This window comes from Pseudomonas gessardii, from assembly GCF_001983165.1.
Taxonomy (GTDB): Bacteria; Pseudomonadota; Gammaproteobacteria; order Pseudomonadales; family Pseudomonadaceae; genus Aquipseudomonas; species Aquipseudomonas gessardii.
This window is the reverse complement of sequence record NZ_MNPU01000046.1, coordinates 1-45,267: the sequence shown is the minus strand read 5'-3', so window position 1 is coordinate 45,267 and position 45,267 is coordinate 1. Positions and strand designations below refer to the sequence as shown.

The following is a 45,267-nucleotide window of genomic DNA, read 5'->3' as shown; positions in this document are numbered from 1 at the left end:
TTGCGGGTCTGTTTGCGTTTGCCGGCGTACTCGGCGTCGGCGAAGGTCATCTGCTTCATGGAATGGCTCGGCGATGGGACTCGGGGTATTTTGCCAAATAAGAAAGTCTTTTTCAGGATTTCCCTAGAGAGTTGAGACCGATAATGGCTCTGCCGCCAATGCTAAGGTATCTCGGGAGGTCTTCGAGGAAGCGTGTTATGACGTCATCGCCATAAAACATTGCGCGAGCAGAGAGCTCTCCTTTGCGCTCCAAACCCTCTAGAATCTTGATTAGTGAGGTGGATGGTGTACGCCAACCTGGAGGGTTAAAGGCAATAGTTTGAAATTTCTGTTGCGGGATTTTTTCAAAAAGATTACTTATGTGGAATGTAATTTCGCTGGTTTTAAAATTAATTTTTTCATGTGTTTTTGCTTGATTAATAGATGCCTTGCATATGTCCGTTGCAATAATTTTTTTGTTGCCGAGTTTTCTCATCAGTAATGCATGTGCGCCACTTCCCGTTCCAATATCTAGAAAGCTACCATTCAAAGTAATAGCATCTGATGTGCGAACCAGATAGTCACCAAGTTTTAAGCCGGCTAAGCTTATTTTAAATACGTTGAGAGTGTTTAAAAAAATTAGTCTTTGTCCAAGGCCAAAATAGACTTCGTAAGTGGAAGGCTGGCTGTTTAAATAGTGAAATCCGTCACTGGGTTGAGACCATCCAGGTACACCGTGATCAATAAGTCCCAACATGTGTTTTATCTCCCTTCGCCTATTTTTTTGGACTGTGCACAAGCCTTGTTTAGACCTTCGATGACAAGATTGCTTAATTTATTTTTGTCAAGGTATTTAATTGCTTGCTCGGTTGTACCTTTGGCTGTCATTACAAGCTTGCAAATGTTCAGAGGGGAATTTTTGTTTTCAGCTAGTAGAGTGGTGGTGCCTCGAATTATTTGAGTGGTTATAAGTAATGCGCTTTTTTATCGAAACCATTGCTTGTTGCAAAATTTAATAAGGAAGTTGCGAAATAGGCGACGTAAGCAGGGCCTCCACCGACTAATGCCGTGGCACTATCAATTAAATATTCTTTCTTTAACAGGAGACATTTTCCAAGGCTGGAAAATAATTGGTTGGTCAATGCTCTGTTTGTATTTGTGGTTTTCTTTGAGTAGTAAAGAACAGTCATTCCATCTAGGTTTGCGCAGGAGATGTTTGGCATGGCACGACAAATTTGTGTTGTGTAAGTAGCCTTTTTTAGTGTTGATATGGTAAGTCCAGCCATAACTGAAATTACCAAGCCTGAATAATTTTTAATTTTTTCACAGTTTTCTGTAAAAGAAAAAAATGCTTGAGGAGGAATAGCTAACAATAAGATTTTTGTGTTTTTTAGTTCTGGTATGCTCTCTTGTGTGCATATTCCATTAGCAGTAATACTGGCGCGCCGAATGGGGTTGGGCTCGATTACGATTATAGAGATATTGAGGTTGGAATTTTTTAGTCCGAGTGCGAGTGCACTCCCCATGTGTCCTGCTCCTACGATTACGATGCTTATCTTTGATGGTGTGTTCATAAAAGCCTCCGGTAGTGAATAAGAGCCTCTATGTACTAGCTGGTTTGATGAGCATCGTCTCGGATTGGATTTATATCAAATCAAAAGCGTCCTAAATCGTTGTAGTACTTTTCCGGTCGCGTATATGATCGTTTTAATACATGGCGAATTAGCAGGCGATTATAACCATTACCGTCTTGCGGAGTGTTGTCTGCGTACGATGAGGTATAGATTTCTATAAGGTTTCCCTCGTTGCGGGAAAGCTTGCTCGCGCTGCGCAGCAGTCTCAAAACATTCCAAAGTGCAGGAGGCTGCCTGACGCGGGCAAGGAGGCAGAGTCGATAAGAGAAGGCTCCATATTTCTTCAGAATTGCCCCAAGGACAGCCGCCTCGCCACTGCCTATTATCCCAACCGTTCGCCCGGCCCTGGGGCAAGTTGACTACGCATGGAATGCGTTGTGGTGTCGGGCGAACTCTTTTTCTAGGTGCGCAGCGCCTGTAGGCAGGTGTCGATCGAGCGCTGCTGGGTGTCTGCATACAGCTGCAACTCATCCAGGGTCTGGCGGCCCAGGGCCTGTTCAAACTCAGCCTGGTTGGCGTTGGCCGTGTAGTGATTCTGCGCGGCATCGCCCAGGTTCGACTGGAAAATCCCCGCCGCGCTGACCGGCAGGAAATCCTCATACACCAACGGTTCGATATCGACGTAACCCGCCTCGACCAATGCGTCCAGGCTCTGTGGCGCGCCCTTCCCGGCGGCACGGCCCTTGTCGGTCACCCCGTAGCGAAAGAACGCCAACCCTTGCTCGCGCATGGCCCGGTGATTATCCGGGAAGGCCTGGAAGTGTTGCTCCATCAGGTCGGTGTAGCGCTGGGCGTTGGCTTCATTGGGAAAGGCGCCCAGTTCGTCCCGGGCGGCGTTGAGCAACTGATCATAGAGCGCCCGGCCCTTGGGGGTCAGGGCCACGCCGCGTTGTTCGATCTCGCCAAAGCGTGCGCTGTGGCTGCCCTTGGCATCGGTAAAGGCAATGGCTTCGTCGAGGGCCTTGAAGCTGGTCTGGCGCAGCAGGATCGGGCATTGGCGGCGGGGTGGGCCTTCGATCACGGCTTTGGGGGTGATGCCTTTGCCGGGCATGTCGGCTTGTACGCGGTCGATGTCCAGGGTGCGTGGGGTCAGGTGATTGATGTGCGGGCCCTTGAAGGCCACCACGTCGGCAATCAACCGGTGCTGGTCGCTGAGTTGTTGGTACTGGGCCGCGCTGACCGTGGCGGTGTGGTGCCAGCGAAAGGTTTCCAGGGCTTGTTGGATAAAGGCCTGGGCATCGCTGGCATTGAGGCCGCCGTCGGCTTCAGCCTGCTCGATCAGGGCCAGGGCGCGTGGGGTGAAGATTGAACGCTTGGCCAGGGCGGCTTCGGCAAAGGCCCGCAGTTCAAGGTTTTCGATCAGTTCCAGGCGCAGCAGCGAGGTGAAGACCCGGAACGGGCTGGTCTGCAAGGCGCTTTCATGCACGGCGCGAAAGGCCGTGGCATGCACCGGCACGCCGGCCGGGGTGAGGTCGTAGTAGCCTACCGGCTGCATGCCCATCACCGCAAACAGACGGCGGATGGTTGCCAGTTCATAGGCGCTGCCCAGGCGGATGGCACCGTGGCGTTCCCTGTCCAGGCGCTGGATTTCGCCGGTGCGTTGCAGTTGCCGCGCCAGGGCAGGGTCGCTTGCCAGCACCCGGGCATTGGTGTCGGCCACCAGTTCCAGCAGCGCGCCATACAGCGGCACTTCCTCGCGGTACATGTCGGACATGGCCCGGGAGAAGTCTTTGCGGATGGCATCGGGGCTGATAAGACGCGGGGTCGGCATAGAGAATTCCTGGCGGCGATAACGGTGGTGTGGGCCGTGAGCCAGATTTTGTTGGGCGTGGCCCGTGGGCGCAAATGAAGATTCCTCTGGACTTCATTCTGCAAATGAATGAGCGCCACCGGCACATACAAAAATCCCGCCTGGGTAGGCGGGATTGGTCAACCCAGATTGCCCTGGATCAGGCCGGGAACAGCTCGCTGAGTTTCATCGCCAGCATCATGTCGCCTTCGGTGCGCAGCTTGCCGCCCATGAAGGCCTGCATGCCGTCGGTTTCGCCGCTGACGATCCCTTTCATGGTTTCAGCGTCCATCACCAGAGTCACCTGGGCGTCAGGGTTCACGCCTTCTTGCAATTCGCAAGTGCTGTCCTTGACGATCAGCGAGAAGTTCTGGGTCTCGTCGATACGGAAACCGAACACCAGGTCCAGGCCGTCGGCAGCGCCTGGGTTGAATTTGGCTTTCATTGCTTCTACGGCTTTAGCTACGTCAGTCATGGTTCGATCCTTTTATGGGTGGTGCCAGTGACCTTGGGGTCACGGTTGGCCGCAATTCATCGGAAAGTGATGAGCTGCGGCGCCTTCAACAGTTGCAAGTGGGTATGGCTGTTGAAGGAAGCCAGCGCCACTTCGCGACCACGGAACTTCAAGTGGTTGAGCGAGGTGTTGACAATCTGCCAGTTCAGCTCGAAAGCCTGGGCGGCAGGCATGCGGGTAATCAGGTGGAGCAGGGCGGTGATGGTGCCGCCGGAGGTAAATACCGCGATCTTGTGGGCATTGTCGGCACTCTCCAGCAGGCGCTGCAAGCCACCCTGGACGCGCTCGACAAACCCCAGCCAGCTTTCCAGGCCGGGGGGGTCGTAGGTGCCGCTCAGCCAGCGCTCGATGATCAGGGCAAAGATACGCTGGAACTCACCCCGCTTCTGCGGGGCGTTGCGCAGGGTTTCCAGGGCTTGCGGCTCGCTGCCGAGCAGGTCCGGGAGCAGGGCGCGGATGATCGCGTCGGCGTCGAATTCGTTGAAGGCGCTGTCGATTTCCAGGGGCGGCACCGGCAGGCCCTGGGCGCCGATGGACTCGAACGTGGCGTTGGCCGTGTGCTGCTGGCGCCGCAGGTCGCCCGACACACAACGGTCGAACGTCAGGCCCAGGTCGGCCAGGTGGCTGCCCAGTACCTGGGCCTGCTGCACACCGACGGGCGACAGGACGTCATAGTCGTCTGCACCGAAGGAGGCCTGGCCATGTCGAATCAAATAGATGCTGCCCACGTCCGTTCACCCGGTACGTTGAAAGTCTGGCGAGGTTATGAGGATGCCGGGAAGCTGTCAATGAAAAAACATACGCTTGTTTTAAAAGCTCGTTAGAGGCTGATATCCCTGTGGGAGCTGTCGAGCGGTGTTTGTTGGATCATTACGCGCGCATGATCCTTTAGAGTCCCGTTTCAAGGGGTTTCAGCTCTGGCCCGCCGGCAGTCCCGCCGGTATGCTGGGGCAATCCGCGCCTGGCGCACCGTTTCTGTAAGGAGTCCCATGGAGTTTCTGGCTGAGTATGCAAGTTTTCTGGCTAAAACCGTTACGTTGGTCGTCGCTATCCTGGTGGTGCTGATCAGTTTTGCAGCGTTGCGCAGCAAGGGCCGGCGCAAGCAGGCCGGGCAGTTGCAGGTCAGCAAGCTCAATGATTTCTACAAGGGCCTGCGCGAGCGCCTGGAGCAGACCCTGCTCGACAAGGACCAGCTCAAGGCGCTGCGCAAGTCCCAAAGCAAATCCGAGAAAAAACAGAAGAAAACCCCCGAGGCCAAACCGCGGGTGTTTGTGCTGGATTTTGACGGGGACATCAAGGCCTCGGCCACCGACAGCCTGCGCCATGAAATCACCGCGCTGCTGAGCCTGGCCACACCCAAGGACGAAGTGGTGCTGCGCCTGGAAAGCGGCGGTGGCATGGTCCACAGCTATGGCCTGGCGTCGTCGCAATTGGCGCGGATCCGCGAGGCGGGTGTGCCGTTGACGGTGTGTATCGACAAGGTCGCGGCCAGCGGCGGCTACATGATGGCGTGCATCGGTGAGAAGATCATCAGTGCGCCATTTGCCATCCTCGGCTCGATTGGCGTGGTGGCCCAGTTGCCCAACGTCAACCGCCTGCTGAAAAAACACGATATCGACTTTGAAGTGCTGACGGCTGGCGAGTACAAGCGCACCCTCACCGTGTTTGGCGAAAACACCGAGAAGGGCCGGGAGAAGTTCCAGGAAGACCTGGATATCACCCATCAGTTGTTCAAGAACTTCGTGTCGCGCTATCGCCCGCAACTGGCGATTGATGAAGTGGCCACCGGTGAAGTCTGGCTGGGCGTCGCGGCGCTGGACAAGCAACTGGTGGACGCGCTGCAGACCAGTGACGAATACCTGGCCACCAGGGCCAAGACCGCCGAGCTGTTCCACCTGCACTATGCCGAGCGTAAAAGCCTGCAGGAGCGGGTGGGCCTGGCGGCCAGCGGCTCGGTGGACCGAGTGCTGCTGGCCTGGTGGAGCCGCCTGACCCAGCAGCGCTTCTGGTAACCCCCGCCCTGTAGGGCACGGCTTGCCGGCAATGACGATCTTCTGCTCGCCATCGCTGGCAAGCCGGCGCCTACAAGGGGTTGCGTTGCTCCGGCAGCAGCGGCACCGGATGCCGCATCAGCAGGCCCACCACCAGCGCCCCCAGCAGCCCCAATAGCCCCGCCACCCACAACACCCTGGCAAACCCACCGACAAACGCCTGCCACGCCAAGGGTTGCACCAGCCCCTGCGCCGACTCCGGCAGCAGCGCCATGGCCGCAGGCATATCCCCAGCCACCACCCGCGAGGCAATCCCCGGCACCTGGGCCTGCCATTGCGTGCCAAGGCTGGTTTGCAGCAGATGCTCGCTATGGCTGGCCAACAGCGCCCCGTATACCCCGACCGCCAACATGATCGCGCTGAAACGCATGGTGGTACTCATGCCCGACGCCATGCCCGCGCGGTCCCTTGGCACGCAGGCCATGATGTTTTTCTGGGTATCGCCATTGAGCAGGCCGGCACCGGCACCGGTCACGGCTATCGCCAGGGCGAACGGCAGGTAACCGCCGGCAGTCACTGCCCAGGCGCTGAGCAGGTTGCCGCTGCCCACCAGGGCCAGGCCGGCCGCCATCATGGTTGCAGGAGCGAAGCGGCTGGCCAGGCGTGCGCCGATACGCGGGCAGATCAGCATGGTCAGGGCAAACGGCAGCATCCCCAGGCCCGAGGCAATCGCGGAAAACCCCAGGCCGTTTTGCAGGTAGAACGGCAGCAGCGTCATCATCACCTGGGCACAACCGGCATAGGCAAACATCCCCAGCAAGGCCCCGATAAACCGCGGGTACTGGAACAGTTGCAGGTCCACCATGGGCCGGCGTTGCAAACGCTCCACCAGCACAAACAGGCCCAGCAGGAACGCGCCGCCGAGCAACCGCGCATAGGTCAACGGGTTGTCCCAGCCGATCCGGTTGGCTTCGATCAGGCCCCAGATCAGGCACAGCAGGCTGGCGCTGAAGGCCAGGCTGCCCCAGGGATCGAGGCGTGCCGCTTGGCTGTCGCGCGATTCCGGGATGGCGTGCAGGACCAGCGCCAGCAAGGCCAGGCCCACCGGCAGGTTGAGGTAGAAAATCCAGCGCCAGCCCATGTAGTGGGTAATCAGGCCGCCAAGGGTCGGGGCAGCGGTCATCGCCACGCCCATGCAGGCGCCCCAGAACGCCCAGGCCTTGGCCCGTTCCAGTTCATCATGAAAGGCATGGCCGATGGAGGCTAGGGCCGAAGTCAACAGCAACGCGGCCCCGACACCCTTCACGGCGCGGGCGATATCCAGCAGCAGTACGCTGGGCGCGGCGCCACAGCCCAGGGAGGCGAGGATAAAAATACCCAGGCCCCACACCAGGGTTTTCTTGCGGCCGAAGCGGTCGGCAATGCTCCCGGCCGGCAGCAGCAGGGCGGCAAACGCCAGCATATAGGCGCTGACGACCCATTCGATATCGGCGAAATTGGCCCCCAGGTCCCGGGCAATGGTCGGCAGGGTCACGGCGACGATATTGGTGTCGAGGACAATCAGTGAACAAACCCCGGAGGCGGTCAACAGGGTAAGGCGTGGGCTGACCTGGCTCATGGCATGATTACCTGGCAGGCAACAGATAAGCTGGATTTGACGGGCATCACGAGGACTCTCTACTGTGGGCGTCCTGTCAGCTTATCGTCGGCGCTTATCAGTTCTGTTAGCCGAAGCGAGGCACTTCATTACCTTTGAGCTAATCCTGTTATGGAAATACGTCATTTCCGCTACTTCCTGGCCGTTGCCCGGCACCGCAACTTCACGCGTGCCGCCGAGCAGCTGGATATTGCCCCGCCCACCTTGAGCCGGCAGATCCAGGATATGGAGCGCACCCTGGGCACCCGCCTGTTTATCCGGCGCCAGCGTGACGTCAGCCTGACGGAGGCGGGCACTGCGCTGTTGGCTGAAGCGGAAGCCACCGTGCGCCAGTTCGAGTTTGCCCAGCGCAATGCCCAGCGCGCCGGGCGTGGCGAGATCGGTCATATCGAATTGGGCTATGTGGCGTCGGCGGTGTATTCCGGGGTGCTGCAACGCCAGGTACAGGGGTTCTGCGCGCAGTTTGCCGATGTCAGCCTCAGCGTGCGGGAAAGCCCCATGGCCTTGCTGCCGGGGCTGGTGGCCGAAGGGCGCTACGACATTGGCTATATCCGCTCGCCCATGACCTTGCCCGATGGCGTGGAGGCGCTACGCCTGGGCAGCGAAGGTTTTGTCCTGGCGCTGCCCCAGGGCTCGTGGCTGCTGGGCTTGAAGGCGATCACCTGCGCGCATTTGCAGAACGAGACCTTCATCCTGCCCGAGCAAATCAGCGGCACCTTGCAGGTGGCCGCACAAGGCGGTTATGCCCCGCGCCTGGGGCCGCAGCCGGGCGGCCTGGTGGCGGTGATTGCCCTGGTGTCGCTGGGGCAGGGCGTGGCGGTGGTGCCGGAGTCGGTGGTGGGGCATGTCAGCCTGCCGGGTGTGCACTACCGCACCATCGAGGGCAGCGATGCCTCGTCGTGGCTGTCGCTGATTTACCGGCGCTTTGAAAAGGCCCCGGCGGTGGCGCGGTATATCCAACACGTCAAGCACAAGCTCGCGCCTACGGGGCCAGGCGGGGTTGGATCGAGTCCGCCAACTGCGTGAGGATCAGGCAGCACGACACCGCCCCGGCATCCAGTACCCCCAGCGAGCGCTCACCCAGGCGGCTGGCCCGGCCGATCCTGGCCACCAGGTCCCTGGTCGAGTCACGGCCCTGGGAGGCCGCGCGTTTCATTGCTTCCAGGGCTTCGCTGAAGGACGCACCACTGGCCTGGGCCCGCTCAAATGCTTGCACCGCCGGGATCAGGGTGTCCATCAGGCACTTATCACCGACGCCGGCTTCGGTGATGTCCTGCAACGAGGTCAGGCCACCGCGCAACAAGTGGGCGAAGGTCGCCGCATCAATGTCTTCGCTGCCGCGCACCTCGTCGGCCATGCCGATAAACAGGCTGCCATACAGCGGGCCCATGGAGCCGCCGATGCCTTCCATCAGGCTCAGGGTCAGTTCGTCCAGGGCCTCGGCCAGGGTCAACTGCCGGCCTTCGATCGTACGGCCGCAATGGGCAAAGCCCTTGGCCATATTGATGCCATGGTCGCCATCGCCAATCGCGCCGTCGACTTCGCTGAGGTATTCACGGTTGGCGACGATCACGCTGACCAGGTCAGCGACAACCGCGCTGCCGTCGTGGGTAGAGAAAGACTGGCTCATGGTTTATTCCGCCTGGGTCATGCCGATGGAGCGGCAAGGTTGGTCGATCAGGGTTTTCAGCTCGGCATCCAGGCCCAGCAGGGTCAGGGTCACGCCCATCATTTCCAGGGAGGTGAAGTAGTTGCCGACATAGCAGCGATGAATCTTCAGGCCCTTGGCCTTGAGCTGGCTTTCGACTTCGGCGTAGAAGATGTACAGCTCCATCACCGGTGTCGCGCCCAGGCCCGAGACCAGCACCACCACGCTGTCATCCTGGCTGAAGTCGCGGTCGGCGAGGATCGGTGCCAGCATGCGCTCGGCCATGGCGGCGGCGGGTTCGATCGGGATTACCTCGATCCCCGGTTCGCCATGATGGCCGATGCCCAGTTCCATCTGGCCGTCCGCGATCTGGAAGTTCGGCTTGCCCACCGCTGCAATGGTGCAGGGCGTCAGGCCGATACCGATGGAGCGGCAGTGATCGACCGCCTTCTGTGCGACGCGGATCACTCCATCCAGGTCATAGTGCTGCGCGGCGGCGGCCCCGCCGATCTTCCACATAAAGATTTCCCCGGCCACCCCGCGCCGCTTGGCGATCTCGGCCTTGGGCGCCGAGGCTACGTCATCGTTGGCAACCACGGTGCGGATCCGCATGTCCTTGCTGGCGGCCATTTTCATCGCCAGCTTCACGTTCATATTGTCGCCGGCATAGTTGCCATACAGGCAGGCCACGCCGGCACCGTGATCGGCGACCCGGAAGGCATCGAAAAAACTCTTGGCGGTGGGCGACGAGAAGATTTCGCCGACGGCCACCGCGTCCACCAGGCCGGGGCCGACGTAGCCGAGGAAGGCCGGCTCATGGCCGGAGCCGCCCCCAGTGACGATGCCCACGCGGCCTGGGCCGGAGGGCTTGGCCTTGCTGATCACACGGGGGTTGCTGTCGCTTTGGCGCAGCTCGGGATGGGCGACCAGAATGCCGCGCAGCATGTCCTCGACCACTTGGTCCGGATCGTTGATGACTCGATTCATAACGCGGGTTCCTGTTCTTGTTGTCTTGGGCGCAGTCATTCAAGTGTAGGAGCGGGCTTGCCCGCGATGGCGGTGTGTCAGAAGACACATGAGTTGGCTGACCCACTGCCATCGCGGGCAAGCCCGCTCCCACATTTGGATGTGTGTTGGGTTCAGGGTTCGAGCACGACCTTCAAGGACTTGTCCCCGCGCTCCATCACCGCAAACGCCTCCTTGAAATCCGCCAGCGCAAACTTGTGGGTCACTACGTCGCGCATGTCGATCTTGCGCTTGCCGATAAAGTCGATGGCCCGCGGGTACATGTACGGGCCCAGGTGTGAGCCGAGCACGTCCAGTTCCTTGCGGTCGCCAATGATCGACCAATCTACCGTGGCCTCGTCGTTGAACACGCTGAATTCGACGAAACGCCCCAGCTTGCGCAGCATCGCCAGGCCCTGGTTCACCGCCTTGTGGTGCCCGGTGGCTTCAATATAGATATCGCAGCCATAGCCGTCGGTGATGTCGCGGATTTTTGCCAGTACATCGACCTCGGCCGGGTTCCAGACCTCATCGGCGCCCATGCGCAGGGCCAGTTCGGCGCGTTCGGGTTTCATGTCGAGCACGATCAGGCGTTTGGGGTTGCGCATGCGTACCGCGCCGATGATCCCCAGGCCCAGGGTGCCGGCGCCGGCTACCACCACCACGTCGTCGAAATCCACATTGGCCCGTTCCGCCGCGTGCAGCGAGCAGGCCAGGGGTTCGATGAGGATCGCTTCGTCTGGCGCGATGGAGTCGGGCACCTGGTGGATGATGCCTTCCTTGGTGAAAATCATGTACTGGGCCATGGCGCCCTGGACGTTGTTCTGGAAGCCGTAGAGGTCGTGTTTCTGACACATCCAGTACTGGCCGTGGTTGCAGAAGCGGCAGCCCCAGCAGGGCACGATCTGCTCGGAAATCACCCGGTCGCCGACCTTCACCCCACGCTTCTCGGCGCCCGGGCCCAGGGCGACCACGCGGCACACAAACTCATGCCCGGGAATCATTGGCGGCTTGACGTAGCGCGGCTGCTCGGCGTCGCCCCAGAACGACGGCGCGCCGCGGTAGGTCTTGATATCGCCCATGCAGATGCCGCACAGCTCGACCTTGGTCAGGATCTCGTCGGGGCCGGGCGTCGGTACATCGACGGTTTCCAGGCGATAGTCTTCCGGGCCATGGCAGACCACGGCCTGCATGGTCTTGGGGATTACCGGGTGGAGTTGTTCGGCGGTACGTTCGGTAGCGGTGGACATGACAGACCTCACGACGAATAGATGGGTTACTGAATGCTGTAGCCGCCGTCGATCACCATGTTGGCGCCGGTGATCATCTGGGCTGCGTCGCTGAGCAGGTACAACGCCAGCCCGGCGATTTCATCCGGCTGGGCAAAACGGCCCGCCGGGATCTGCAATTTGGCCCGTTCGCCCACATCGCCGGCCCAGGCTTTCTTGCCCAGGGCGGTCTCGACGATGGTGGGGGAGATGGCATTTACCGTGATGTGTGGCGCCCATTCCATGGCCAGGACCTTGGTCATGCCGACAATCGCAGCCTTGCTCGCGCAATAGGCCACATGCCGATCCAGGCCGATCACCGCCGCCTGGGACGCCAGGTTGACGATGCGCCCGCTGCCCTGGGCGAGCATATGCCGGGCGCAGGCCTGGGCCACGAAAAAGCTGGCCTTGAGGTTGATCTCCAGGGTGATGTCCCAGGCGTTTTCGCTGACATCGATGGCCTTGTCCAACATCACCACGCCGGCGCTGTTGACCAGGCAGTCCAGGCGCTTGAAGTGCGCGACCACGTAGTCGATGCTGCTCTGCACCTGGTCGAGCTGGCGCAGGTCGACGGCCAGGCCCAGATGCCCGCTGCCCAGGCTGGCGGCGATTTCAACCACGGCCGGATCACGGTCGAGCAGGGCCACGCGCGCGCCACGCTCCACCAGCAAGTGGGCACACGCCAGACCGATCCCCGCAGCCCCGCCGGTGATCACGGCGCAACGACCGGTGAGGTCGAAGGCTTGGTTCCAGAATCCAGACATTGGTTTAACTCCATTCTCAAAAACAGTGGAGATCGGATGTGGGAGCTGGCTTGCCTGCGATGCGGGCACCTGGGTCTGTCAGGGATACCGAGGTGATGCAATCGCAGGCAAGCCAGCTCCCACATTGACCGCGTTGCTATTTAGTACCGCTGACCTGCTGGTACAGCGCATCCGCATTGGCATTGGTCACCGGCACCCACGGCAGGATGTAGTTCTTCGCGGTGCCGTCGCCCCAGGTTACGTCCTTGGCATAGCGCTCCCAGATCACCGACTTGGGTTTGTAGTCTTCACCCGCCAGTTGCCGCAGGGCTACGTCCAGTGCGCCCTGGGACTGGGCCTGGGCGTCTTGCAGGAAGGTGGTGACTTCATCTCTTTTGGCTGCCTGAATGGCGTCGGGCATGCCGTCGATGGAGGTGACGGGCACATCCTTGGAGGTCAGGCCATGGGATTTGAGGGCCTGCACGGCGCCCAGAGCCATGTCGTCGTTTTGTGCGATCACCCCGTTGATGCCCTTGGGGTGGGCGTTGAGCCAGTCCTCGGTCAGGCTCAGGGCCTGGGCGCGGTCCCAGTTGGCGGTCTTTTTCTCGATGATCTTGATCCCGGGGTGCTTGCCCAGCACTTCCAGTTCGCCTTTTTCGCGGTCGATCTGTGCCGACTGGCCAATCGGGCCCTGGATGATCACCACATTGCCCTTGCCCTGGAGCTTGTCGACCATGGCCTGGGCCTGCAGGCGCCCGCCCTCGACATCATCGTTACCCACGTACGGCACGTTGGCATCGGCGACTTTGGTGTTGGAGGCGATCACCACCACATCGTTGGCCATCGCCTGCTTCACCGTGCCCACCCCGGCCTTGGTGTCGATCGGCACGAAGAGGATCGCGTCGTAGCGCTGGGTGACCATGTTTTCGATCTGGTTGTTCTGGGTCAGCGCGTCATAGTTGCCGTCGAACACGGTCAACTGCACGGTGCCGTCCTTGACTGCCGGATGTTCCTTGAGCTCGCGCACCCAGTTCTGCATGAACTGGCCCTTGAGGCCGTACACGGCGGCGCCGACTTTGTAGGTCTTGCCATCGGCGGCCAGGGTGATGCTGCTGGCGAGCAGGGAGAGGGCCGCCACGGCGGCAAACGATGTAGCGAATTTCATGATGAGAACCCCGTTTATTGTTGTGGTCGTTCAGTTCGGATCAGAGCAAAAGCGACTAGCGTTTTTTCTTGCGCCACACGTCAATCAACACCGCGAGCACGATGATCAGGCCCTTGGCGACCTGCTGGTAATAGGAGGACACACCGAGCAGGTTCAGGCCGTTGTTGATCACCCCGATCAGCAGGGCGCCGAACAGCGTGCCGACGATGGTGCCGACGCCGCCGGACAAACTGGTGCCGCCGATCACCACCGCGGCAATCGCATCCAGCTCATAGGACATGCCGGCCTGGGGCAGGGCGGAGGTGGTGCGCGCCGACAGCACCACACCCGCCAGGCCGGCGAGCAGGCCCGAGACCACGTACACCGAGAACGTCACCTTGCGCACGCCAATCCCCGAGGTGCGCGCGCTTTTTTCGTTGCCACCCACCGCGTACACGTAGCGCCCGTAGGTGGTGTAGCGCAGCACCATCCAGAAAATCAGCGCGACCACGGCAAAGATGATGATCGGTACGCCAATCGGCCCAAGCTTGCCGATGCCCAGGGCCAGGTAGGCGTCCGGCAGGTCGGTGACCGGGCTGCCGTCGTTGAGGATAAAGGTCATGCCCCGGGCAATACTCAGCATGCCGAGGGTGGCGACAAAGGGCGGGATCGACAGGTTGGCCACCATAAAACCGTTCACCACCCCCAGCATCGCCCCGGCAAACATCCCGGCGCTGACCGCCGCCAGCAGGCCGTAGCCCTGGGTCGCGACCAGGGCGCTGCACAGCCCGGCAAAGGCGAGGATCGAACCCACCGAGAGGTCGATGCCCTTGGTCAGGATCACATAGGTCATGCCCACGGCCAGGATGCCGTTGATCGAGGTCTGGCGCAGGATGTCCATCCAGTTGCGCCAGGTCATGAAGTATTCGCTGGAAAACGCCATGACCACGCACAGCAGGATAAACACCAGCGGCAGGCCAAAGCGGTCGAGGGAAAGCCGCAGGCGGCTGCGCGAAGGGGTGGTCAGCGGGGCGGCAAGGGTTTTGGCATTCATGAGGCAAGACTCAACAAGGCTTCCTGGGAAAGGGCGGTGTCGCTGCTGATAGTCACCAGCCGGCCGCCCTTGAAAATCGCGATACGGTCGCTTAGGTGCAGCAGTTCCGGGGCTTCGGACGACACCACGATGGCCGCGCCACCGGCGCGCACGAACTGGTCGAGCAAGTGATAGATCTCCTGCTTGGCGCCTTCATCGATACCCCGGGTCGGCTCATCGCACAAAAGGCACACCGGTTGGGTCGACAGGCACTTGGCAAGCACCACTTTCTGCTGGTTGCCACCGCTCATGGAGGCCACTGGCAGGTTCAGGGAGGTGGTCTTGATCTGCAGGCGCTTGACCATGTCCGCCGCCAACTGGTTTTCCTTGCGTGCATTGATCAGCGACCAGTTCGACAGCTGCTTGTACGCCGACAACGCGATGTTCGAGAGGATGCTGGAGCTGAGCACCAGGCCGCTTTCCTTGCGGTCTTCGGTGACCAGGGACATGCCGGCGCGGATGGTCGCCTTGGGCAGGCCGATGGGCATCGGCTTGCCTTGCAGGGTGACGCTGCCGGCGTCCGGGGTGGTCAGGCCGTAGATGCAATTGAGGAACTCGCTGCGCCCCGAGCCCATCAGGCCGTAGATGCCGAGGATTTCGCCCTGGCGCACTTGCAGGCTGATGTCCTGGAACTCGCCGCTACGGCTCAGGCCCTGGACGTCCAGGCAGCACTCGGCGGCGCTTGCGCGGCCGACCTTGTGATCGATGCGCGTCAGCTCCTGGCCGACGATACCGCGCACCAGGTGGGCGCGGTCGATATCGGCCATGCGCCCGCTTTCGACGAAGGCGCCATCGCGCAAGATGCTGTAGTCGTCGGCAATCTGTGCAAGCTCGCTGAGGCGATGGGACACATACACGATCCCGGCGCCACGGGCGGTGAGGCGGCGGATGGCCTTGAACAGGGTCTCGGCTTCGCGCTCGCCGATGGCGGAGGTGGGTTCGTCCATGATCATCACCTGGCAGTCATGGCTGAACGCCTTGGCGATCTCCACCAGTTGGATCTGCGCCACGCTCAAGCGATGCATGGGCGTGGTGGCTTCGACGTCGAACTCCAGGCTTTCCAGGAGTTCGCGGGTGCGTAGGTGTAGTGCCTTGCTGTCGACGATGCAGCCGACGCGCCGTGGTTCGCGGCCCAGCCAGATATTTTCGGCGACGCTCATGTAGGGGATTGGTTCCAGCTCCTGGGTGATCATCGCGACCCCCGCCGCCAATGCTTCGCTGGGGCGATGGAAATGCACGGGGGCGCCATTGAGCAGGATGCTGCCGGCGTCACGCTGGGTGATGCCCATCAAGATACTGAGGAACGTGGATTTGCCGGCGCCATTGCCGCCGCACAGGGCATGCACACTGCCGGCCCGCAGCGAGAGGCGGCCGTCACGCAGGGCGGGAATGCCCGCGTAGGCCTTGGCGACGTGTTCAGCCTGGAGCAGTAATGGCGTGGCCATCGGCGTGTCCTCGTGCTGTGAGTTCTTATTAGGTACACAGTCGTGTTGCTGCGTGATCATATGTGTACCAAATGAAATTCTGATCAGTCAATCTCTTTCACTGAAAACTTGTAGTTGCCTGCATTTTATTGATGGGTGGCGTTTTAGAGGGGGTTGACTGGTGGGTCAGTTAAAACGTGCTTGACAGTTGCGGAGGAATATCCGAGAAATGACTGATAGAAATTTCATTGAGTGATCATATGATCAGTCTTAAGCGTCATCATGACAGCGGAGCCTAATGCCATGAACACACCTTTTCCGGTGGCTATCGGATGCGACGAAGCGGGTTTTGAGCTCAAGGAGCTGTTGAGGCGCCATATCGAGGCGCTGGGGTATCCGGTGACCGACTTTGGCACCCATTCCACGGCGCCGGTGCTCTACCCGGATATTGCGCTGGCGGTGGCCACGGCCATCAATGCCGGGCAACAGCGCCTGGGGGTGCTGGTGTGTGGCACGGGCATTGGCATGGCCATCTCGGCCAATAAAGTGTTGGGGATCCGTGCGGCCCAGGCCCATGACACCTATTCGGCGGAGCGCGCGCGCAAGAGCAACGATGCGCAGATCCTGTCCATCGGTGCGCGAGTGGTGGGGGCGGAGCTGGCCAAGAGCATCGTCACCGCGTTTCTGGCCTCGGAGTTCGAGGCGGCGCGTTCCGGGGCCAAGGTCGAGCGCATCAATGCCATTGAGCGTGATGGGCATCAGTAGTGGACGTGGCGGGGCAAGAGTCGGGAGAATGCGCCTTTGACGCCGAAACGGAAGCCCGTCCCCATGAGTGACAGTACCCTGCGCACCGCCAGCGATATCGATCTGATGACCGAAGTGGCGATGCTCTATTACCTTGAGAACGTCACTCAGGAAGCCATCGCCAAGCGCTTTGACCTGTCCCGGGCCAAAGTCAGTCGGCTGCTCAAGCGCGCGCGTGATGAAGGGATTGTCGAGGTGCGGGTGTTGCAGCATCCGGCGATGAACAACGAGCTGGAGCAGGCGTTGGTCGAGCGCTTCCAGCTGGACCGCGCGTTGATCGCGGTGGATCACAGCGACGCCGACACCCAGCGCTCCGCCGTGGCCAGCCTGGTGGCCAACTACCTGAACAAAACCCTGGGCGACGGCATGATTGTCGCCGTGGGCATGGGCCGTAATGTCGGGGCCGTGGCCGATAACGTGTTTTTGCCGGTGACGCGCAACTGCACGTTTGTCTGCGCCATCGGCGGTTCGCTCAAGGCCGGCGAATACATGAACCCCGACCATATCTGCCGCCGCCTGGCCCTGCGCTTTGGCGGCGAGAGCGAAAGCCTGTACGCCCCGGCGCTGGTGGCCAACCCGGAACTGCGCAGCGTGCTGATCAGCAACGACACCGTACGCTCCACCCTCGACCGTGCACGGCGCGCCGATATGGCGCTGATCGGCATTGGCGACATGAGCGAGAACAGCAATATGGTGCGCATGGGCTGGTTCTCCCCCCAGGAAATCGCCCAGGCGCGCTTGTCCGGCACGGTGGGCGACATGATGGGCTACGACTTTATCGACATCCACGGCCAGCCGGCGGTCAACGCCATCCAGGGGCGGGTGATCGGCTTGACGGTGCAGGAGTTGTTCCGCATTCCCGATGTGGTGGCGATTGCCAGTGAAAACACCAAGGCCGCCGCGACCCTGGGGGCGTTGCGCTCGGGGGTGATCAATACCCTGGCGACCACGGTGACCAATGCCCACACCATCCTGGCGCTGGACGACGCTACCCGTAAAATTTGATACAACACGGGTCGAAATGTGGACACTGGTTTGTGTGTGGGCTGGCTTGTGTGGGAGCTGGCTTGCCTGCGATGCAGACACCTCGGTGCATCAGTTAGACCGAGGCGATGCTATCGCAGGCAAGCCAGCTCCCACACAAGCCCACAGCACATGTTTTCGGGCATCTGCTTTTACAGATCTTGTAATAGTTTTAAATTGTAGGAAATTTGTATTTCCACTGTAGGATTAAAGTCCTTTTTTCACTGCAGGACTTGCATGAACACCCTCTCGGAGCCCCCCAGTCGTCTTTCCCCAAGACCGCTACTGCCGCCGTTCCCGCTCAAACATCCTCTATTCAGACTGCTAACCTTTTCCCGGTCACCCGACCGCGTCTTGTTGTGCCCGACATTCTGAACATCAATAAAGAGACAGAGACTTCTATATGGAATGGTTAGCGGATCCAACGGCCTGGCTCGGCCTGTTGACCTTGATTGTGCTGGAACTGGTGCTGGGTATCGACAACCTGGTGTTTATCGCGATCCTGGCGGACAAGCTGCCACCGGAGCAGCGCGACCGTGCGCGGTTGATCGGTTTGTCCCTGGCACTGCTGATGCGCCTGGGCCTGTTGGCGAGTATTTCCTGGTTGGTGACCCTGACCCAGCCGCTGTTCGAGGTGTTCGACAAGAGCTTCTCCGGGCGTGACCTGATCATGTTGTTTGGTGGTGTGTTCCTGTTGTTCAAGGCCACCATGGAATTGCATGAACGGCTCGAAGGGCACGTTACCGAACGTACCGGCAATGCGGCCTACGCGATGTTCTGGCCGATCGTGGCGCAGATCGTGGTGCTGGACGCAGTGTTCTCCCTGGACGCGGTGATTACTGCGGTCGGCATGGTGGATGAACTGGCGATCATGATGATTGCGGTGGTCGTGTCCATCGGTGTGATGATTGTGGCCAGCAAGCCGCTGACCCGTTTCGTCAATGCGCACCCGACGGTGATCATGCTGTGCCTGGGCTTCTTGATGATGATCGGTTTTGCCCTGACCGCCGAAGGCCTGGGCTTCCATATCCCCAAAGGCTACCTGTACGCGGCCATCGGTTTCTCGATTTTGATCGAGGTGTTCAACCAGATCGCCCGGGCGCGCCGCAAGAAGTCGGCGCAGGGCCTGCGGCCGATCCGTGAGCGTACCGCCCATGCGGTGATGCGCCTGTTGGGTGGGCGCAGCCTGGCGGTCGAGGAAGTGGGTGAAGACGTGACCGACCTGTTGGGCGACCCACAGGGCCAGCAAGGCCCGCTGTTCGACCGGCGTGAGCGCGTGATGATCAGTGGTGTATTGCAGTTGGCCGAACGGCCGATCCGCAGCTTGATGACCCCGCGGGCGAATGTCGACTGTATCGACTTGGCCGACGACCCGGAGACGATTCGCCTGAAATTGATGCACTCGTCCTACTCGCGCTTGCCGCTGATCCGTAATGGCGCGGTGGATGAGCCCCTGGGCTTCGTGCACAAGAAGGAGCTGCTCAAGGAGTACCTGGCCGGCAATGAGCCGAACCTGGAACACCTGGCGCGACGGGCGATCAACCTGCTCGACAGTTTCTCGATCCTCAACGCCCTGGAGCAGATGCGCCAGGAGTCGACGCACATTGCCTTCGTGATCAACGAATTCGGCGACTTCATGGGGGTGTTGAGCATGACCGACATCCTGGAGTCCATCGCCGGTGAGTTGCCGGACGCCAGCGAAGTCGAAGGCCCGGACATCGTCGAGGAGCAGGGCGGTTACCGCGCCAACGGTGCGTTGAACCTGAACCTGATTCGCCAGCGTACCGGCTTTCAGGCGGTGGCCACCGAGGATTACCAGACCCTTGCCGGGCTGGTCATGAGCCTGCTGGACCGCCTGCCGGCGGTGGGTGACAGCCTGGAGTACGAAGGCTGGCGCTTGACGGTGGCGGCAGTGGAGGAGCGCCGGGTGACGCAGGTGCTGTTGACCCCTGTCGCGGCGGGTTAACGGGGCCTGGCCCTTTTGGTCGGCACGCCACGGGTGTGCCGCTCGAAGGTTTTCTTCAGGGTCTGCTCCTGGGTCTCCCAGGGGCCGAACCCCTTGAGTTTCTCCACCAGCCTGCCGTTTTTCAGGATCAGCAGCGTCGGCGTGCCGGTGACCTCGGGATGCCGTGGGGTCTGGCTCGTATCGAGTACATAAAGGGCTGCCTGGCGGCGATAACGGCTGGCCACTTTGCTGAACAGTGGCTTGGCCGCGCCGCACGCCGGGCACTGGGGCGATACAAAGAGCATGAACACCGTGCGGGGTGTCTGCAGCGCCCGTCTATACGCATCCGCGTCGTCGATCACCGTGTTGATCAACCCCATGACACTCTCCTTATAGGCCTGTGGCCAAACCCTAAGCCGGGTGGGCCAGGCGGTCTACTGTCAGAATTCACAGGTAGCGCACGCCAATGTGACGGATCGCTACGGATTGGGGTGCACGGTAGCAGTGTGCCTGCTGTCACGGGCGGGGCCCGGGTTGTCGGTGTATTTCTATCTATCTGATTTAAAACAACTTTAACCCTCCAATATTCTTCTGTTACGGGCTGTGGCACACTTTCTGCTGTTTATTCCGCTATTGCATACCTTATTCCGGTATAGCGGAATAAATAACCCTTGGAGTGCTTGCCATGCATCGCCGACCCTCCCTGTTAAAAGCCGGTGTTTTTCTCTTTGTCGCCGCCGTGTCCCTCGCCAGCCAGGTGCAGGCCGACAGCAAGCTCGATGACGTGCTTAAGCGTGGGCATCTGATTGTCGGTACCGGCAGTACCAATGCGCCGTGGCATTTCCAGGGCGCGGATGGCAAGTTGCAGGGGTTCGATATCGATATCGGGCGCATTGTCGCCAAGGGCCTGTTTAACGATCCGAGCAAGGTCGAGTTTGTGGTGCAGTCGTCCGATGCGCGCATCCCCAACCTGTTGACCAACAAAGTCGACATGAGCTGCCAGTTCATCACCGTCACCGCCAGCCGCGCGCAGCAGGTGGCGTTTACCCTGCCGTACTACCGCGAAGGCGTGGGCCTGCTGTTGCCGGCCAACAGCCAATACCAGCAAATCGAAGACCTGCAGGCCGCGGGCGATGGCGTCACCGTGGCGGTGCTGCAAAACGTCTACGCCGAAGAACTGGTGCACCAGGCGCTGCCCAAGGCCAAGGTCGACCAATACGACAGCGTCGACCTGATGTACCAGGCGGTGAACTCCGGGCGTGCCGACGCCGCCGCCACCGACCAGTCCTCGGTCAAGTACCTGATGGTGCAGAACCCCGGGCGCTACCGCAGCCCGAGCTACGCCTGGAGCCCGCAAACCTACGCGTGCGCGGTCAAGCGTGGCGACCAGGACTGGCTGAACTTCGTCAACACCGCCCTGCATGAAGCCATGACCGGCGTCGAGTTCCCCACCTACGCGGCCTCGTTCAAGCAGTGGTTTGGCGTCGATCTGCCGACCCCGGCGATTGGTTTTCCGGTGGAATTCAAATGATTGTCGAGCGCGGGGCGTCGCAACGGGCGCCCCGCTGAAGGTAGTGCCGAGCATGAACTATCAGTTGAATTTTGCCGCAGTCTGGCGCGATTTCGACACCTTGCTGGCGGGGCTCGGCCTGGGCCTGCAACTGGCCTTGCTGTCGATTGCCATCGGCTGCGTGATCGGCCTGTTGATGGCTTTTGCCATGCTGTCCAGGCACCGTGCGCTGCGGATTCTGGCCTCGGTGTATGTGACGGTGGTGCGCAACACGCCGATCCTGGTGCTGATCCTGTTGATCTACTTTGCCTTGCCCAGTTTGGGCATCCGCCTGGACAAGATCCCCTCGTTCATCATCACCCTGTCGCTGTACGCCGGGGCCTACCTGACCGAAGTGTTCCGTGCCGGCCTGTTGAATATTCCCAAGGGCCTGCGCGAAGCCGGCCTGGCGATTGGCCTGGGGGAGTGGCAGATCCGCGCTTACATCACGGTGCCGGTGATGCTGCGCAACGTGCTGCCGGCGCTGTCGAACAACTTTATCTCGCTGTTCAAGGACACCTCCCTGGCGGCGGCGATTGCCGTGCCGGAGCTGACCTATTACGCCCGCAAGATCAACGTCGAAAGCTACCGGGTGATTGAAACCTGGCTGGTGACGACCGCGCTCTACGTGGCTGCCTGCTATCTCATCGCCATGCTGCTCCGATACCTGGAACAGCGCCTGGCGATCCGTCGCTAAGAGGGGGTCTCCATGGATTGGCTGCATGAGTTGTGGATTGCCCGGACAACCCTGTGGGCCGGGTTCCAGACCAGCGTGTATTGCTCGGTGCTGGCGATTATTTTCGGCACCCTGATCGGCATCGTCGCCGGGCTGGTGCTGACCTACGGCAAGTTCTGGATGCGCGCGCCATTTCGCCTGTACGTCGACCTGATCCGCGGCACTCCGGTGTTTGTGCTGGTGCTGGCCTGCTTCTATATGGCGCCGGCTCTGGGCTGGCAGATCGGTGCGTTCCAGGCCGGCGCCCTGGGCCTCACGCTGTTTTGCGGCTCCCATGTCGCCGAGATTGTGCGCGGTGCGCTGCAAGCCATTCCCCGTGGGCAACTGGAGGCCGGCAAGGCCATTGGCCTGAGTTTCTACCAGTCCCTGGGCTATGTGCTGTTGCCCCAGGCGTTGCGGCAGATTTTGCCAACCTGGGTCAATTCCTCCACCGAGATCGTCAAGGCCTCGACCCTGCTGTCGGTGATCGGCGTTGCCGAGTTGCTGTTGAGCACCCAGCAAGTCATCGCCCGGACCTTTATGACCCTGGAGTTCTACCTGTTCGCCGGTTTTCTGTTCTTTGTCATCAACTACGCCATCGAGTTATTCGGGCGCTACATTGAAAAACGGGTGGCCTTGCCATGAATCAACCCTTGCTCAACATCAGCGGCCTGCGCAAGCAATACGGCGCGGTGGAAGTCCTCAAGGGCGTCGACCTGTCGCTACAGCGCGGCAATGTGGTGACGTTGATCGGCTCCAGCGGCTCGGGCAAGACCACGCTGCTGCGCTGCGTCAACCTGCTGGAGGAGTTCCAGGGCGGGCAGATCACCCTCGATGGTGAGTCCATTGGCTATCGTGAAATTGCCGGCAAGCGCGTGCGCCACCCGGAAAAACTCATCGCCCAGCACCGCGCCATGACCGGCATGGCGTTCCAGCAATTCAACCTGTTCCCCCATCTGAGCGCGTTGCAAAACGTCACCCTGGGCCTGCTCAAGGTCAAGCATATGGGCAAGGACGAGGCAGTGGCCTTGGCGGAAAAATGGCTGGAGCGCGTCGGCCTGCTGGAACGGCGCAACCACTTCCCCGGTCAGTTGTCCGGCGGTCAGCAACAGCGGGTGGCGATTGCCCGGGCGATTGCGATGAACCCCAGCCTGATGCTGTTCGACGAAGTGACCTCGGCGCTGGACCCGGAGTTGGTCGGCGAAGTGCTCAGTGTGATCAAGGGCCTGGCGCAAGAGGGCATGACCATGTTGCTGGTGACCCACGAAATGCGCTTTGCCTACGAGGTCTCGGACACTATCGTGTTTATGAACCAGGGGCGGATTGAAGAGCAGGGGCCGCCCCAAGACATCTTCGAGCGCCCGCAATCGCCACGCCTGGCGGAATTTCTGAAAAATATTCGGTTTTAATCAAGGAGCAACTTTATGAGCATTACTCGTTACGGCGCCGGCAGCACCGCCGGTGGTGGCCAACCCCGCCCATTCGCCCGTGCGGTGGAGGCGGATGGCTGGTTGTACGTGTCGGGCCAGGTGCCGGCGGTGGACGGTGAGATCATCAATGGCGGGATTGTCGAGCAGACCCACCAGACCATGAAGAACGTCGTGGCGATCCTTGCAGAGGCCGGCTATGGGCTCAAAGACGTGGTCCGGGTCGGTGTATGGCTGGAAGACCCCCGGGATTTCTGGAGTTTCAACAAGGTCTTCGGCGAGTACTTCACCCCCGAACACGCCCCGGCGCGGGCCTGTGTGCAAGCGAACATGATGGTCGATTGCAAGGTCGAGATCGATTGCGTGGCCTACAAGAAAAAAGGCTGAATGCCTGACTTCAAGACCACACAAATCCAATGTGGACTGGGTTTGGGTGGGAGCGGGCTTGCCCGCGATAGCATAGTGTCAGTCGCTAAATAGTTGGCTGATACACCGCTATCGCGGGCAAGCCTGCTCCCACAAAAGCCCTGCTCTTACATGGACCTCTTACGCTAATGAAGACCGCCATGACCGAAGACACCATCAAACGCCGCGCAAAGGGCCTGGACCGGGCGTTCGATATCCTTGATTTTCTCAAGGAAGTCGGCCAGCCCCTGCGCCCCAACGATATCGCCAGTGGTATCGGCAGCCCCAAGTCCACGGTCTACGAACTGGTCGCCTCCCTGCTGGAGCGACGGATTCTCGAAGCCGTGGGCAAGGACGGGCATGTGTACCTGGGACGCCAGTTGTACTTCCTCGGCCAGGCCCACTTGCGCCATTTCGACCTGACCCGCGAGGCCGATCACGCCTTGCAGGCGATCGTCAGGCAAACCCGCGAGACCGCGCAAATGTGCCTGCTCAACGGGCGCAAGTACACGGTGGCGTTGATGCGCGAGGGCGAGCGGCATTTCCGGATTTCTTCGGATATCGGTGAAAACGCGCCGATTCCCTGGACCGCTTCCGGGCGCTTGTTGCTGGGGCATTTGAGCGACCAGCAGATCATCGAGCTGATCGACCACGACGACTTTATCCTGCCGGATGGCCAGCGCCTGCCCCTGGCGACCTTCCTCGGGCAGATTCGCCAGGCCAGCCTCGATGGTTTCTTTTCCTTCGACAGTGTCGCCGACACCTTTACCCACTGCTTTGCCGCCCCGGTGCGCGATGCCCAGGGCGTCGCCATTGCGACCCTGTGTATCGTCGCCCCACGGGCCGACGCCAAGAACAATTACGACGACTACCGCCGGGTGCTGATCGAAAGCGCCAACACCCTGGCCCGTCGCATCAATGAATAGCGAAACGGAGTAACCCCATGTCTGCCTTCAATGCCGTTGAAAAAGGCGCCGCCGCCAGCGGTGCCCACCTGGTACGCGACGTCAGCCTGCCCGCCCTGGTGCTGCACCGCGCGGCACTGGAACACAACATCCGCTGGATGCAGGATTTTGTCAGCCACAGCGGCGCGCAACTGGCGCCCCATGGCAAGACCAGCATGATGCCGGCGCTGTTCCAGCGTCAGTTGGCACAAGGCGCCTGGGGCATCACCCTGGCCACCGCGGTGCAGACCCGCGCGGCCTACGCCGGTGGCGTGCGTCGGGTGTTGATGGCCAACCAACTGGTGGGCGCGCCGAACATGGCGTTGATCGCCGAGCTGCTGGCCGACCCCGGCTTTGACTTCCATTGCCTGGTCGACCACCCGGACAACGTGGCCGACCTGGGCGCATTCTTCGCCGCCCGTGGCCTGCGCCTGAATGTGATGATCGAATACGGCGTGGTCGGCGGCCGCTGCGGTTGCCGCAGCGAGCAAGAGGTGCTGGACCTGGCGCGGGCAATCAAGGCCCAGCCGGCCCTGGCGCTTACCGGGATCGAAGGCTACGAAGGGGTGATCCACGGTGAGCATGCCATCCGCGGTATCCGCGAGTTTGCCGCGTCCCTGGTGCGCCTGGCGGTGGCGATGCAGGACAGTGGCGCCTTCGACCTGGGCAAGCCGATCATCACTGCCTCGGGTTCGGCCTGGTATGACTTGATCGCCGAGTCTTTCGCCGCGCAAAACGCCGAGGGGCGCTTCCTCAGCGTACTGCGCCCCGGCAGCTATGTGGCCCACGACCATGGTATCTACAAGGACGCGCAATGCTGCGTGCTGGACCGGCGCAGCGACCTCAGCGAAGGCCTGCGCCCGGCCCTGGAAGTCTGGGCCCATGTGCAATCGTTGCCGCAGCCGGGGTTTGCGGTGATCGCCCTGGGCAAGCGCGACGTGGCCTACGACGCCGGCTTGCCGGTGCCACTCAAGCGCTACAAGGCCGGCGTGCTGCCGGCGGTGGGCGAGGATGTGAGTGGTTGCAAGGTCACGGCGGTGATGGACCAGCATGCATTCATGACGGTGGCACCGGGGGTTGAGTTGCGTATTGGCGACATCATCGCCTTTGGCACTTCGCACCCATGCCTGACCTTCGACAAGTGGCAGGTGGGGTGCCTGGTGGATGAGCAGCTGCAGGTGGTCGAGGCATTGCAGACCTGTTTCTAGACCGCGTCGCGGCCATCGCCGGCAAGCCAGCTCCCACATTTGGATTTGTGAATACATTCAAATGTGAGAGCTGGCTTGCCGGCGATGAGGCCCTAAAACTCACCCGAGAATCCGAACATGAACCCACACCCGCGCATCGCCCTGATCGGCGAATGCATGATCGAACTGCAACACCGCGCCGACGGCAGCCTGCAACAGAGCTTCGGCGGCGACACCCTGAACACCGCCGTCTACCTGCGCCGCGAATTGGGGGCCAGCAGCACGGTGGATTACGTCACCGCCCTGGGCGATGACCGTTTCAGCGATGCCATGTGCCAGCAATGGGCCGCCGAAGGCCTGGGCCTGGACAGGGTCCAGCGCTTGCCGGGGCGCCTGCCGGGTTTGTACTGCATCCAGACCGATGCCTATGGCGAGCGCAAATTCCTCTATTGGCGCAACGAAGCGGCGGTGCGCGATTGCTTCACCACGCCAGGGGCCGAACCGGTCCTGGCCGCCTTGCCCAGCTACGATGTGCTGTATTTGAGCGGGATCACCCTGGCGGTCTTGGGCGAAGTGGGGCGCGTACGCCTGCTGGCCGCCCTGGTTGAGGCTCGCCAGCGTGGCGCCCGGGTGGTGTTCGACAACAACTACCGGCCGCGTCTGTGGGCCAGTGTCGAGGCTGCTCGCGAGGCCTATCGGCAGGTGTTGGCACTGGTGGATATGGCCTTGCTGACAGAGGATGACGAGCGTGCGTTGTTTGGCTATGCCGACAGCGAGCAGGTGTTGGCGGCCTATCCGGGGATCGAGGAGGTGGTGCTCAAGCGTGGGGCGGATGATTGCCTGATCCGTTGCGGTGGCGAGCGTTTTGCGGTGCCGGCGCGGGTGGTCGAGCAGGTGGTGGATACCACGGCGGCGGGGGATTCGTTCAGTGCGGCGTATCTGGCCAGCAGGCTCAGGGGTGGTTCGCCGCAGGAGGCAGCCTTGGCGGGGCATCGGTTGGCGAGCCAGGTGATCCAGCTTCCGGGTGCGCTGATTCCCAGGGTATGAGGCCGCCTGCGGCGGATCGCGGGCAAGCCCGGCTCCCACAGTGATCGTTCCCACGCTCCGCGTGGGAATGCAGCTACGGACGCTCCGCGTCCCAGAAGCGGACGCAGAGCGTCCAGTGAGGCATTCCCACGCGGAGCGTGGGAACGATCAGGGTGATTTAGTCGCGGTAGAACACTTGCACCAGGTGATACCCAAACTTGCTCTTGATCGGCCCATGTACCACCCGCAGCGGTTTCTTGAAAATCACCGCATCGATCACCCCCACCATCTGCCCCGGCCGTACTTCACCCAGGTCGCCGCCGCGCTTGCCGGACGGGCAGGTGGAGAACTTCTTGGCCAGCACATCAAAGGCTTCGCCCTTGGCAATACGCTGCTTGAGCTGTTCGGCTTCTTCGCTGGTTTTAACCAGGATATGGCGGGCTTGGGCTTTCATCGGGCAGTTACCTTGCAACGGTCGGGCTTGAAGGCGCGGGATTATGCATCAACTTGGCCTTTGGCGCCGATCATGCTGCGGATTTTCGTGGCCAACTGGTCGATGGAAAACGGCTTGGCCACCATGTCCATGCCTTCATCCAGGAAACCCTGACGCTCGGCGGCGGTCTCGGCGTAGCCGGTCATGAACAGCACCTTGAGCCCGGGGCGGTGCTGGCGGGCGATTTCCGCCAGTTGCCGACCGTTCATGCCAGGCAGGCCGACATCGGTCACCAGCAAGTCCACCCGCAGGTCAGATTCCAGCAACGGCAGGGCCGCCCGCGCATCGGCGGCCTGGTGGGCGGTGTAGCCCAGTTCATCGAGCAGGTTGACCACCAGCATGCGCACGGCGGCATCGTCCTCGACCACCACCACGGCTTCGCCATCCAGCGCCACGGGGGCCTCCACGGGGATCTGCGGCAGGACTTTCTCCAGGGCGGTGCCATGCAGGCGCGGCAGGTACAGGCGCACACAGGTGCCGCGGCCCGGCTCGCTGTGGATCGTGACGTGGCCGCCGGATTGCTGGGCAAAGCCATAAATCATCGACAGCCCCAGGCCCGTCCCCTGGCCGATGGGCTTGGTGGTGAAAAACGGGTCGAAGGCCTTGGCCAGGATCTTGGGGGTCATGCCGGCGCCATTGTCGCACACGCCCAGCATCACATAGTCGCCGGCTTTGACCGGTTCCAGGGTGCTGATGTCGGTGCCGTCCAGGTAGCTGTTGGCCGTCTCGATGCTCAGTTGCCCGCCATCGGGCATGGCGTCGCGGGCGTTGATCACCAGGTTGAGCAGGGCGTTTTCCAGTTGGCTGGCGTCGGTGTTCACCGGCCAGATATCGCTGCCCAACTGCACCTTGAGGTCGATATGGGCGCCTTTGGTGCGGCGGAACAGCTCTTCGAGGGACGTGACCAACTGGTTCGGATCCAGGGGCTGGCGATCCAGGGACTGGCGCCGGGAGAAGGCCAGCAGGCGATGGGTCAGCGCGGCTGCGCGATGGGCCGAGGCCACGGCGGCGTCGGTGAAGCGACTAATCTCATCGCTGCGCCCGGCGGCGATGTAGCGCTGCATCAGGTCCAGGCTGCCAATGATCCCAGTGAGCATATTGTTGAAGTCATGGGCGATCCCGCCGGTGAGTTGGCCGAGCGCTTCCATTTTTTGTGCATGGCGCAGCGCGTCTTCGGCGCGTGCACGCTCGAACATCTCGTTTTGCAGGCGCTGGTTGGCTTCGGCCAGGGCCTGGGTGCGCTGGGCCACGCGTTCTTCCAGGTTGTCGTTGAGATGGCGCAGCGCCTCCTCGGTGAGTTTGCGTTCAGTCTCATCGATCACAAAGATATAGAAGCCATTGACCGAGCCATCGGCGCTGAAGCGGGGCAGGTACTTCATCAGCGCATGCCGGGGCCGGCCATCGCAATGGGGGGTGACGGTGACAAAGCTGCAGGCCTTGCCCTTGAGCGCGGCGGCGATTTTATCGGCGCGCCCGGCATAGAGCTTGTCGCCGAGGACTTCGCGGATGGTCTTGCCATACAGTTCTTGCGGGGTCAGGCCGTACCAGTCGAGGTAGGCGCTGTTGTTCAGGCGAAAGCGTTCTGTGTGGTCGACATAGCCGATCAGCACCGGCATGGCGTTGATGATCAGTTGCAGCTCGGTCTGGCTCTGGCGCAGGGCTTGTTCGGTGTGCTTGCGTTCGGTCAGGTCCAGCGCCGCGCCAAGGAAGCGCACCGGTCGGCCGTGGTGGTCCTTGTAGCAGCGGCCACGGGCAAACACCCAGCGCACCTGGCCGTTGGCCTGGAGCAGGCGATATTCCTCGGCGTACTCGGTGCCATGGGTGATGCAATGCTTGATGCTGCGGGCGATCAGGCCGCGGTCTTGCGGGTGCACGCCTTGCAGGTAATCACTGATGGGCAACTGCTGGGCCTGGCACGGATCAACCCCGTGCAACTGGGCAAAATGGTTATCGGCGATAAAGCGGTCTTCGCTGATATCCCAGTCCCAGGTGCCCACCGCATCGGTGGCGGCCAGGGCCAGTTGCAAGCGTTGCTCGGTGTTGTGCTGGGCCTTGAGGCTGGCTTCGGAACGTTGTTGCAGCTCCTGGGCCAGTTGCCGGCGTTCGTTGGTTTCAATTGCTGTCACCAGGATCCCGGCGACCTGGCCCTGTTCGTCGCGGATCGGGCTGTAGGTCAGGTCCAGCCAGATCTCGGTGTCGCGGTGGTTGCGCTGCAGGACAAAGCGCTGTTCGGTAAAGGTGCGCACCTGGCCGCTCAGGACGGCGCGGTAGATCGGGGTGGTGAAGTGTTGCAGCTCCGGCCAGGCCCGGTGCGTCGGCTGGCCGAAGGCCTGGGGGTGCTTGTTGCCAGCCAGCAGGGCGAAGCCGTCGTTGTAGAGTTGCGTGAGTTCGGTGCCCCACAGCAACAGCATCGGCATCGGTGAATGGATGACGATATCGATGGCCGTGCGCAGGCTTTGTGGCCAGTGGCTGGCATCACCGAGGGGGCTTGTGGCCCAGTCCAGCCGTGCGATCAGGGCCGCGGCCTCGCTGCCGGTGGGTGATCCGTTCATGTAAGTGCCTTGCGCGTAACGCTTGAAGAATGAAAAAAGCCGAAGACTCCGTGGTACGGAAACGGCTGGTTACCCCTCGAAAAATAGCATGCTTGAGGGGTTTTTCTTCAAGTGAGTGCGTCAAAGCTGAAACCTTTCATCTTTTTTACCCCAGCTCGGGGCGGTTGCGAAACTGCTCCAGGGCTTGGGGGTTGGCCAGGGCATCGGTGTTCTTCACCGGTTCGCCGTGCACGACATTCCTGACCGCCAACTCGACGATCTTGCCGCTGAGGGTGCGCGGAATGTCAGTGACGCTGAGGATCTTCGCCGGCACGTGGCGCGGCGTGGTATGGGCGCGGATCACATCGCGGATCTGTTGCTCAAGGGCGGCGTCCAGGTGTTCGCCGTCATTGAGGCGCACAAACAGCACCACGCGCACATCGTCCTGCCAACGTTGGCCGATGGCCAGGCTTTCCACGATCTGCGGGACCTTTTCCACCTGGCGGTAGATCTCCGCCGTGCCGATGCGCACGCCGCCGGGGTTGAGCACCGCATCCGAACGACCATGGATCAACAGGCTGCCATTGGCGCGCTGCTCGGCATAGTCGCCCTGGGCCCATACGCCGGGGAACTGGCTGAAATACGAAGCGCGCAGCTTTTCCCCCAACGGGTCATGCCACAGGCCGATGGGCATCGCCGGGAAGTGCCGGGTACACACCAGTTCGCCTTTTTCACCAATCAGCGGCCGGCCCTGGTCATCCCACACTTCGATGGCCATTGCCAGGCTCTTGCACTGCATTTCACCGCGGCGTACCGGCAGCACCGGGTTGCCGATGACAAAGCAGGAGACGATGTCGGTACCGCCCGACATCGACGACAGGCACAGCTCCTGCTTGATCTCGCGGTACACGTAGTCGTAGCTCTGGGGCGACAGTGGCGAGCCGGTCGAGATCAGGCCCTTGAGGCTGCCCAGGTCATGGCTGCGGCGTGGTTGCAGGCCGGCCTTTTCCAGGGTGGCGAGGTATTTCGGGCTGGTGCCGAACACGCTGATGCGCTCCTGGTCGATCAGGTCAATCAGGCGCGCGGGGCCCGGATGAAACGGCGAGCCGTCATACAGCACCGCCGTGGCGCCGATGGCCAAGACCGAGACCAGCCAGTTCCACATCATCCAGCCGCAGGTGGTGTAGTAGAACAGGCAGTCGTCGCGCGACAGGTCGGCGTGCAGGCCGTGTTCCTTGAGGTGGGTCAGCAACACGCCGCCGGTGCCGTGGATGATGCACTTGGGCACGCCGGTGGTGCCACTGGAGTAGAGGATGTACAGCGGGTGGTCGAAGGGCACGGCGACAAACTGCGGTTCGCCGCCGGGGCAATAGAAGTCATCCCACAGGGCGACGTTGGCCGGGGTCTGGTAGTCCTCAATGCGCGCCTCGGGCCGGGCGTAGGGCACGATGATCAGCTGTTGCAGGGACGGCAGGCGCTCGAGGATTTCATTGAGCTTGGCGCTCTGGTCGATCAACTTGCCCGCGTAGCGATAACCGGCGCAGGTGATCAGCACCTTGGGCTCGATCTGGCCGAAGCGGTCGATCACCCCTTGGGTGCCGAAATCCGGCGAGGAGCAGGACCAGATCGCCCCCAGGCTGCTGGTGGCGAGCATGCCCACCAGGGTTTGCCAGGTATTGGGCATGCACGCCGCCACCCGGTCGCCCAGGCCCACGCCCGCCGCTTGCAGGCTGCGCTGCAGGCCGGCGACGTGGCGGGCCAGTTCGGCATAGGTCAGTTGTTCGCGCTGGCCGTCTTCGCTGATGGCGACCACCGCCGGGTGCTCATCGCGGCGGCGCAGCAGGTGTTCGGCAAAGTTCAGGGTGGCGCCGGGAAACCACTGGGCGCTGGGCATCTGCGCGCCTTCCACCAGCACGGTGCTGGGCGGCGTACGAAACTGCACGTCGAAGAACTCGACAATCGCCGCCCAGAACGCCGGACGCTGGTCGATGCTCCATTGGTGCAGGGTGGGGTAATCGTTGATCTGCAAGGCGTGGCGATCATTGATAAAGCGCCGGAACTGGTCCATCCGGGTGGTGTGGATGCGTTCCGGGCTGGGTTGCCAGAGGATATCGGACATGGCGCACTCTCTTGTTCTTGTATGAAATCCGCCAGACAACACACATCCAAACTGTGGGAGCTGGCTTGCCTGCGATAGCGGTGGATCAGTCATGCATGAGTTAACTGGCCCACCGCTATCGCAGGCAAGCCAGCTCCCACATTTGGATCTTCTTTGTTGGGGCGATAGGGGGTTACTGGGCCAGCCACCCACCATCAATATTCCACGCCGCGCCACGCACCTGGCTGCCGGCCTCGCTGCACAGGAACAGCACCAGCTCGCCCAGTTGCGGTGGGGTGACGAACTCCAGGGACGGCTGCTTTTCAGCCAGCAGGTCATGCTGGGCCTGCTGCGGCTCAACGCCTGTGGCGATGCGGTCATCGATCTGCTTCTGCACCAGCGGCGTCAACACCCAACCCGGGCAGATGGCGTTGCAGGTCACGTTGCTGGTGGCGGTTTCCAGGCCGACGACCTTGGTCAGGCCGATCACCCCGTGCTTGGCCGCCACATACGCCGCCTTGCCCACCGAGCCGACCTGGCCGTGCACCGAGGCAATATTGACGATCCGCCCCCAGCCCTTGGCCTTCATGCCCGGCAGGCTCAGGCGGGTGCTGTGGAACACCGACGACAGGTTGATGGCGATGATCGAGTCCCAGCGCTCTACCGGGAAGTCTTCCACCGCCGCCACATGCTGGATGCCCGCGTTATTCACCAGGATGTCGATGCCGCCGAACTCGCGCTCGGCGTAGGCGACCATCTCGGCGATCTGCGCCGGGTCGCTGACATCGGCCGGGTGATGGCCGACCTTGCCGCCAAACGCCTGCACCTGGGCGATCACCGCGCTGGCATCGCCGAAGCCGTTGAGGATCAGGTTGGCGCCGGCCTTGGCCAGGCTCAGGGCAATCCCTAAGCCGATGCCACTGGTAGAGCCGGTGACCAGGGCGGTCTTGCCGTTCAATGTCGTCATGAAAACCTCACACAATGCCGGTGGCGTAGAAAGTACCGATCACCACGAACACCGCGAGGGTCTTGATGATCGTGATGCCGAAAATATCCTTGTAGGCTTCGCGGTGGGTCAGCCCGGTGACTGCCAGCAGCGTGATGACCGCGCCGTTGTGGGGCAGGGTGTCCATGCCGCCGCTGGCCATGGCCGCGACCCGGTGCAGCACTTCCAGGGGGATATTGGCGGCATGGGCTGCGGAAATAAAGCTTTCGGACATGGCCGCCAGGGCGATGCTCATGCCGCCGGAGGCAGAGCCGGTGATACCGGCCAGCAGGGTCACGGTAATCGCCTCGTTGACCAGCGGGTCGGGGATGCCCTTGAGCCAGTCCGCTAGCACCAGGAAGCCCGGCAGCGAGGCGATCACCGCGCCGAAGCCGTATTCCGAAGCGGTGTTCATCGCCGCCAGCAGTGCGCCGCTGACCGCACTTTTACTGCCTTCGGCCAGCTTGCTCTTGATCGCCGAAAAGCCAAACACCAAGACCATGATGATCCCCACCAGTAACGCGGCCTGCACCGCCCAGATCGCGGTGAGCTTGGCGATTTCCGTGGTCACCGGCGCGCTCATGCCCGGCAGGGCAAGGCTGTGGGTCTTGCCGTACCACTGCGGGATCCAGTGGGTGAACAGCAGGTTCATCACCCCCACCAGGATCAATGGCGACAGGGCGATCCACGGGTTGGGCAGGCTCAGGTCTGCGGCGGTTTCCGGCTCGTTGCGCAAGTCGGTGCCATAGCCTTCACCGGCACGTTGGGCCTTGTTGCGCTGGCGCGCCAGGTACAGCATGCCGACGCAGAACACAAAAATGGTGCCGATCAAGCCCAGCCAGGGCGCGGCCCAGGCGGTGGTGTTGAAGAAGGTGCTGGGGATGATGTTCTGGATCTGCGGCGTGCCGGGCAGGGCGTCCATGGTGAACGAGAACGCACCCAGGGCAATGGTCGCCGGGATCAGGCGCTTGGGGATATTGCTCTGGCGGAACATTTCGGCGGCGAACGGGTACACCGCAAACACCACCACAAACAGCGATACACCGCCGTAGGTCAGCAACGCGCAGACCAGCACGATCACCAACATTGCCTGGCGGGTGCCGAGCAAACGGATGGCGGCCGCGACGATCGAGCGCGAAAAGCCCGACAGCTCGATCAGCTTGCCGAACACCGCGCCGAGCAGGAACACTGGGAAGTAGAGTTTGATAAAGCCGACCATTTTTTCCATGAACACCCCGGTAAAGGCAGGGGCGACAGCGGAAGGGTCGGTGAGCAACACGGCGCCAAGGGCGGCGATGGGGGCAAACAGGATGACGCTATAGCCACGGTAGGCAGCCAGCATCAGCAGCGCAAGCGCCGCCAGGGCAATGATCACACTCATGGTGTGTCTCCATCGGATTGTTATTGTTGTGGGTAGAGCTTGTAGGAAGGGGCTATAGCGGGAAGCGTGCCAAATCTTTAACTTATTGATATATATAGATATTTAAAGTTTATATTGAAGCCGTGTCTCTATATCAAGACAAATGCAGATCAAATGTGGGAGCGGGCTTGCCCGCGATGGCGGTCTACCTGGCATAGATTTGTTGCCTGGCACACCGCTATCACGGGCAAGCCCGCTCCCACAGGGGATTGTCTTGGTATTGAGAGTTTTGTCTCTCTATTGAGACTGCTCGATGCCCAGCGCCACCATCTTCTTGTACAGCGTCGAGCGGCCGAGCCCCAATCGCTTGGCTGCCTCCACCACATTGCCCTCGCACTGGCGCAACGCCGCAGCAATCAACTGCCGGTCGAACCGCTCCCGCGCCACGCTGAAGGTTTCGACCTCCATGGGCGCCACGGCGCTGCGCTCCACCGGGCTGAAGGTGCCAATTGCTGCACGGATCTCCCGCGCATCCAGCACCAAGTCATCGCTGAGCAGCGCCGCCCGTTCCAGCACATTACGCAGCTCGCGGATATTCCCCGGCCAGGCATGCTCGGCCAGCAACGCCAGGGCTTCACGGTCCAGTTCATGCTGGCTGCGCAGTTCTTCGAGGATGGCCTCGCTCAACGCCGGAATATCATCCAGGCGTTCGCGCAGGGGCGGGACCTGGATCGGCAAGACGTTGAGGCGGTAATACAAGTCGGCGCGAAATTCGCCGCGCTTGATCGCGGCTTCCAGGTCGGTGGACGTTGCGGCAATCACCCGCACATCGCTGTGGATCATCTCGTTGGAGCCCACCGGCTCAAATTCTTTCTCCTGCAGCACCCGCAGCAGTTTGCTTTGCAGCGGCAATGGCATGTCGCCGATTTCATCGAGAAACAACGTCCCGCCCTGGGCGAGCTGCAACTTGCCGGCGCGGCCCTTGCGGTCGGCACCGGTAAATGCGCCGGGCGCGGTGCCGAAGAATTCGGCTTCCAAAAGGTCATGGGGGATGGCGGCGCTGTTGATGCTGACAAAGGCTTTGTTGGCGCGTGGCGAGGCACCATGGATGGCCTGGGCCAGCAGCTCCTTGCCGGTGCCGGTTTCGCCCAGCAGCAACACCGGCGACTCGGCACTCGCGCTGCGCCGCGCCCGGCGCTTGACCTCCAGGCTGGCGGCGCTGGTGCCGATAAAATGCGCGAAGTTGTATTTGCTCTGGCGTGAGCGCAACAGCGAGCGGGTCGAGGCCAACTCCTGTTGCATGCTCAGGTAGCGCTCGATCATCGGCGAGAGGTTGCGCAACTCATCGAACAGGGCAAAGCCGATGGCGCCGATGACCTTGCCGGAATCGTCGTGGATCGGCAGGCGCATCACCACCAGCGGGCCTTTGGGCGTGTCCTGGATATCCAGGAGGATCGGCTGGTCGGTGCGTACCACCTGGCGTAGCAGGCTATTGGAGATCACCTGTTCGCACGGCTGGCCGATGGCCTGGTCGGCGCTTTTCAGGCCGAAGCGCTTGGCGTAGCGTTCGTTCATCCACACGATATTGGCGTCGCGGTCGACAATCACCGTGCCTTCGCTGGACTGCTCGATGATCTCGAACAGGGACTGGATCGCCAGGCCACGAACGTGCGGGTAGTCCTTGAGGCTTTCGGTGGTGTTCATGCTCGGGGCGCCAGGTTTATTGAGTGAAGGACAGGGGAGCCTGTGCGGCGGCCAGCAGCTCCTGGGTGTAGGGATGCTGCGGTGCGGCAAACACCGCCTGGCTCGGACCGCGCTCAACCACCTTGCCGTCCTTGACCACGATCATATCGTGGGCCATGGCCCGCACCACGGCCAGGTCATGGCTGATAAACAGGTAGGTCAGGCCGTACTTTTCCTGGAGTTCACGCAGCAGCGCCACCACTTGTTTTTGTACGGTGCGGTCCAGGGCCGAGGTGGGCTCGTCCAGCAGCATCAGCGCCGGGCGCAGCACCAGGGCGCGGGCGATGGCGATGCGTTGGCGCTGGCCGCCGGAGAACTCGTGGGGGTAGCGATGGCGGCTGGCCGGGTCGAGGCCCACATCCTGCAGCACCTTGATCACCTGCGCGTCACGCTCTTGCAGGCTGCACGGCGCGTGCACTTCCAGGCCTTCGCTGATGATCTGTTGCACCGACATGCGCGGGCTGAGGCTGCCGTAGGGGTCCTGGAACACCACCTGCATCTGTTTGCGCCAGGGCCGCATCTGCTTCTGGCTCAGGCCATCGAGGGCCTCGCCCTGGAAGCGGATGCTGCCGCTGGAGTCGAGCAGGCGCAGGATCGCCTGGCCGAGGGTGGACTTGCCGGAGCCGGACTCGCCGACGATCCCCAGGGTCTTGCCCCGTTGCAGGTCCAAGCTGATGCCGTCCACTGCCTGCAAGTACTGCTTGCGCCGCAACAGCCCGCCACCGATGGGGAAGCGCACACTCAGGTCGTTGACCTGCAACACCGTCTCGCGCACATCCTGGCACAGTGCCGTGCCGACCGGTTCGGCATCCAGCAGTAGGCGGCTGTAGGGGTGTTGCGGCGCATTGAACAGGGCCTGGCAGTCGGCCTGCTCGACAATTTCCCCGGCCTGCATCACACACACGCGCTGGGCAATGCTGCGCACCAGGTTGAGGTCATGGCTGATCAGCAGCAAGGACATGCCCAGGCGTTGCTGCAAGGATTTGAGCAACAGCAGGATCTTGCGCTGCACCGTCACATCCAGCGCGGTGGTCGGCTCGTCGGCGATCAGCAGTTCCGGCTCGCAGGCCAGGGCCATGGCAATCATCACCCGTTGGCGCTGGCCACCCGACAACTGATGGGGGTAGGACTTGAGGCGCTCCTGGGGGTTGCGGATGCCCACCAGCTCCAGCAGTTCGAGGATGCGTGCCTGCGCCGCCTTGCCGCCCAGGCCCTTGTGCAGCAGCAGGGTTTCGCCGATCTGCTTTTCGATGCTGTGCAAGGGGTTGAGGGAGGTCATCGGCTCCTGGAAGATCATCGCGATGCGGTTGCCCCGCAGTTTTTGCAGGGTGCCGGCGTCGGCGCCGAGCAGTTCCTGGCCGCGATAGCGTACGGAGCCGGTGCTAGCGGTGCCGGCCTGGGGCAGCAGTTGCAGGACCGAATGGGCGGTCACCGACTTGCCCGAGCCCGATTCGCCCACCAGCGCCAGGCATTCGCCACGGCGCACGTCCAGGCACAGGTTGCGCACCACGGTCTGGCCGCTGAAGGCGACGCACAGGTCGCGGATCTCGATCAGGTTGTCAGTCATGGATGCATCGCCCTTTATGATCGTGGGTCGAAGGCGTCACGCAACGCCTCGCCGATAAATACCAGCAGCGACAGAATCAGCGCCAGGCTGAAGAAGGCCGTGAGCCCGAGCCACGGCGCCTGCAGGTTCTGCTTGCCCTGGGCGATCAACTCACCGAGGGACGCGCTGCCCGCCGGCATGCCAAAACCGAGGAAGTCCAGGGCGCTGAGGGTGGAAATTGCCCCGGTCAGGATAAAGGGCAGGTAGCTCAGGGTGGCGGTCATGGCGTTGGGCAGAATATGTCGGCGGATGATCTTGCCGTCCCCCAGGCCCAGGGCGCGCGCGGCCTTCACGTATTCCAGGTTGCGCCCACGCAGGAACTCGGCGCGCACCACGTCCACCAGGGCCAGCCAGGAAAACAGCGCCATGATCCCCAGCAGCCACCAGAAGTTCGGTTCGACAAACCCCGAGAGAATGATCAGCAGGTACAGCACCGGCAACCCCGACCACACTTCGAGGATGCGCTGGCCGAGCAGGTCGACCCAGCCGCCGTAATAGCCCTGCAAGGCGCCGGCGGCAATGCCGATGACGGCGCTGATCAGGGTCAGGCCGAGGGCGAACAGGATCGACACCCGCGCGCCGAAGATCACCCGCGCCAGCACATCGCGGGACTGGTCATCGGTGCCCAGCCAGTTCACTGTGGACGGCGGGCTGGGGGCAGGGCGGGTCAGCTCGTAGTTGGGCGTGTCATCGCTGAAGGGGATCGGCGGGAACAGCATCCAGCCGCCGTCTTTGTGGATCAGTTGCTGCACATAGTCACTGCGGTAGTCGGCCTGGAACGGCAGTTGCCCGCCGAACTGCTGCTCGGTGTAGCGCTTGAACACCGGGAAATACAACTGGTCCTGGTAACTGAGCACCAGCGGCTTGTCGTTGGCGATCAACTCGCCGCCCAGGGTCAGGATAAACAGGCCGATAAACAGCCACAGCGACCACCAGCCCCGGCGGTTTTGCTTGAAGCGCTCGAAGCGGCGACGGGCCACGGGAGACAGATTGAGCATCAGGCGTTCCTCGCGGCGAAGTCGATACGCGGGTCCACCAGGGTGTAGCAGAGGTCGCCGATCAGTTTTATCAAGAGGCCGAACAGGGTGAAGATAAACAGCGAGCCAAAGACCACCGGATAGTCCCGCGACACCGCCGCTTCGTAGCTCATGCGGCCCAGGCCGTCGAGGGAGAAAATCACCTCGATCAGCAGCGAGCCGGCGAAAAACACACTGATAAACGCCTGGGGGATCCCGGAGATCACCAGCAGCATGGCGTTGCGAAACACATGGCCGTAGAGCACGCGCCGTTCGCTCAGGCCCTTGGCCCGGGCGGTGACTACGTATTGGCGGGTGATTTCATTGAGGAACGAGTTTTTGGTGAGGATGGTCAAGGTGGCGAAACCACCGATCACCAGGGCGCTGACCGGCAGCACCAGGTGCCAGAAATAATCGGCGATCTTGCCCAGCGTGCCCAGTTGCTCGAAGTTCTCCGACACCAGGCCGCGCACCGGGAACCAGTTCAGGGTAGTGCCGCCGGCAAAGACCACGATCAAAAACATCGCAAACAGGAAGGCCGGCATCGCGTAGCCAATGACAATGGCGGTGCTGCTCCACACATCGAAACTGCTACCGTGGCGCACCGCCTTGCGGATCCCCAGGGGGATCGATACCAGGTAGGTGATCAGGGTGGCCCAGAGGCCGAGGGAAAGGGTCACCGGCATCTTTTCCAGGATCAGGTCGGTCACCGTGGCGCCGCGAAAGAAGCTGTTGCCGAAATCCAGCCGGGCATAGTTCTTGAGCATTAGCCACAGGCGTTCGGGTGCGGATTTGTCGAAGCCGTATTGTTTTTCGATGTCCTTGATCAGCTTGGGGTCGAGGCCACGGCTGGCGCGCGAGCCACTGCTGACGCCGTCGCCGGCCGAGCCGCCGACGCTGCCGCCGCCAATGCCCTGCAAGTGGGCGATGGCCTGTTCCACCGGCCCGCCGGGCGCGGCCTGGACGATCACAAAGTTCACTAGCAGGATGATCACCAGGGTCGGGATGATCAGCAGCAGGCGCCGCACGATATAGGCAAACATCAGCGGGCACCTCGCGGCTGGCTCAGTTCGGCTTTCATCTGCTCATTGGTCAGGGGCGTCGGGCTGACTTCCCACCACGACTCCAGCGCCTCGTCGTTGCTGGCCTCGATGGCCGGGCGACCGAAGCGGTTCCACCACGCGGCCGAGGCGCCGTGTGGGTAGTAATTGGGGATCCAGTAATAATTCCATTGCAACACCCGGTCCAAGGCGTGGGCGTAGCTGAGCATCTGCGCCTGGGTGGTGGCGCGCACCAGGCCGGTGACCAGGGTGTCTACCGCCGGGTTTTGCAGGACGATGTAGTTGTTGGCGCCCGGGTCGAACGCCGACGAGGAGCCGAAGTAGTTGTACAGCTCCATGCCCGGCGAGGTGGTGACCGGGAAGCCGGTGACGATCATGTCGTAGTCCCGGGTCATCAGGCGGTTGACGTACTGGGATGAGTCGATGCGCCGGATGTTGAGGGTGATGCCGATCTGCGCCAGGTTGCGTTTATAGGGCAGCAGCAGGCGTTCGAGGCCGTTCTGCACATTGAGGAAGGTGAACTCCAGGGGCTCGCCGGCAGCGTTCACCAGCTTGTCGCCCTTGGGTGTCCAGCCGGCGTCTTCCAGCAGGGCCAGGGCTTGCAACTGTTTGTCGCGGATCATGCCGCTGCCGTCGGTGGTCGGCGCCTTGAACACCTGGGTAAAGACTTCGTCGGGGATCTGCCCGCGCAAGGGTTCGAGAATCGCCAGCTCCCGGGCGTCGGGCAGTTGGGTGGCGGCCAGCGGGCTGTTGGAAAAGTAGCTTTGCTGGCGGATATACAGGTTGCGCATCATCTGCCGGTTGGCCCACTCGAAATCCCAGAGCATGGCCAGGGCCTGGCGCACGCGGCGGTCCTGGAACATCGGTTTTTGCATATTGAACACATAGCCCTGGGCCGGCTGCGGGGCTTGCTTGGCCAGGTGCGCGCGTTGCAGGCGGCCATCGTCCAGGGCCGGGCCGTTGTAGCCGATGGAATAGCCGGTGGCGGAGAATTCGCGGTTGAAGTCGTAGGCGCCGCCGCGCAGGACCTGGCGTGCAACTTCGGTATCGCCAAAGTATTCCAGGCTCAGGTGATCGAAGTTGTACAGGCCGCGGCTGACGGGCAAGTCCTTGCCCCACCAGTCGGGGTCGCGCTGGAAGGTGATGGTGCTGCCGGCATTGATCTTGCTGACCTTGTACGGGCCGCTGCCCAGGGGCGCTTCATAGCCGCCGCCATTGGCAAAGTCGCGGCTCTTCCACCAATGCTCGGGGAACACCGGCAGGGTCGCGACATCCAGGGGCAGGGTGCGGTTTTCATTGCTGGAGAAGTCAAAACGCACTTGCCCCGGGCCTTCGACCTCGACGTGCTTGACGTCGGCGAACAGCGTGCGAAAGCGCAGGCTGCCCTGGGTCATCAGCAGGTTGAAGCTGTAGCGTACATCCTCTGCGGTGATGGGCGTGCCGTCGGCAAACCGCGCCTTGGGGTTGAGGAAAAACCGCAGGTACAGGCCGTCTTCGGCGCGTTCCATCTTTTGCGCCACCAGGCCGTAGACGGTATAGGGCTCATCCAGCGAGCGGTAGGCCAGGGGCGAGTACACCCAGCCGTCCACTTGGCTGACGCCGATGCCTTTGTCGATATACGGCAGTACATGGTCGAAGCGCCCGACTTCAATGGCCGAGCGCTTGAGGCTGCCGCCCTTGGGCGCGTCGGGGTTTACATAGTCGAAATGGCTGAAACCGGCAGGGTATTTGGCGGGTTCGCCGTAGACGGTCAGTGCATGTTGCGGGGCGGCGAACGAGACAGCACTCGCCAGCAGCAGGGCCAGGGTAGAGCCAACCAACGTGAGGAAGTCCAGTCGCATTATCAGCCTTGAGCGCCGGGTGAAGAAGGAAGGGGACTTGTACCCTAACCGCGCACGGGTCGCCAGTCTCCCTGCTGGGGCGCAAACACAACGGCCCACCAAAAGGCGGGCCGTTATGTTTTGCAAAAACGTGGATCAGTCCTGGCGGCTGGTCACTTCCAGCAGGTGATAGCCGAACTGGGTTTTCACCGGGCCTTGCACGGTGTTGACCGGGGCGCTGAACACGACAGTGTCGAATTCCTTGACCATCTGGCCAGGGCCGAACGAACCCAGGTTGCCGCCATCACGGCTCGATGGGCAGCTGGAGTTGGCTTTGGCGATTTCTGCGAAATCAGCGCCGCCTTCGATCTGGGCTTTAAGTTCGTTGCACTTGTCTTCGGTGGCAACCAGGATGTGACGGGCGGTGGCTTTGGCCATGGTGGATAATTCCTTGAATTAAAAAAGGTGAGCGTACCGGATTCAGGCGGTTATTTCCCGGCAAAGTTCCACTGATTTACATCAGGCGTGATCGCGTAGGCGTGCGGCCGCTTCACGCAGCAACTGCTCGGTGCCGTCCCAGCCCAGGCAGCCGTCGGTCACCGAAACGCCGTAGCGCATCGACGGGCTGAGCGGCTGGCAGCCTGCGAACAGATGGCTCTCCAGCATCATGCCGATCAGCGAGGTGTCGCCCTGCAAGCGCTGCTCCAGCACGTCATTGAACACCGCCGGCTGGCGCATCGGGTCCTTGCCGCTGTTGGCGTGGCTGCAATCGACCATGATCCGCGTGGCCACTTTGCTTTTGGCCAGGTCGGTCTTGACCTGGGCCACGCTCTGGCGGTCGTAGTTCGGGCCACGGTGGCCGCCGCGCAATACCAGGTGGGTATCGGCGTTGCCCGGGGTCTGGATGATCGCCGGATGCCCCTGGCTGTCGACGCCGAAGTGGCGGTGCGGGTGGGCCGCCGAGCGCATGGCGTCACAGGCAATGGCCACGCCGCCATCGGTGCCGTTCTTGAAGCCGACGGGCATGCCCAGGCCGCTGGCCATTTCCCGGTGGATCTGCGACTCGGTCGTGCGCGCGCCAATGGCGACCCAACTGAGCATATCGTCGAAGTAACCGGCAGCCATCGGTTGCAGCAGCTCGGTGGCGACCGGCAAACCCAGGCGCAGCATTTCACGCATCAATTCCCGTGACAGGGTGAGGCCGGCGGCCATGTCGTCGCTGCCATCCAGGTGCGGGTCGTAGGCCAGGCCTTTCCAGCCGATGGTGGTGCGCGGTTTTTCGACGTAGGCGCGGATCACCAGCAGCATCTGGTCGCTGACGTCATTGGCCAGTTTCTTCAGATTGCGTGCGTATTCCATGGCGGATTCGGGGTCATGGATCGAGCAGGGCCCGACGATGACCAGCAGGCGCGAGTCTTCACCCGTGAGAATCGCGCGGATCGCCTGGCGATGAGCATTGACTTGCTCGCTCAGGAACGGGCTCAGGGGCAATTGCTGCTTGAGCTCAAGGGCGCTGGGCAAACGCTGGGTCAGCGCTTCATTGGCGCTGGACAGGGTGGTAACGGGCAGGGCGGCGATGGACGAGTTCATAATTTCTGCTTCCTGGGCAAGCGGCGGGCTGTTCCCGCACGCTCTGCCCTACTGGGGTGTTCGACAATTGGCCGTATTGGCGGTGTGTGTTGGCTTGCCACCAATAGGTGACCGATCGGAGGCGGCAGGCTGTCCCGAACGGAGCTTGCTAAATCGCCAGGCGGTGCAGGTGTCGTAACGGTAATAAGTGGTGAAGTTCATGGTGTGGTTTCCTTTAAGTTCGGTGTGTTGCAAAAAGTGTTCAGGGCTGAAAAAACAAAACCCCCGGTCGGGGAGCCGACCGGGGGTTAGATTTCTCTGGTAGGCGACCCCTTGAGTAGTGGGCGCCGATTTCAGGTATCAGGCGCGCCAGTGGCTAAACCAATACCCAAAATAAAAGCTGACCAGTGCGCTCAAACCGTTCACGCGGGTAGCCACGACCGAACGCTGTGCGTTGGCGGTAGGGCGAGCCTGGATGAGGGTGAGTGGCAACATGGTGTTTCTCCAAATGATGGGGGGGAGCTTAACTGAGGCCTGTAGGTGGATTCAATCAGTAATTTCTATCGTGAGGAGGGGCTTAGCACTATGGCGGATGTCCCGATATGCTGGAGGATACTCACAATGATTGCTTGGATGCGACCTGTGACGCAATGGAGCCCACTGCTATGGCATTCACCCTCAAGGCTGCATCGGATCAGCACCTGGCCTTTGCACGCAGCCTGACGCATCAGGCCATGGGCCATTACTATCGGCAATACCATCTGACGTGGTCTGACAAAGGCTTCGATACCGCCTGGGCCGGGCGGGAAAACTGGTTGATTTGCCAGGATAACAGGCCGGTAGGGTTCGTCAGCCTGAGCCGGGATGATAAGGCGTTGTACATTCGCGAACTGCACCTGCTTGACGCTTTTCGCCGTCAGGGCGCGGGCAGTTGGGTGTTGGAACGGATGATCGCCAAGGCCCGGGCCGAAAGCCGGGATTATTTGCGATTGACGGTATTCAAGACCAACCCGGCAAAAAGGCTGTATCAGCGCCAGGGGCTGAGTATTGTCGGTGAGGAGGGCTGTTTCTGGCAGATGGAGTCTGTTTGTTTGTCAGCGCAGTCGTCTCGGTAAACCTCGCGCTCGACTTGAATCGGTGCATACTGCTCCTTAGGAGCCAATCTCCTGATCATTACTTGGGCTTTGTGTCTCGTTAAGGATGATCCCCTCTTTCATGCCCAAAAGGACCGCCACCTTATGGGCTTCTCCACGCCGCCCCTTTTTGCGCCCAGCGAGCACTTGATAGGTGGTTGCCGGGTCCACGCCATGTTCCCTGGCGAATGCCTGGACCGATTTGCCTTGATGTTCCAGCCAGGCTTTGGCTTGTGCAGCGGTACGAATTCCGGGCATAGTTCAAAACCGTTCAAGTTTGTGTAAAACGAGATGACATCGTCACCTCTTGGGGTGTACCAGAAGGGATAATACATCCAAATGAGTGGAATTGGTTCGCGCTTAAGGCAAGAAAGAGAGCGACTTGGCTTGTCGCAAAAGGTTTTTGGTGAAATAGGAGGCGTGGAAGCAAACGCACAAGGCAAATATGAAAACGGTGGCCGCGCGCCAAAGGCCGATTATTTGTCCCGGGTCGCTGAGAAGGGCGTCGATATCCTGTTCGTCTTGACGGGCAGCCCAACGCCTATCCAGTTGGACAACCTGAGCCAGATCGAAGAAAAGGTGCTGGGCAACTACCGGGCGATGTTTAAAGAGGACCAGGACGCAATCCGCAGGCTGACCAGCACCCTGGCAGAGCATTCCTCTGTGGTGAATGGAAAATCCCGGCCGATCCCCAAGGAATCCTGACCTTTTACCCAGGAAACAACCCCGCCTGCCGTTCGGCAGGCGTTCGTAGTGTATTGAAACTCTATATATATGACGCGTTCAGCTAGGTCTGTGCCTTGGTTTTTTGCTAGGCTCTGTACGTAAACCCAAGAAATACGATTTTCTGTAAAATACACCGCCATTAAAGCCAGGAGGCCAAGATGGCAAAGCGGTATGAACTCCCCGACGCAGCCTGGGATCTGGTTGCAGATATC

At 61.5% G+C, this 45,267-nt stretch carries 41 protein-coding genes and 1 pseudogene; 15 read left to right on the top strand and 27 right to left on the bottom strand.

What is annotated here, in order from left to right:
* Positions 1-112 precede the first annotated feature (112 nt).
* The 5 genes and pseudogenes from BLL38_RS23955 to BLL38_RS23930 all read right to left on the bottom strand — a co-directional run bounded on the left by BLL38_RS23955 (position 113) and on the right by BLL38_RS23930 (position 4,644).
* The gene (locus tag BLL38_RS23955; protein WP_076964598.1) at positions 113-736 is read right to left on the bottom strand and encodes a methyltransferase domain-containing protein; all 624 of its coding nucleotides are present in this window, start codon (positions 734-736) and stop codon (positions 113-115) included.
* A 5-nt stretch (positions 737-741) separates the two neighbouring features.
* Positions 742-1,553 (bottom strand): annotated as a pseudogene (locus tag BLL38_RS23945) (pyrroline-5-carboxylate reductase family protein).
* Positions 1,554-2,013: 460 nt separating this feature from the next.
* Positions 2,014-3,384, bottom strand: coding sequence for a 2-oxoadipate dioxygenase/decarboxylase HglS (gene hglS / locus BLL38_RS23940; protein ID WP_076964596.1), 1,371 nt, complete (start codon positions 3,382-3,384; stop codon positions 2,014-2,016).
* A gap of 178 nt (positions 3,385-3,562) precedes the next feature.
* Positions 3,563-3,877: an SCP2 sterol-binding domain-containing protein gene (locus BLL38_RS23935; protein WP_076964595.1), complete on the bottom strand. Its 315-nt coding sequence runs from the start codon at positions 3,875-3,877 to the stop codon at positions 3,563-3,565.
* Between the two features lie 56 nt (positions 3,878-3,933).
* A complete protein-coding gene (locus BLL38_RS23930; protein ID WP_076964594.1) occupies positions 3,934-4,644 on the bottom strand; it encodes a histidine phosphatase family protein in 711 nt (236 codons plus the stop codon).
* Between the two features lie 261 nt (positions 4,645-4,905).
* Here BLL38_RS23930 and sohB point away from each other — a divergent pair, with 261 nt between their 5' ends.
* The gene (gene sohB, locus BLL38_RS23925; protein WP_076964593.1) at positions 4,906-5,928 is read left to right on the top strand and encodes a protease SohB; all 1,023 of its coding nucleotides are present in this window, start codon (positions 4,906-4,908) and stop codon (positions 5,926-5,928) included.
* Between the two features lie 70 nt (positions 5,929-5,998).
* Here the strand turns inward: sohB and BLL38_RS23920 are convergent, their stop codons facing one another.
* Complete coding sequence (locus BLL38_RS23920) at positions 5,999-7,525, bottom strand: MFS transporter (protein ID WP_076964592.1); 1,527 nt, start codon at positions 7,523-7,525, stop codon at positions 5,999-6,001.
* Between the two features lie 150 nt (positions 7,526-7,675).
* Here BLL38_RS23920 and BLL38_RS23915 point away from each other — a divergent pair, with 150 nt between their 5' ends.
* Complete coding sequence (locus BLL38_RS23915) at positions 7,676-8,590, top strand: LysR family transcriptional regulator (protein WP_076964591.1); 915 nt, start codon at positions 7,676-7,678, stop codon at positions 8,588-8,590.
* Here the strand turns inward: BLL38_RS23915 and dhaL are convergent.
* From dhaL to BLL38_RS23880, 7 genes are all read right to left on the bottom strand, one after another.
* The gene (gene dhaL, locus BLL38_RS23910; RefSeq protein WP_076964590.1) at positions 8,547-9,194 is read right to left on the bottom strand and encodes a dihydroxyacetone kinase subunit DhaL; all 648 of its coding nucleotides are present in this window, start codon (positions 9,192-9,194) and stop codon (positions 8,547-8,549) included. The genes BLL38_RS23915 and dhaL overlap by 44 nt on opposite strands.
* Positions 9,195-9,197: 3 nt before the next feature.
* A complete protein-coding gene (locus tag BLL38_RS23905; RefSeq protein ID WP_076964589.1) occupies positions 9,198-10,199 on the bottom strand; it encodes a dihydroxyacetone kinase subunit DhaK in 1,002 nt (333 codons plus the stop codon).
* A gap of 152 nt (positions 10,200-10,351) precedes the next feature.
* Positions 10,352-11,467, bottom strand: a complete 1,116-nt coding sequence (locus tag BLL38_RS23900) for an MDR/zinc-dependent alcohol dehydrogenase-like family protein (protein ID WP_076964588.1) — start codon at positions 11,465-11,467, stop codon at positions 10,352-10,354.
* 26 nt (positions 11,468-11,493) lie between these two features.
* A complete protein-coding gene (locus BLL38_RS23895; RefSeq protein ID WP_076964587.1) occupies positions 11,494-12,249 on the bottom strand; it encodes an SDR family oxidoreductase in 756 nt (251 codons plus the stop codon).
* Between the two features lie 136 nt (positions 12,250-12,385).
* Positions 12,386-13,393, bottom strand: coding sequence for a substrate-binding domain-containing protein (locus BLL38_RS23890; protein ID WP_076964586.1), 1,008 nt, complete (start codon positions 13,391-13,393; stop codon positions 12,386-12,388).
* Between the two features lie 55 nt (positions 13,394-13,448).
* Positions 13,449-14,426 carry an ABC transporter permease gene (locus BLL38_RS23885; RefSeq protein ID WP_076964585.1) on the bottom strand — a complete coding sequence of 326 codons (978 nt, stop codon included), beginning with the start codon at positions 14,424-14,426 and terminating at the stop codon, positions 13,449-13,451.
* Complete coding sequence (locus tag BLL38_RS23880) at positions 14,423-15,910, bottom strand: sugar ABC transporter ATP-binding protein (RefSeq protein WP_076964584.1); 1,488 nt, start codon at positions 15,908-15,910, stop codon at positions 14,423-14,425. The genes BLL38_RS23885 and BLL38_RS23880 overlap by 4 nt, the downstream gene beginning before the upstream one ends.
* Positions 15,911-16,192: 282 nt before the next feature.
* On the opposite strand from BLL38_RS23880, the gene rpiB reads away from it, so the two are divergent.
* From rpiB to BLL38_RS23860, 3 genes are all read left to right on the top strand, one after another.
* Positions 16,193-16,654 carry a ribose 5-phosphate isomerase B gene (gene rpiB / locus BLL38_RS23875; protein ID WP_076964583.1) on the top strand — a complete coding sequence of 154 codons (462 nt, stop codon included), beginning with the start codon at positions 16,193-16,195 and terminating at the stop codon, positions 16,652-16,654.
* Positions 16,655-16,717: 63 nt separating this feature from the next.
* Positions 16,718-17,698, top strand: coding sequence for a sugar-binding transcriptional regulator (locus BLL38_RS23870; RefSeq protein WP_076964582.1), 981 nt, complete (start codon positions 16,718-16,720; stop codon positions 17,696-17,698).
* A gap of 421 nt (positions 17,699-18,119) precedes the next feature.
* On the top strand, positions 18,120-19,682 hold the full coding sequence (locus BLL38_RS23860; protein ID WP_076964580.1) for a TerC family protein: 1,563 nt from the start codon (positions 18,120-18,122) through the stop codon (positions 19,680-19,682).
* Here BLL38_RS23860 and BLL38_RS23855 read toward each other — a convergent pair.
* Entirely contained in the window at positions 19,679-20,041 is a 363-nt protein-coding gene (locus tag BLL38_RS23855) for a thioredoxin family protein (protein ID WP_076964579.1), read from the bottom strand. The two genes, BLL38_RS23860 and BLL38_RS23855, sit on opposite strands and share 4 nt — an antisense overlap.
* 305 nt (positions 20,042-20,346) lie before the next feature.
* Between BLL38_RS23855 and BLL38_RS23850 the strand changes: the two genes are divergently transcribed.
* The 8 genes from BLL38_RS23850 to BLL38_RS23815 all read left to right on the top strand — a co-directional run bounded on the left by BLL38_RS23850 (position 20,347) and on the right by BLL38_RS23815 (position 26,935).
* Entirely contained in the window at positions 20,347-21,192 is an 846-nt protein-coding gene (locus tag BLL38_RS23850) for a transporter substrate-binding protein (RefSeq protein ID WP_076964578.1), read from the top strand.
* Positions 21,193-21,244: 52 nt separating this feature from the next.
* Complete coding sequence (locus BLL38_RS23845) at positions 21,245-21,907, top strand: amino acid ABC transporter permease (protein ID WP_057440843.1); 663 nt, start codon at positions 21,245-21,247, stop codon at positions 21,905-21,907.
* Between the two features lie 12 nt (positions 21,908-21,919).
* Positions 21,920-22,570 carry an amino acid ABC transporter permease gene (locus tag BLL38_RS23840; protein WP_076964577.1) on the top strand — a complete coding sequence of 217 codons (651 nt, stop codon included), beginning with the start codon at positions 21,920-21,922 and terminating at the stop codon, positions 22,568-22,570.
* On the top strand, positions 22,567-23,334 hold the full coding sequence (locus BLL38_RS23835) for an amino acid ABC transporter ATP-binding protein (RefSeq protein ID WP_076964576.1): 768 nt from the start codon (positions 22,567-22,569) through the stop codon (positions 23,332-23,334). The genes BLL38_RS23840 and BLL38_RS23835 overlap by 4 nt, the downstream gene beginning before the upstream one ends.
* Before the next feature lie 15 nt (positions 23,335-23,349).
* Positions 23,350-23,739, top strand: a complete 390-nt coding sequence (locus BLL38_RS23830) for a RidA family protein (protein WP_076964575.1) — start codon at positions 23,350-23,352, stop codon at positions 23,737-23,739.
* Positions 23,740-23,918: 179 nt separating this feature from the next.
* Positions 23,919-24,683, top strand: a complete 765-nt coding sequence (locus BLL38_RS23825) for an IclR family transcriptional regulator (protein WP_076964599.1) — start codon at positions 23,919-23,921, stop codon at positions 24,681-24,683.
* Positions 24,684-24,700: 17 nt separating this feature from the next.
* Positions 24,701-25,909 (top strand): amino acid deaminase, encoded by a 1,209-nt coding sequence (locus tag BLL38_RS23820; protein ID WP_076964574.1) that lies wholly within the window; start codon positions 24,701-24,703, stop codon positions 25,907-25,909.
* A gap of 117 nt (positions 25,910-26,026) precedes the next feature.
* Positions 26,027-26,935 carry a sugar kinase gene (locus BLL38_RS23815; protein WP_076964573.1) on the top strand — a complete coding sequence of 303 codons (909 nt, stop codon included), beginning with the start codon at positions 26,027-26,029 and terminating at the stop codon, positions 26,933-26,935.
* Between the two features lie 157 nt (positions 26,936-27,092).
* Here the strand turns inward: BLL38_RS23815 and BLL38_RS23810 are convergent, their stop codons facing one another.
* From BLL38_RS23810 to BLL38_RS23755, 12 genes are all read right to left on the bottom strand, one after another.
* Positions 27,093-27,368 (bottom strand): peptidylprolyl isomerase, encoded by a 276-nt coding sequence (locus BLL38_RS23810; RefSeq protein WP_029293742.1) that lies wholly within the window; start codon positions 27,366-27,368, stop codon positions 27,093-27,095.
* A 41-nt stretch (positions 27,369-27,409) separates the two neighbouring features.
* Positions 27,410-29,959: a PAS domain-containing hybrid sensor histidine kinase/response regulator gene (locus tag BLL38_RS23805; RefSeq protein WP_076964572.1), complete on the bottom strand. Its 2,550-nt coding sequence runs from the start codon at positions 29,957-29,959 to the stop codon at positions 27,410-27,412.
* Positions 29,960-30,104: 145 nt separating this feature from the next.
* On the bottom strand, positions 30,105-32,057 hold the full coding sequence (locus tag BLL38_RS23800) for an acetoacetate--CoA ligase (protein ID WP_076964571.1): 1,953 nt from the start codon (positions 32,055-32,057) through the stop codon (positions 30,105-30,107).
* A gap of 172 nt (positions 32,058-32,229) precedes the next feature.
* Entirely contained in the window at positions 32,230-33,003 is a 774-nt protein-coding gene (locus BLL38_RS23795) for a 3-hydroxybutyrate dehydrogenase (RefSeq protein ID WP_076964570.1), read from the bottom strand.
* A gap of 7 nt (positions 33,004-33,010) precedes the next feature.
* The gene (locus BLL38_RS23790; protein WP_076964569.1) at positions 33,011-34,402 is read right to left on the bottom strand and encodes a GntP family permease; all 1,392 of its coding nucleotides are present in this window, start codon (positions 34,400-34,402) and stop codon (positions 33,011-33,013) included.
* 276 nt (positions 34,403-34,678) lie between these two features.
* A complete protein-coding gene (locus tag BLL38_RS23785) occupies positions 34,679-36,085 on the bottom strand; it encodes a sigma-54 interaction domain-containing protein (RefSeq protein ID WP_076964568.1) in 1,407 nt (468 codons plus the stop codon).
* Between the two features lie 16 nt (positions 36,086-36,101).
* Positions 36,102-37,691, bottom strand: a complete 1,590-nt coding sequence (locus tag BLL38_RS23780) for an ABC transporter ATP-binding protein (RefSeq protein WP_076964567.1) — start codon at positions 37,689-37,691, stop codon at positions 36,102-36,104.
* Between the two features lie 14 nt (positions 37,692-37,705).
* Positions 37,706-38,728 (bottom strand): ABC transporter permease, encoded by a 1,023-nt coding sequence (locus BLL38_RS23775; protein WP_076964566.1) that lies wholly within the window; start codon positions 38,726-38,728, stop codon positions 37,706-37,708.
* Complete coding sequence (locus BLL38_RS23770) at positions 38,728-39,789, bottom strand: microcin C ABC transporter permease YejB (protein WP_076964565.1); 1,062 nt, start codon at positions 39,787-39,789, stop codon at positions 38,728-38,730. Before BLL38_RS23770 ends, BLL38_RS23775 begins: the two co-directional genes overlap by 1 nt.
* The gene (locus BLL38_RS23765; RefSeq protein ID WP_076964564.1) at positions 39,789-41,648 is read right to left on the bottom strand and encodes an extracellular solute-binding protein; all 1,860 of its coding nucleotides are present in this window, start codon (positions 41,646-41,648) and stop codon (positions 39,789-39,791) included. Before BLL38_RS23765 ends, BLL38_RS23770 begins: the two co-directional genes overlap by 1 nt.
* A 135-nt stretch (positions 41,649-41,783) precedes the next feature.
* A complete protein-coding gene (locus tag BLL38_RS23760) occupies positions 41,784-42,065 on the bottom strand; it encodes a peptidylprolyl isomerase (RefSeq protein WP_032861429.1) in 282 nt (93 codons plus the stop codon).
* 81 nt (positions 42,066-42,146) lie between these two features.
* Complete coding sequence (locus tag BLL38_RS23755) at positions 42,147-43,217, bottom strand: 3-deoxy-7-phosphoheptulonate synthase (RefSeq protein ID WP_076964563.1); 1,071 nt, start codon at positions 43,215-43,217, stop codon at positions 42,147-42,149.
* A gap of 644 nt (positions 43,218-43,861) precedes the next feature.
* Between BLL38_RS23755 and BLL38_RS23750 the strand changes: the two genes are divergently transcribed.
* Positions 43,862-44,311, top strand: coding sequence for a GNAT family N-acetyltransferase (locus BLL38_RS23750; RefSeq protein ID WP_076964562.1), 450 nt, complete (start codon positions 43,862-43,864; stop codon positions 44,309-44,311).
* Positions 44,312-44,347: 36 nt separating this feature from the next.
* Here BLL38_RS23750 and BLL38_RS23745 read toward each other — a convergent pair whose 3' ends face one another.
* Positions 44,348-44,587 (bottom strand): DNA-binding protein, encoded by a 240-nt coding sequence (locus BLL38_RS23745; protein ID WP_076964561.1) that lies wholly within the window; start codon positions 44,585-44,587, stop codon positions 44,348-44,350.
* An 81-nt stretch (positions 44,588-44,668) separates the two neighbouring features.
* Between BLL38_RS23745 and BLL38_RS23740 the strand changes: the two genes are divergently transcribed.
* Entirely contained in the window at positions 44,669-45,034 is a 366-nt protein-coding gene (locus tag BLL38_RS23740; protein WP_076964560.1) for a helix-turn-helix domain-containing protein, read from the top strand.
* The last annotated feature ends 233 nt before the right edge of the window (positions 45,035-45,267 follow it).

Coding starts and splice junctions, on each gene's coding strand:
- BLL38_RS23955 (WP_076964598.1), bottom strand. CDS start 736: ATGTTGGGACTTATTGATCACGGTGTACCTGGATGGTCTCAACCCAGT.
- hglS (WP_076964596.1), bottom strand. CDS start 3,384: ATGCCGACCCCGCGTCTTATCAGCCCCGATGCCATCCGCAAAGACTTC.
- BLL38_RS23935 (WP_076964595.1), bottom strand. CDS start 3,877: ATGACTGACGTAGCTAAAGCCGTAGAAGCAATGAAAGCCAAATTCAAC.
- sohB (WP_076964593.1), top strand. CDS start 4,906: ATGGAGTTTCTGGCTGAGTATGCAAGTTTTCTGGCTAAAACCGTTACG.
- BLL38_RS23920 (WP_076964592.1), bottom strand. CDS start 7,525: ATGAGCCAGGTCAGCCCACGCCTTACCCTGTTGACCGCCTCCGGGGTT.
- BLL38_RS23915 (WP_076964591.1), top strand. CDS start 7,676: ATGGAAATACGTCATTTCCGCTACTTCCTGGCCGTTGCCCGGCACCGC.
- dhaL (WP_076964590.1), bottom strand. CDS start 9,194: ATGAGCCAGTCTTTCTCTACCCACGACGGCAGCGCGGTTGTCGCTGAC.
- BLL38_RS23905 (WP_076964589.1), bottom strand. CDS start 10,199: ATGAATCGAGTCATCAACGATCCGGACCAAGTGGTCGAGGACATGCTG.
- BLL38_RS23900 (WP_076964588.1), bottom strand. CDS start 11,467: ATGTCCACCGCTACCGAACGTACCGCCGAACAACTCCACCCGGTAATC.
- BLL38_RS23895 (WP_076964587.1), bottom strand. CDS start 12,249: ATGTCTGGATTCTGGAACCAAGCCTTCGACCTCACCGGTCGTTGCGCC.
- BLL38_RS23890 (WP_076964586.1), bottom strand. CDS start 13,393: ATGAAATTCGCTACATCGTTTGCCGCCGTGGCGGCCCTCTCCCTGCTC.
- BLL38_RS23885 (WP_076964585.1), bottom strand. CDS start 14,426: ATGAATGCCAAAACCCTTGCCGCCCCGCTGACCACCCCTTCGCGCAGC.
- BLL38_RS23880 (WP_076964584.1), bottom strand. CDS start 15,910: ATGGCCACGCCATTACTGCTCCAGGCTGAACACGTCGCCAAGGCCTAC.
- rpiB (WP_076964583.1), top strand. CDS start 16,193: ATGAACACACCTTTTCCGGTGGCTATCGGATGCGACGAAGCGGGTTTT.
- BLL38_RS23870 (WP_076964582.1), top strand. CDS start 16,718: ATGAGTGACAGTACCCTGCGCACCGCCAGCGATATCGATCTGATGACC.
- BLL38_RS23860 (WP_076964580.1), top strand. CDS start 18,120: ATGGAATGGTTAGCGGATCCAACGGCCTGGCTCGGCCTGTTGACCTTG.
- BLL38_RS23855 (WP_076964579.1), bottom strand. CDS start 20,041: ATGGGGTTGATCAACACGGTGATCGACGACGCGGATGCGTATAGACGG.
- BLL38_RS23850 (WP_076964578.1), top strand. CDS start 20,347: ATGCATCGCCGACCCTCCCTGTTAAAAGCCGGTGTTTTTCTCTTTGTC.
- BLL38_RS23845 (WP_057440843.1), top strand. CDS start 21,245: ATGAACTATCAGTTGAATTTTGCCGCAGTCTGGCGCGATTTCGACACC.
- BLL38_RS23840 (WP_076964577.1), top strand. CDS start 21,920: ATGGATTGGCTGCATGAGTTGTGGATTGCCCGGACAACCCTGTGGGCC.
- BLL38_RS23835 (WP_076964576.1), top strand. CDS start 22,567: ATGAATCAACCCTTGCTCAACATCAGCGGCCTGCGCAAGCAATACGGC.
- BLL38_RS23830 (WP_076964575.1), top strand. CDS start 23,350: ATGAGCATTACTCGTTACGGCGCCGGCAGCACCGCCGGTGGTGGCCAA.
- BLL38_RS23825 (WP_076964599.1), top strand. CDS start 23,919: ATGACCGAAGACACCATCAAACGCCGCGCAAAGGGCCTGGACCGGGCG.
- BLL38_RS23820 (WP_076964574.1), top strand. CDS start 24,701: ATGTCTGCCTTCAATGCCGTTGAAAAAGGCGCCGCCGCCAGCGGTGCC.
- BLL38_RS23815 (WP_076964573.1), top strand. CDS start 26,027: ATGAACCCACACCCGCGCATCGCCCTGATCGGCGAATGCATGATCGAA.
- BLL38_RS23810 (WP_029293742.1), bottom strand. CDS start 27,368: ATGAAAGCCCAAGCCCGCCATATCCTGGTTAAAACCAGCGAAGAAGCC.
- BLL38_RS23805 (WP_076964572.1), bottom strand. CDS start 29,959: ATGAACGGATCACCCACCGGCAGCGAGGCCGCGGCCCTGATCGCACGG.
- BLL38_RS23800 (WP_076964571.1), bottom strand. CDS start 32,057: ATGTCCGATATCCTCTGGCAACCCAGCCCGGAACGCATCCACACCACC.
- BLL38_RS23795 (WP_076964570.1), bottom strand. CDS start 33,003: ATGACGACATTGAACGGCAAGACCGCCCTGGTCACCGGCTCTACCAGT.
- BLL38_RS23790 (WP_076964569.1), bottom strand. CDS start 34,402: ATGAGTGTGATCATTGCCCTGGCGGCGCTTGCGCTGCTGATGCTGGCT.
- BLL38_RS23785 (WP_076964568.1), bottom strand. CDS start 36,085: ATGAACACCACCGAAAGCCTCAAGGACTACCCGCACGTTCGTGGCCTG.
- BLL38_RS23780 (WP_076964567.1), bottom strand. CDS start 37,691: ATGACTGACAACCTGATCGAGATCCGCGACCTGTGCGTCGCCTTCAGC.
- BLL38_RS23775 (WP_076964566.1), bottom strand. CDS start 38,728: ATGCTCAATCTGTCTCCCGTGGCCCGTCGCCGCTTCGAGCGCTTCAAG.
- BLL38_RS23770 (WP_076964565.1), bottom strand. CDS start 39,789: ATGTTTGCCTATATCGTGCGGCGCCTGCTGCTGATCATCCCGACCCTG.
- BLL38_RS23765 (WP_076964564.1), bottom strand. CDS start 41,648: ATGCGACTGGACTTCCTCACGTTGGTTGGCTCTACCCTGGCCCTGCTG.
- BLL38_RS23760 (WP_032861429.1), bottom strand. CDS start 42,065: ATGGCCAAAGCCACCGCCCGTCACATCCTGGTTGCCACCGAAGACAAG.
- BLL38_RS23755 (WP_076964563.1), bottom strand. CDS start 43,217: ATGAACTCGTCCATCGCCGCCCTGCCCGTTACCACCCTGTCCAGCGCC.
- BLL38_RS23750 (WP_076964562.1), top strand. CDS start 43,862: ATGGCATTCACCCTCAAGGCTGCATCGGATCAGCACCTGGCCTTTGCA.
- BLL38_RS23745 (WP_076964561.1), bottom strand. CDS start 44,587: ATGCCCGGAATTCGTACCGCTGCACAAGCCAAAGCCTGGCTGGAACAT.
- BLL38_RS23740 (WP_076964560.1), top strand. CDS start 44,669: ATGAGTGGAATTGGTTCGCGCTTAAGGCAAGAAAGAGAGCGACTTGGC.